The 55,044-nt window shown below is 66.7% G+C and carries 54 protein-coding genes; 25 read left to right on the top strand and 29 right to left on the bottom strand.

Annotated features, from left to right (window positions below):
• Positions 1-52: 52 nt before the first annotated feature.
• The 5 genes from pstB to QMX85_RS09195 all read right to left on the bottom strand — a co-directional run bounded on the left by pstB (position 53) and on the right by QMX85_RS09195 (position 7,665).
• Positions 53-886 (bottom strand): phosphate ABC transporter ATP-binding protein PstB, encoded by an 834-nt coding sequence (gene pstB, locus QMX85_RS09175; RefSeq protein ID WP_282340054.1) that lies wholly within the window; start codon positions 884-886, stop codon positions 53-55.
• Between the two features lie 64 nt (positions 887-950).
• Positions 951-2,672: a phosphate ABC transporter permease PstA gene (gene pstA, locus QMX85_RS09180; protein WP_282340056.1), complete on the bottom strand. Its 1,722-nt coding sequence runs from the start codon at positions 2,670-2,672 to the stop codon at positions 951-953.
• Between the two features lie 114 nt (positions 2,673-2,786).
• Complete coding sequence (locus tag QMX85_RS09185) at positions 2,787-5,069, bottom strand: ABC transporter permease subunit (RefSeq protein WP_282340058.1); 2,283 nt, start codon at positions 5,067-5,069, stop codon at positions 2,787-2,789.
• A gap of 170 nt (positions 5,070-5,239) precedes the next feature.
• Positions 5,240-6,208, bottom strand: coding sequence for a phosphate ABC transporter substrate-binding protein PstS family protein (locus QMX85_RS09190; protein WP_282340059.1), 969 nt, complete (start codon positions 6,206-6,208; stop codon positions 5,240-5,242).
• A gap of 149 nt (positions 6,209-6,357) precedes the next feature.
• On the bottom strand, positions 6,358-7,665 hold the full coding sequence (locus QMX85_RS09195; RefSeq protein ID WP_273234085.1) for an MFS transporter: 1,308 nt from the start codon (positions 7,663-7,665) through the stop codon (positions 6,358-6,360).
• A gap of 328 nt (positions 7,666-7,993) precedes the next feature.
• On the opposite strand from QMX85_RS09195, the gene QMX85_RS09200 reads away from it, so the two are divergent.
• Both QMX85_RS09200 and QMX85_RS09205 read left to right on the top strand, forming a co-directional pair.
• Positions 7,994-8,395 (top strand): acyl-CoA thioesterase, encoded by a 402-nt coding sequence (locus tag QMX85_RS09200; RefSeq protein ID WP_090224374.1) that lies wholly within the window; start codon positions 7,994-7,996, stop codon positions 8,393-8,395.
• 91 nt (positions 8,396-8,486) lie between these two features.
• Positions 8,487-9,401 (top strand): D-hexose-6-phosphate mutarotase, encoded by a 915-nt coding sequence (locus QMX85_RS09205; protein WP_282340062.1) that lies wholly within the window; start codon positions 8,487-8,489, stop codon positions 9,399-9,401.
• 10 nt (positions 9,402-9,411) lie between these two features.
• Here QMX85_RS09205 and QMX85_RS09210 read toward each other — a convergent pair whose 3' ends face one another.
• Positions 9,412-10,989, bottom strand: a complete 1,578-nt coding sequence (locus QMX85_RS09210; RefSeq protein WP_282340064.1) for an ABC transporter substrate-binding protein — start codon at positions 10,987-10,989, stop codon at positions 9,412-9,414.
• A 338-nt stretch (positions 10,990-11,327) separates the two neighbouring features.
• Here QMX85_RS09210 and rpmB point away from each other — a divergent pair, with 338 nt between their 5' ends.
• A complete protein-coding gene (gene rpmB, locus QMX85_RS09215; RefSeq protein ID WP_090224368.1) occupies positions 11,328-11,564 on the top strand; it encodes a 50S ribosomal protein L28 in 237 nt (78 codons plus the stop codon).
• 26 nt (positions 11,565-11,590) lie between these two features.
• On the top strand, positions 11,591-11,746 hold the full coding sequence (gene rpmG, locus QMX85_RS09220; RefSeq protein ID WP_003284185.1) for a 50S ribosomal protein L33: 156 nt from the start codon (positions 11,591-11,593) through the stop codon (positions 11,744-11,746).
• A 97-nt stretch (positions 11,747-11,843) separates the two neighbouring features.
• On the opposite strand, the gene QMX85_RS09225 is transcribed toward rpmG, so the two are convergent.
• Positions 11,844-12,209 (bottom strand): cupin domain-containing protein, encoded by a 366-nt coding sequence (locus tag QMX85_RS09225; protein ID WP_282340108.1) that lies wholly within the window; start codon positions 12,207-12,209, stop codon positions 11,844-11,846.
• A 184-nt stretch (positions 12,210-12,393) separates the two neighbouring features.
• On the opposite strand from QMX85_RS09225, the gene QMX85_RS09230 reads away from it, so the two are divergent.
• Positions 12,394-13,884, top strand: coding sequence for an aldehyde dehydrogenase (locus QMX85_RS09230; RefSeq protein WP_282340110.1), 1,491 nt, complete (start codon positions 12,394-12,396; stop codon positions 13,882-13,884).
• A gap of 217 nt (positions 13,885-14,101) precedes the next feature.
• The gene (locus QMX85_RS09235; RefSeq protein ID WP_282340112.1) at positions 14,102-15,250 is read left to right on the top strand and encodes an MFS transporter; all 1,149 of its coding nucleotides are present in this window, start codon (positions 14,102-14,104) and stop codon (positions 15,248-15,250) included.
• Positions 15,251-15,268: 18 nt separating this feature from the next.
• Here the strand turns inward: QMX85_RS09235 and QMX85_RS09240 are convergent, their stop codons facing one another.
• Positions 15,269-16,801, bottom strand: a complete 1,533-nt coding sequence (locus QMX85_RS09240) for a phospholipase D family protein (protein ID WP_282340114.1) — start codon at positions 16,799-16,801, stop codon at positions 15,269-15,271.
• 99 nt (positions 16,802-16,900) lie between these two features.
• A complete protein-coding gene (locus QMX85_RS09245; RefSeq protein WP_282340116.1) occupies positions 16,901-18,319 on the bottom strand; it encodes a PLP-dependent aminotransferase family protein in 1,419 nt (472 codons plus the stop codon).
• 165 nt (positions 18,320-18,484) lie between these two features.
• Here QMX85_RS09245 and QMX85_RS09250 point away from each other — a divergent pair, with 165 nt between their 5' ends.
• Positions 18,485-18,763: a DUF1127 domain-containing protein gene (locus tag QMX85_RS09250; RefSeq protein WP_282340118.1), complete on the top strand. Its 279-nt coding sequence runs from the start codon at positions 18,485-18,487 to the stop codon at positions 18,761-18,763.
• 14 nt (positions 18,764-18,777) lie between these two features.
• Here the strand turns inward: QMX85_RS09250 and QMX85_RS09255 are convergent, their stop codons facing one another.
• Together QMX85_RS09255 and dadR are read right to left on the bottom strand one after the other, a co-directional pair.
• Positions 18,778-20,100, bottom strand: a complete 1,323-nt coding sequence (locus QMX85_RS09255) for an FAD-binding oxidoreductase (RefSeq protein ID WP_282340120.1) — start codon at positions 20,098-20,100, stop codon at positions 18,778-18,780.
• Positions 20,101-20,302: 202 nt separating this feature from the next.
• Positions 20,303-20,791: a transcriptional regulator DadR gene (gene dadR, locus QMX85_RS09260; RefSeq protein WP_090224356.1), complete on the bottom strand. Its 489-nt coding sequence runs from the start codon at positions 20,789-20,791 to the stop codon at positions 20,303-20,305.
• A 156-nt stretch (positions 20,792-20,947) separates the two neighbouring features.
• Here dadR and dadA point away from each other — a divergent pair, with 156 nt between their 5' ends.
• The 7 genes from dadA to QMX85_RS09295 all read left to right on the top strand — a co-directional run bounded on the left by dadA (position 20,948) and on the right by QMX85_RS09295 (position 27,770).
• A complete protein-coding gene (dadA, locus tag QMX85_RS09265) occupies positions 20,948-22,246 on the top strand; it encodes a D-amino acid dehydrogenase (RefSeq protein WP_282340123.1) in 1,299 nt (432 codons plus the stop codon).
• Positions 22,221-22,571, top strand: a complete 351-nt coding sequence (locus tag QMX85_RS09270) for a RidA family protein (RefSeq protein ID WP_282340125.1) — start codon at positions 22,221-22,223, stop codon at positions 22,569-22,571. The genes dadA and QMX85_RS09270 overlap by 26 nt, the downstream gene beginning before the upstream one ends.
• Before the next feature lie 53 nt (positions 22,572-22,624).
• A complete protein-coding gene (gene alr / locus QMX85_RS09275; protein WP_273234124.1) occupies positions 22,625-23,713 on the top strand; it encodes an alanine racemase in 1,089 nt (362 codons plus the stop codon).
• A gap of 141 nt (positions 23,714-23,854) precedes the next feature.
• Positions 23,855-24,403 (top strand): cupin domain-containing protein, encoded by a 549-nt coding sequence (locus tag QMX85_RS09280; RefSeq protein WP_090224349.1) that lies wholly within the window; start codon positions 23,855-23,857, stop codon positions 24,401-24,403.
• 136 nt (positions 24,404-24,539) lie between these two features.
• Complete coding sequence (locus QMX85_RS09285) at positions 24,540-24,962, top strand: c-type cytochrome (RefSeq protein WP_273234127.1); 423 nt, start codon at positions 24,540-24,542, stop codon at positions 24,960-24,962.
• A gap of 143 nt (positions 24,963-25,105) precedes the next feature.
• Positions 25,106-27,238 (top strand): acetyl-CoA hydrolase/transferase C-terminal domain-containing protein, encoded by a 2,133-nt coding sequence (locus QMX85_RS09290; RefSeq protein WP_282340128.1) that lies wholly within the window; start codon positions 25,106-25,108, stop codon positions 27,236-27,238.
• Between the two features lie 10 nt (positions 27,239-27,248).
• The gene (locus tag QMX85_RS09295) at positions 27,249-27,770 is read left to right on the top strand and encodes a DNA-binding protein (protein WP_282340129.1); all 522 of its coding nucleotides are present in this window, start codon (positions 27,249-27,251) and stop codon (positions 27,768-27,770) included.
• An 18-nt stretch (positions 27,771-27,788) separates the two neighbouring features.
• Here the strand turns inward: QMX85_RS09295 and QMX85_RS09300 are convergent, their stop codons facing one another.
• Positions 27,789-28,361, bottom strand: coding sequence for a xanthine phosphoribosyltransferase (locus QMX85_RS09300; protein ID WP_282340131.1), 573 nt, complete (start codon positions 28,359-28,361; stop codon positions 27,789-27,791).
• Between the two features lie 182 nt (positions 28,362-28,543).
• Between QMX85_RS09300 and QMX85_RS09305 the strand changes: the two genes are divergently transcribed.
• The 3 genes from QMX85_RS09305 to QMX85_RS09315 all read left to right on the top strand — a co-directional run bounded on the left by QMX85_RS09305 (position 28,544) and on the right by QMX85_RS09315 (position 31,560).
• The gene (locus tag QMX85_RS09305; RefSeq protein ID WP_282340132.1) at positions 28,544-28,900 is read left to right on the top strand and encodes a hypothetical protein; all 357 of its coding nucleotides are present in this window, start codon (positions 28,544-28,546) and stop codon (positions 28,898-28,900) included.
• A 90-nt stretch (positions 28,901-28,990) separates the two neighbouring features.
• Positions 28,991-30,718, top strand: coding sequence for a copper resistance system multicopper oxidase (locus tag QMX85_RS09310; protein ID WP_282340135.1), 1,728 nt, complete (start codon positions 28,991-28,993; stop codon positions 30,716-30,718).
• Positions 30,715-31,560, top strand: a complete 846-nt coding sequence (locus tag QMX85_RS09315) for a copper resistance protein B (RefSeq protein WP_282340137.1) — start codon at positions 30,715-30,717, stop codon at positions 31,558-31,560. Before QMX85_RS09310 ends, QMX85_RS09315 begins: the two co-directional genes overlap by 4 nt.
• A 69-nt stretch (positions 31,561-31,629) precedes the next feature.
• On the opposite strand, the gene QMX85_RS09320 is transcribed toward QMX85_RS09315, so the two are convergent.
• The 3 genes from QMX85_RS09320 to rep all read right to left on the bottom strand — a co-directional run bounded on the left by QMX85_RS09320 (position 31,630) and on the right by rep (position 35,048).
• Positions 31,630-32,193, bottom strand: coding sequence for a fructose-2,6-bisphosphatase (locus QMX85_RS09320; protein WP_282340138.1), 564 nt, complete (start codon positions 32,191-32,193; stop codon positions 31,630-31,632).
• Positions 32,194-32,371: 178 nt separating this feature from the next.
• Complete coding sequence (locus tag QMX85_RS09325) at positions 32,372-32,905, bottom strand: DNA starvation/stationary phase protection protein (protein WP_282340139.1); 534 nt, start codon at positions 32,903-32,905, stop codon at positions 32,372-32,374.
• Positions 32,906-33,038: 133 nt separating this feature from the next.
• A complete protein-coding gene (gene rep / locus QMX85_RS09330) occupies positions 33,039-35,048 on the bottom strand; it encodes a DNA helicase Rep (protein WP_282340141.1) in 2,010 nt (669 codons plus the stop codon).
• A 317-nt stretch (positions 35,049-35,365) separates the two neighbouring features.
• Here rep and QMX85_RS09335 point away from each other — a divergent pair, with 317 nt between their 5' ends.
• Positions 35,366-37,012 (top strand): bifunctional diguanylate cyclase/phosphodiesterase, encoded by a 1,647-nt coding sequence (locus tag QMX85_RS09335; RefSeq protein WP_282340143.1) that lies wholly within the window; start codon positions 35,366-35,368, stop codon positions 37,010-37,012.
• Here QMX85_RS09335 and QMX85_RS09340 read toward each other — a convergent pair.
• Positions 37,009-38,505: a YifB family Mg chelatase-like AAA ATPase gene (locus QMX85_RS09340; protein ID WP_282340144.1), complete on the bottom strand. Its 1,497-nt coding sequence runs from the start codon at positions 38,503-38,505 to the stop codon at positions 37,009-37,011. The two genes, QMX85_RS09335 and QMX85_RS09340, sit on opposite strands and share 4 nt — an antisense overlap.
• 39 nt (positions 38,506-38,544) lie before the next feature.
• Positions 38,545-38,817 carry an accessory factor UbiK family protein gene (locus QMX85_RS09345; RefSeq protein WP_273233956.1) on the bottom strand — a complete coding sequence of 91 codons (273 nt, stop codon included), beginning with the start codon at positions 38,815-38,817 and terminating at the stop codon, positions 38,545-38,547.
• A 404-nt stretch (positions 38,818-39,221) separates the two neighbouring features.
• On the opposite strand from QMX85_RS09345, the gene glnK reads away from it, so the two are divergent.
• From glnK to sutA, 4 genes are all read left to right on the top strand, one after another.
• Positions 39,222-39,560, top strand: a complete 339-nt coding sequence (gene glnK, locus QMX85_RS09350; RefSeq protein WP_003457590.1) for a P-II family nitrogen regulator — start codon at positions 39,222-39,224, stop codon at positions 39,558-39,560.
• A 30-nt stretch (positions 39,561-39,590) separates the two neighbouring features.
• Positions 39,591-40,907, top strand: a complete 1,317-nt coding sequence (locus QMX85_RS09355) for an ammonium transporter (RefSeq protein WP_090224327.1) — start codon at positions 39,591-39,593, stop codon at positions 40,905-40,907.
• A gap of 187 nt (positions 40,908-41,094) precedes the next feature.
• Positions 41,095-41,520: a secondary thiamine-phosphate synthase enzyme YjbQ gene (locus QMX85_RS09360; protein WP_282340197.1), complete on the top strand. Its 426-nt coding sequence runs from the start codon at positions 41,095-41,097 to the stop codon at positions 41,518-41,520.
• Positions 41,521-41,588: 68 nt separating this feature from the next.
• Entirely contained in the window at positions 41,589-41,906 is a 318-nt protein-coding gene (sutA, locus tag QMX85_RS09365) for a transcriptional regulator SutA (protein WP_090224324.1), read from the top strand.
• A 60-nt stretch (positions 41,907-41,966) separates the two neighbouring features.
• On the opposite strand, the gene QMX85_RS09370 is transcribed toward sutA, so the two are convergent.
• From QMX85_RS09370 to QMX85_RS09395, 6 genes are all read right to left on the bottom strand, one after another.
• Positions 41,967-42,668 (bottom strand): HAD family hydrolase, encoded by a 702-nt coding sequence (locus tag QMX85_RS09370; protein ID WP_282340198.1) that lies wholly within the window; start codon positions 42,666-42,668, stop codon positions 41,967-41,969.
• Positions 42,665-43,561, bottom strand: coding sequence for a tyrosine recombinase XerC (gene xerC / locus QMX85_RS09375; protein ID WP_282340200.1), 897 nt, complete (start codon positions 43,559-43,561; stop codon positions 42,665-42,667). Before xerC ends, QMX85_RS09370 begins: the two co-directional genes overlap by 4 nt.
• A 51-nt stretch (positions 43,562-43,612) precedes the next feature.
• The gene (locus QMX85_RS09380) at positions 43,613-44,311 is read right to left on the bottom strand and encodes a DUF484 family protein (protein WP_090224318.1); all 699 of its coding nucleotides are present in this window, start codon (positions 44,309-44,311) and stop codon (positions 43,613-43,615) included.
• A 13-nt stretch (positions 44,312-44,324) separates the two neighbouring features.
• Positions 44,325-45,155, bottom strand: a complete 831-nt coding sequence (gene dapF, locus QMX85_RS09385; RefSeq protein WP_282340203.1) for a diaminopimelate epimerase — start codon at positions 45,153-45,155, stop codon at positions 44,325-44,327.
• Between the two features lie 10 nt (positions 45,156-45,165).
• Positions 45,166-46,413: a diaminopimelate decarboxylase gene (gene lysA, locus QMX85_RS09390; RefSeq protein WP_282340205.1), complete on the bottom strand. Its 1,248-nt coding sequence runs from the start codon at positions 46,411-46,413 to the stop codon at positions 45,166-45,168.
• A gap of 205 nt (positions 46,414-46,618) precedes the next feature.
• Positions 46,619-46,753, bottom strand: coding sequence for a lipoprotein (locus tag QMX85_RS09395; RefSeq protein WP_090224313.1), 135 nt, complete (start codon positions 46,751-46,753; stop codon positions 46,619-46,621).
• A gap of 247 nt (positions 46,754-47,000) precedes the next feature.
• Here QMX85_RS09395 and cyaY point away from each other — a divergent pair, with 247 nt between their 5' ends.
• Entirely contained in the window at positions 47,001-47,333 is a 333-nt protein-coding gene (cyaY, locus tag QMX85_RS09400; RefSeq protein WP_090224311.1) for an iron donor protein CyaY, read from the top strand.
• A 22-nt stretch (positions 47,334-47,355) separates the two neighbouring features.
• Complete coding sequence (locus QMX85_RS09405; RefSeq protein WP_282340208.1) at positions 47,356-47,520, top strand: DUF1289 domain-containing protein; 165 nt, start codon at positions 47,356-47,358, stop codon at positions 47,518-47,520.
• Between the two features lie 17 nt (positions 47,521-47,537).
• On the opposite strand, the gene QMX85_RS09410 is transcribed toward QMX85_RS09405, so the two are convergent.
• From QMX85_RS09410 to QMX85_RS09425, 4 genes are all read right to left on the bottom strand, one after another.
• Entirely contained in the window at positions 47,538-50,414 is a 2,877-nt protein-coding gene (locus tag QMX85_RS09410) for a class I adenylate cyclase (RefSeq protein WP_282340211.1), read from the bottom strand.
• 132 nt (positions 50,415-50,546) lie between these two features.
• Positions 50,547-50,795 (bottom strand): TIGR02647 family protein, encoded by a 249-nt coding sequence (locus QMX85_RS09415; RefSeq protein WP_090224306.1) that lies wholly within the window; start codon positions 50,793-50,795, stop codon positions 50,547-50,549.
• Between the two features lie 59 nt (positions 50,796-50,854).
• Complete coding sequence (locus QMX85_RS09420) at positions 50,855-51,601, bottom strand: transporter substrate-binding domain-containing protein (protein WP_282340216.1); 747 nt, start codon at positions 51,599-51,601, stop codon at positions 50,855-50,857.
• Between the two features lie 57 nt (positions 51,602-51,658).
• The gene (locus QMX85_RS09425) at positions 51,659-51,925 is read right to left on the bottom strand and encodes a hypothetical protein (RefSeq protein WP_282340218.1); all 267 of its coding nucleotides are present in this window, start codon (positions 51,923-51,925) and stop codon (positions 51,659-51,661) included.
• A gap of 132 nt (positions 51,926-52,057) precedes the next feature.
• On the opposite strand from QMX85_RS09425, the gene QMX85_RS09430 reads away from it, so the two are divergent.
• Positions 52,058-53,032: a magnesium transporter CorA family protein gene (locus QMX85_RS09430; protein WP_282340220.1), complete on the top strand. Its 975-nt coding sequence runs from the start codon at positions 52,058-52,060 to the stop codon at positions 53,030-53,032.
• A gap of 7 nt (positions 53,033-53,039) precedes the next feature.
• On the opposite strand, the gene QMX85_RS09435 is transcribed toward QMX85_RS09430, so the two are convergent.
• Complete coding sequence (locus QMX85_RS09435; protein ID WP_282340221.1) at positions 53,040-53,462, bottom strand: hypothetical protein; 423 nt, start codon at positions 53,460-53,462, stop codon at positions 53,040-53,042.
• Positions 53,463-53,556: 94 nt separating this feature from the next.
• Complete coding sequence (gene argH / locus QMX85_RS09440; RefSeq protein WP_282340222.1) at positions 53,557-54,951, bottom strand: argininosuccinate lyase; 1,395 nt, start codon at positions 54,949-54,951, stop codon at positions 53,557-53,559.
• Positions 54,952-55,044: the final 93 nt, after the last annotated feature.

Below are 55,044 nucleotides of genomic sequence, written 5' to 3' on the forward strand. Positions count from 1 at the left end.
GCGCGCACCAGTGGCGAGTCGGTGCGCGCGGCGCACCCTACGGCACGAGTCCCTAGCCGTAGCGGCCGGTGATGTAGTCTTCGGTCTGCTTCTTCGTCGGGTTGGTGAACAGCGTGTCGGTGTCGCCGAACTCGATAAGCTTGCCCATGTACATGAACGCCGTGTAGTCGGAAACCCGTGCCGCCTGCTGCATGTTGTGGGTGACGATGACGATGGTGTACTTGCTCTTCAGCTCGTAGATCAGCTCCTCGACCTTCAGCGTCGAGATTGGGTCGAGCGCCGAGCAGGGTTCGTCGAGCAGCAGCACTTCGGGCTGCACCGCCACCGTGCGGGCGATCACCAGACGCTGTTGCTGGCCGCCGGAGAGGCCGAGGGCGGAGTCGTGCAGGCGGTCCTTCACCTCGTCCCACAGCGCGGCGCTCTTCAGCGACCATTCCACCGCTTCGTCGAGCACGCGCTTCTGGTTGATGCCCTGGATGCGCAGGCCGTAGACGACGTTCTCGTAGATGCTCTTGGGGAACGGGTTGGGCTTCTGGAAAACCATGCCGACGCGGCGGCGCAGCTCGGCGACTTCCACGCCCTTGCGGTAGATGTTCTGGCCGTCGAGGAGGATCTCGCCGTCGACGCGGCAGCCATCGACCAGATCGTTCATCCGGTTGAAGGTGCGCAGCAGGGTCGACTTGCCGCAGCCGGACGGGCCGATGAAGGCCGTCACGCGCTGCTTGGGAATGTTCATGCTGACGTCGAACAGCGCCTGCTTGTCGCCGTAGAACAGGTTCAGCCCAGGCACTTCAAGGGCGACGGTCTCGTCCGCCAGGTGCAGGCTCTGCTTTTCGCGGCCGAGGGCCTTGATGTCGATGCCGTGGGTATGCGTTTCGTGCTGCATGGGGTGCTCCCTACGCTAACAATTCGGTTAGCCGGCCGCGCGGCGCGCGCCCGGCGCAATTCATTCAGTGGTCCAGCGCCTTGTACTTCTCGCGCAGGTGGTTGCGGATGAACACCGCGCTCAGGTTGAGCAGGGCGATCACCAGCACCAGCAGGAGCGCGGTGGCGTACACCAGCGGTCGAGCGGCCTCGACGTTGGGGCTCTGGAAGCCGACGTCGTAGATGTGGAAGCCCAGGTGCATGATCTTCTGGTCAAGGTGCAGGTACGGGTAGTTGCCGTCTAGTGGCAGCGCCGGCGCCAGCTTGACCACGCCGACCAGCATCAGTGGGGCGACTTCGCCGGCGGCGCGGGCCACGGCGAGGATCAGGCCGGTCATCATCGCCGGGCTGGCCATCGGCAACACGACCTTCCAGAGGGTTTCCGCCTTGGTCGCGCCGAGCGCCAGGGAGCCCTCGCGCAGGGCCCGCGGGATGCGCGCCAGGCCTTCCTCGGTGGCGACGATCACTACCGGCACGGCGAGGATCGCTAGGGTCAGCGACGCCCACATCAGCCCCGGCGTGCCGAAGGTCGGCGCCGGCAGGGCCTCGGCGAAGAACAGCCGGTCGATCGAGCCGCCCAGCACGTAGACGAAGAAGCCCAGGCCGAATACGCCGTAGACGATCGCCGGAACCCCGGCGAGGTTGTTCACGGCGATGCGGATGACCCGCGTCAGCGGCCCCTGCTTGGCGTACTCGCGCAGGTAGATGGCCGCCAGCACGCCGAACGGGGTGACGATCACGGCCATTATCAGGGTCATCATCACGGTGCCGAAGATGGCCGGGAAAATGCCGCCCTCGGTGTTCGCCTCGCGTGGCTCGTCGCTGAGGAATTCCCACAGCTTGGCGAAGTAGAAGCCGAGCTTGGCGCCGGTGCCCATGGTGTTCGGCCGGTAGGCGCGGACCACCTTGCCCAGGCTCATCTCCTGCTCCTGGCCGTCGACGGTGCGCACCGTCACGCTGTCGCGGTCGAACTGCTGGTGCAGGTCGTTGAGCTGACCTTCGAGGACCTTGTACTCGGCACCCCACTGCGCGCGCTCGGCGTCCAGATCGGCCTGCCCGGCGGCGTCCAGCTGGCCGTTCATCTCCAGCTTGCGGGTTTTCAGGCGCAGGCGCTCGAGGCCGGCGTTGATGCGCCCGATGTCGCGTTTTTCCAGCTTGGAGATCTGCCCGTAGAGCGCGTCGACGCGGCCGATGCGCTGCTGCATCGCGGCCCAGGCGTCGTCACCCTCGGCGATCACCTGGCCGTTTTCCTTCACGTTGACCAGGTAGCCGTAGAAGTTGCCCCACTCGCGGCGCTCCATGACCATCAGGTTCTGCGGCGTGCGCAGGTTGCTGGTCCATTCGGCGACCACCCAGGTGAAGTCGGCGCCATACACCTCGCGGTTGCCGACCTTGAACAGCTCGCGGGTCATGAACTCGCCGCCGTTCACGTCCACCGGCAGGCCGGCGCCGGCCAGGCGCGCGCGCGGCACCTCCTCGGCCTGGACCAGCTCGCCGGCCATCACCTTGGCTGGCGTGCCGGGCACCTGGTAATCGGCCTCCAGCACATCCGCCGGCCAGAAGTTGGCCAGGCCGCGGGTGGCGATCACCGCCAGCAGGCCGACGGTCATGATCACCGCGATGGACACGCCGCTGGCGGTCATCCAGACCCAGGGCGAGCCGCTCTTGAACCAGGATTTCAGGGTTTGCTGTTTCACCGCTCGTACCTTCGTTCGTTTCGCCCGGCGACGTCGCGCCGTGCAGTGCATTCATCGGGGAGAAGCCAGCACCCTGCGGGTCTGAGCACCTTCTCCCGCCCTGCGGGGGCACCCTCTCCCCGAGGGGCGAGGGCCATCAGCGGGCCGGCGTGGCCGGCCGTGTATCTATAGCGAGGCGTATTTCTTGCGCAGGCGGGTACGGATCACTTCCGCCAGGGTGTTCATCACGAAGGTGAAGCTCAGCAGCACCAGCGCGGCGAGGAACAGCACCCGGTAATGCGAGCTGCCCACTTCGGATTCGGGCATTTCCACCGCGGTGTTGGCCGCCAGGGTGCGCAGGCCCTCGAAGATGTTCATGTCCATGATCGGCGTGTTGCCGGTGGCCATCAGCACGATCATGGTCTCGCCCACCGCGCGGCCGAGGCCGATCATCAACGCCGAGAAGATCCCCGGGCTGGCGGTGAGGATCACCACGCGGGTCATGGTTTGCCAGGGCGTCGCGCCGAGAGCCAGAGAGCCGAAGGTGAGGCTTTTCGGCACGCTGAACACGGCGTCCTCGGCGATCGAGAAGATGTTCGGGATCACTGCGAAGCCCATCGCCAGGCCGACCACCAGGGCGTTGCGCTGGTCGAAGGCGATGCCGAGGTCGTTGGACAGCCAGTGCCGCATGTCGCCGCCGAACAGCCAGTTCTCCATATGCCCGCTCATGCCCAGCGACAACGCGCCGACGCCGAGGATCACCGGGATCAGCAGCGCCGCTTCCCAGCCATCGGGAATCGCCAGGCGGACTTTCTCCGGCAGGCGGCTCCACAGGTAGGCGGCGAGGAGGACGCCGACCGGCGTCAGCAACAGCAGGCTGAAGATGCCCGGCAGGTGCCCTTCGACATAGGGCGCGAGGAACAGCCCGGCGAAGAAGCCGAGGATCACCGTCGGCAGCGCTTCCATCAGCTCGATCACCGGCTTGACCTTGCGGCGCATCGCCGGGGCCATGAAGTAGGCGGTGTAGATGGCTGCGCAGATCGCCAGCGGGGCGGCGAGGATCATCGCGTAGAACGCCGCCTTCAGGGTGCCGAAGGTCAGCGGGGCGAGGCTCAGCTTGGGCTCGAAATCACTGTTGGCCGAGGTCGACTGCCAGACGTAGCGCGGCTCGTCGTAGTTCTCGTACCAGACCTTGCTCCACAGCGCGCTCCAGGACACTTCCGGGTGCGGGTTGTCGACCACGAAGCGTTGCAGTTGTCCGTTGGACTCCACCAGCAGGCGCGAAGCGCGCGGCGACAGCGCGGCGTGGGCCTGGCCGTCGGCGACCCGCTCGACCAGCAGGGTGCGGTGCGCGGTGCTGTGGAAAATCCCGAGCATGCCGTCGGCGTCCAGCGCCATGAAGCCCTTGCGACGTTCCTCGGGGACGATCTGGGTGATCGGTTTTTCACCGAGGCTGAAGTCGCGGATGTGCGTCAGCACCGACTTGCCGTCGCCGTCGCGGACCATGAACCACTGGGCGATGCCGCCCTTGCTGTCGCCGACCAGCAGCGAGGTACCGCCGAGCAGCGGGCTGAGGGTGCTGACTTCGGCGTCGCCCTTGAGCATCGCGTAGCGGCCGTTGAGGCTCTTGCTGCGCAGGTCGAAGACGTCGGCGGTGGCCTTGCCGTTTATCACGTAGAGCCATTGCTGGCGCGGGTCGATGACCAGCGCCTTGATCGGCTCGGCGATCTGCGGCAGGGCGATGCGCGTCTCGTCCTGGCTGACCTCGCCGGTCATCAGGTTCTCTTCGCGGCTGATCGACAGCAGGCTCAGTTCGGCGCCGGTGGAGCCGGCGAGCATCAACGTGTCGCCGTTCTCGCTGAGCGCCACATGCTCCAGCGCGCGGCCCTGCGGGTCGAGCACGATCGGCGCCTCGCCGAACGGGTACTGCAGCGTCGGCGTGATGGTCTTGACGTTGTCCGGGTAGGTCACCGGGTAGGTGTGGGTGAACACCAGCACCTGGCCGGTGGACAGGCCGAGCAGCACACGGTGGCTGCCGGGCTGGTCCTGGCTCACCGAGGTGATGCTGGCGCCCGCCGGCAGCGGCAGCTGCACGCGGTTCAGCGGCGTGCTGTCCTTGAGGGTGAAGAACTGCACCTGGCCGGCGCGATCGAGGCGCATCGCCACCTTGTTCTGCTCTTCCACGGCGAGCAGCAGCGCGTCGTTCTGCGCCGCCAGCCAGGCGGGCTGCTGCGCTTTGAGCGGCTTCAGCTCGGCGCCGGCGAAGATCGGCAGCACCACATGGGCGAGGTAGAAGAAGATCAGCGTGATGGCGCCGAGTACGGCCAGGCCACCGATCGACACGTACCAGCGGGTGAGCCGGTCCTTGAACGCGCGAACGCGCCGTTTGCGTTGCTGGGCGGGGGTGTTGAAATCCAGCCTCAGGCCGTTCGATTGGGCGCTCATGCTGTTGTTGGCCAGGTCATTCATGAGGAATTCTCGGGGCGCTGCGAGCAGGGCCGCTTGTTGCGGGGGTCTTCAATCTATCTGTCTTCTGTGACAGATAGATGACAGGGTGCTGACATGACGATGCCCGCCGCCCCAGGGGAGCAGCGGGCTTCGTCAGGCACGACGGGCGCCTTGCGGGCGCCGCGCGCCCGTTACAGGCCGGCGTCCTTCAGGGCTTTCTCGACCACCTTGGCCGGCAGCGGGATGTAGCCGTCCTTCACGACCACTTCCTGACCCTGCTTGGACAGGACCATCTTGACGAACTGCGCTTCCAGCGGCGCGAGGGGCTTGTTCGGCGCCTTGTTCACGTAGACGTAGAGGAAGCGCGCCAGCGGGTACTTGCCGGACAGGGCGTTGGTTTCGTTGGCTTCTTCCAGCTCACCCTTCTTGTTGACCAGGGGAACGGCGCGGACGCTGGAGGTCTTGTATCCGATGCCCGAGTAACCGATGGCGTTCAGGGTGCTGGAGATCGACTGCACCACCGAGGCCGAACCCGGCTGCTCGTTGACGTTGGACTTGAAGTCGCCTTTGCACAGCGCTTCTTCCTTGAAGTAACCGTAGGTGCCGGATACCGAGTTGCGACCGAACAGCTGGATCGGCTTGTTCGCCCATTCGCCGGTCAGCCCGGTTTCGCCCCAGGTCTTGATTTCTTTCGGCTCGCCGCACAGGCGGGTGCTGGAGAAGATCGCATCGACCTGCTGCATGGTCAGCTGCTTGATCGGGTTGTCCTTGTGCACGAACACGGCCAGGGCATCGATCGCGACCGGAACGGCGGTCGGCTTGTAGCCGTACTTCTCTTCGAAGGCCTGGATCTCGGCGTCCTTCATCTGGCGACTCATCGGGCCAAGGTTGGAGGTGCCTTCGGTGAGTGCCGGCGGCGCGGTGGAGGAACCGGCGGCCTGAATCTGGATGTTCACGTTGGGGTAGAACTTCTTGTAGTTCTCGGCCCACAGGGTCATCAGGTTGGCCAGGGTGTCGGAACCGACGCTGGACAGGTTGCCGGACACTCCGGAGGTTTTCTCATAGGTGGGCAGCGCCGGGTCGATCGCGGCGAACGCGCTTGCGGTGCCTACGCCAGCGGCGACGAAGGTCAGGGCCGCCATTAGACGATTCAGTTTCATGCCTTGCTCCTAGCATTCCAGTGTGGGTCGAACGGGGGCCAGTATCGGCAGGCCGTATGAACACTCTATGAAAGGTTTATGACAATTGAATGACGACCACAGAAATGCCGAGGCCCGCGCGGGGCGGGCCTCGGAATGGCGCGTGGCGGTCAGTGCGGGGTGGCTTGCCAGCGCTCGGCGTCGAGCAGGTAGAGACCCAGCGCCAGGCCCAGGCCGCACAGCGCCAGCACGTAGTAGGCCGGGCCGAGCGGGCTGTATTTGAGCAACAGCGCGACGCTCATCGGCGTCAGCCCGCCGAAGATCGCGTAGGCCAGATTGTAGGAGAACGACAGCCCGGTGAAGCGGACGGCGGCGGGGAAGGCGTTGACCATCACGAAAGGCACGGCGCCGATGGTGCCGACGCACAGGCCGGTCAGCGCGTAGAGCGGGAACAGCAGGTCCGGGTGGGCGTGCAGCTGGCTGTAGAAGGTCCAGGAACTGGCGGCCAGTAGCAGGCTGCCGACGACGAACACTTTCCCGGCGCCGACGCGGTCGGCCAGCGCGCCGGCAGCGATGCAACCGAGGCTGAGCATGACGATGGCCAGGCTGTTGGCCTTCAGCGCCTGCGCGGCGTCGAAGCCGTAGGCGCTCTGCAGCACGCTGGGGGTCATCAGGATCACCACCACGATGCCGGCGGAAAGCACCCAGGTCAGCAGCATGGAGATCGCCACCGCGCGGCGATGGCCGCGCAGCACGGTCTTCAGCGGCAGTTCGTCGGCCAGCGCCTTGCGTTGCTGCAATTCGGCGAACACCGGGGTTTCGTGCAGCCAGCGGCGCAGGTAGACCGAGAACAGGCCGAACACGCCGCCGATGACGAAGGGCACGCGCCAGGCCCAGGCGGCGATGTCCTCGGCGCTGTAGAGGCTGTTGATCAGCGTCGCCATCAGCGAGCCGAGCAGGATGCCCGCGGTCAGCCCCGAGGTCAGGGTGCCGCAGGCGTAGCCGACGTTGCGCCGCGGCACGTGTTCGGCGACGAACACCCAGGCGCCCGGCACTTCGCCGCCGATCGCCGCGCCCTGGATCACCCGCAGCAGGAGCAGCGCCAGCGGCGCGAGGATGCCGATCTGCGCGTAGGTCGGCAGCAGGCCCATCAGCAGCGTCGGCACCGCCATCAGGAAGATGCTCAGGGTGAACATGCGCTTGCGCCCGAGCAGGTCGCCGAAGTGCGCCATGACGATGCCGCCCAGCGGGCGCGCCAGGTAGCCGGCGGCGAAGATGCCGAAGGTCTGCAGCAGGCGCAGCCACTCGGGCATGTCGACGGGGAAGAACAATTTGCCGACCACGGTGGCGAAGAACACGAAAATGATGAAATCGTAGAATTCCAGCGCGCCGCCAAGGGCGGAGAGGGCGAGCGTCTTGTAGTCGTTGCGGGTCAACGGGCGCGTCACCGGCGCGGAACCGGTAGGCAGGGCATGCATGGCGGTGTTGTTTCTCGTGGAGGGCCGCGGCGTTGAGCCGCCGCAGCCGCGGACTCTAGCAAATTGCGACACATCGACACAGCTTTTGCGGGGAGCCTCGCGAAAAGCGGAACCCTGCGGTCGTCGCTCGACGCATCCGCCGATATACTGCCGGCACGGCAGCGCCGCCCGTCACGACGCGCGTCGCCGGGGGCATTGCGCAAAGATCGTCCGTCCGGCGAGCGGCACATAACCGCGTCGTCGTGATCCGACGGGGTCTTTGCGGAATTCCCCACTTAAACCGCGTCTCTCCAATTCCAATAAATTGAGAGGCTGAGGCTTCCAGGCAATGATCGAGATCGAAGAAGAAAACCTCACCCCCCAGGGTGACCTGGCCTTGCAGATAACCGCTCTACCGCGCGAAACCAACGGTTTCGGCGACATCTTCGGCGGCTGGCTGGTCGCGCAGATGGACCTCGCCGGCACCGCCATGGCGAGCAAAGTCGCCGGCGGCCGTGTCGCCACCGTAGCCATCGACCGCATGGCGTTCCTGGTTCCGGTGGCCGTCGGCGCGCAGCTTTCCTTTTATACCGAGGCCCTGGAAGTCGGGCGCAGCTCGATCCAGATGCTGGTCGAGGTGTGGAGCGACGACCCGCTGTCCAGCGAATGGCGCAAGGTCACCGAGGCGGTGTTCGTCTTCGTCGCCATCGACGGCAGCGGGCGCACCCGCCCGGTACCGCCGCGCCGCTGAGCGCTTTCTTCACCTGCCGCGCGCCGTCGCCCCTCGCGTCGGTGCCGCGGCGTGTCCGCCACCCCGGCGACGTTTTTTCGGAGATCCCCGCATGGCCCTGGCCTCCCGCAGCGCACACATCGAACGCATCGACCGTGGCGACCTCGCCTGCTGGCAGATTCGCGGCGCCGACGGCGCCGAGCTGCTGATCGCCGAACAGGGCGCCCAGGTGCTCGCCTACACCCCGGCCGGCGGACGCCCGCTGATCTGGCTCAGCGAGGATGCCGCGTTCGTCCGCGGACAGTCGGTGCGTGGCGGTGTGCCGGTGTGCTGGCCGTGGTTCGGCGACCTGGTGCGCAACCCCGCCGAAGTGCAGGCGATGCGCCAGGCCGACACGCCGGCACCGGCGCATGGCGAAGTGCGCGCGCGTGACTGGCAGTTGCTGAACATCGCCGACGAGGACGGTGGCGTGTCCATCGAATTCATCCTCGACGCCGCCGAGGACGGCCTGCCCGGCTGGCCGCATGCCCTGGAGCTGAAGCTCGCCGTTCGCCTCGACACGCGCCTGGGCATCAGCCTGAGCACCACCAATCTGGGTCGCGAGCCGGTGGCGTTCAGCCAGGCGCTGCACAGCTACTTCGCGGTCGGCGACATTCATCAGGTCAGCGTCGAGGGGCTCGAAGGGCGCCGCTACATCGAGACGCTGGAGAACTGGCAGGAGCGCCGCCAGGAGGGCGTGCTGCGCTTCACTGGTGAGACCGACCGCATCTACCTGGACCTGCCGCCGACACTGAGCATCGTCGATCCGGCCTGGCAGCGGCGCATCGTGCTGCAGGCCAGCGGGTCGGATTCGGCCGTGCTGTGGAACCCGTGGATCGACAAGGCCGCACGGCTCTCGCAGTTCGCCGACGACGCCTGGCAGCGGATGCTCTGCATCGAAACCGCCAACGTCATGGACGACTGCATCGTCCTGGCACCGGAGGCGACCCACGAGATGGGCGTCTCGATCCGCGCCGAAGCGCTCTGACCAGCGCCGCTCAGCGCCCGCCTTTGACGTTCGCGAAGTTCTGCCGCCCGAACGGGCTGACCCGGTAACCCTCGACATCGGCGCGCACCAGCGCGCTGGCAGTCGGGTGCGCCAGCGGCAGCCACAGCGCCTGCTCCTGGATCAGTTGCTGCGCCTGCTGGTACAGCGCGCTGCGCCTGGCCTGCTCGGAGGTGCGCTTGCCGTCGCCGATCAGCCCGTCCAGGCGCGGATCGCAATAGCGCGCGAAGTTGAGCCCGGATTGCACCGACGCGCAGGAAAACTGCGGAGTGAGGAAGTTGTCCGGATCGCCGTTGTCGCCAGCCCAGCCCATGAACAGCAGATCGTGCTCGCCGGCCTTGGCGCGGCGGATCAGCTCGCCCCATTCCAGCGTGCGGATCTCGGCCTGGATGCCGACCTTGGCCAGGTCGGCCTGGAGCATCTGCGCGCCGAGACCGGGGTTCGGGTTGAGCAGGCTGCCGGAGGGGCGGGTCCAGATCGTCGTCTTGAAACCGTTGTCCAGGCCGGCCTCGGCCAGCAGCTGGCGAGCCTGCAGGGGATCGTAGGCATAGCCCGGCAGGTCCTTGGCGTAGCTCCAGGTGTTCGGCGGATAGGGGCCGCTGGCGGCCGTCGCGCTGCCCTCGAAGACCACCTTCAGGTAGTTCTGCCGGTCGAACGCCAGGTTGATCGCCTGGCGCACCTTGGCCTGGTCCAGCGGCGGATGCTGGCTGTTCAACGCGACGAAGGCGGTCATGAAGGCGGGCGTCTCGATCACCTTCAGCTTGGCGTCGGCCTGCGCCTCGCGCACGTCCTGCGGTTTCGGCGACAGGGCGATCTGGCACTCGTTGCGGCGCAGGCGCTGCAGGCGCACGTTGGCGTCCGGGGTGATGGCGAAGATCAGCGCATCGACCACCGGCTTGCCGGCGAAGTAGTCCGGGTTGGCGATGTAGCGCACCGCCGAATCCTTCTGGTAGCGCTTGAGGATGAACGGGCCGCTGCCGATCGGCTGGCTGTTGAGCTTCTCCGGCGTACCGGCGGCCATCAGCTGGGCGGCGTATTCGGCGGAATAGATGGAGGCGAAACCCATGCTCAGGGTGGCGAGGAAGGTCGCGTCCGGGTGCTTGAGGACGATCGTCACGCTGTGCGGGTCGCTGGACTCGATGCGTTCCACCAGGCTCGGCCACTGCATCGACTGGGCGTGCGGGTAGCCGGCCGGCGCGGTCTTGTACCAGGGATTTTCGGGGTCGAGCATGCGGCGGAAACTGAACAGCACGTCGCTGGCGTTCAGCGTGCGGCTCGGGGTGAAGTAGTCGGTGCTGTGGAACTTCACGTCGTCGCGCAGCGTGAAACGGTAGCTCAGGCCGTCGGCGGAAACCTCCCAGCGCGTCGCCAGGCTCGGCACCAGGGTGCCTTTCTCGGCATCGAACTCCACCAGGCGGTTCATCAGCACGTCGGCCGAGGCGTTGGTGGTGGTCAGCGAGTTGTACTGGACCACGTCGAAGCCGTCCGGACTGGCTTCGGTGCACACGGCGAGGATGGCGGCGTTCGCCAGCAACGGGCAGAACAGCAGGGATAGAATGGCGCGGCGCACGGCGAACTCCTGTGGACTGGCGCGGGGGGCTTACCGTAGACCATGCACTGCGGCGGAACAACGGCTTTGCGGCGACGGACGGTAGTGCGCCGCACAGCCCCGCCGCCCACACTGCGCGCCGGTAGCGCCGCGGGCGCCCGCTTCGGCGATGGCATGTTTCGCCTTGCGAGGGTAGGGGTGTTCTGGTATAAAGCAGCGCTCTTTTCTAGGGGCCTGGTTCCTTCCCACGAAGGCGCAGCCAGTAAGACCCCGAAGAAACGTGGCGCCAAGCGCCGAATCAGAGAGATCAAGCGGCCAACCCATGCCGGGTTGGGCATGTGGTTACAGAGGGCTGAGTCATGTCGAGAGTCTGTCAAGTTACCGGTAAGGGTCCGGTAACCGGGAATAACATTTCCCACGCAAACAACAAAACCCGTCGTCGTTTCCTGCCGAACCTGCAGCATCACCGTTTCTGGGTCGAGACCGAGAAACGTTTCGTGCGTCTGCGCGTTTCTGCCAAGGGTATGCGTATCATCGACAAACGCGGTATCGACGCCATTCTGGTCGAACTCCGCGCCCGTGGCGAAAAGTTCTAAGGCTTCGGTCTTTCTAGGAGAGCAACATGCGTGATCTGATCCGTTTGGTGTCCAGCGCCGGTACCGGCCACTTCTACACCACCGACAAAAACAAGCGCACTACGCCCGACAAGATCGAAATCAAGAAATTCGATCCGGTCGTTCGTAAGCACGTGATCTACAAGGAAGCCAAGATCAAGTAATTGATCGGCCCTTGATGGAAGAAGCCCGCCGATTGGCGGGCTTTTTCTTGCCTGCAGGAAACCTGGGGCCTGTTCGGACGCGCCAGCCCGCGCGCGCTCAGCGGGTCGCCTGCTCGAAGATCACGTAGACCTTGCGGCACCGTTCGACGACTTCCCAACTCCCCTGAAAGCCGGCCGGGATGACGAAACGGTCGCCGGCGCGCACGGTGCGGCTGCCGCCGTCGGCAGCGTGAAGCACCGAGACGCCCTCGAGAATCTCGCAGTACTCGTGCTCGCTGTAGTTCACCGTCCAGTGGCCGGGCTCGCCCTCCCAGAAGCCGACGTTGAATTGCCCGCAGGGGCTGGCGAAGGCGTTGCACACGCGTTGCGCGGGATCGCCGGAAAGGATTTTTTCCGCAGCCGGGCGGTACTGCTCGAGGGCAGCCGTGGAATGCGCGAGGTCGACGATCTGTTCGATGGACATGCCTGGAAGCTCGAAAACGGGAAAGTTCCGAGTTTATGTTTAATAAAACGAACATGAGAAGAGCTTTTGCCCTGCGCTGTAAAAAATATTGAAAACCGCGGCGCCTGTGGTTTAGGGTGGCCGGCACCCTTGCGCGACGGTGCCGCACGCGCGCCAGCGTCCAACGAACGAAGAGGATTGCCCCATGACCCTGACCCGCAGCGACTGGGAACAGCGCGCCAAAGCCCTGCACATCGAAGGCCGCGCCTTCGTCCACGGCGCCTACCGCAACGCCGTCAGCGGCGAAACCTTCGAGTGCATCAGCCCGGTCGACGGCCGCCTGCTGGCACGGGTCTCCAGCTGCGACAAGGCCGATGCCGAGGCTGCCGTGGCCGACGCCCGCGCGGTGTTCGAGTCCGGTGTCTGGTCGCGCTTGGCGCCCGCCCGGCGCAAGGCGATCATGATCCGTTTCGCCGACCTGATCGAAGCCAATGGCGAGGAGCTGGCCCTGCTGGAAACCCTCGACATGGGCAAGCCGATCAGCGATTCCATGGCCGTCGACATTCCCGCCGCCGCCCGTGCATTGCGTTGGAGCGGCGAGGCGATCGACAAGATCTACGACGAGGTCGCCGCCACCGCGCATGACGAGCTGGGCCTGGTCACTCGCGAACCGGTCGGCGTGGTCGCCGCCATCGTGCCGTGGAACTTCCCGCTGCTGATGAGCAGCTGGAAGCTCGGCCCGGCGCTCGCCACCGGCAACTCGGTGATCCTCAAGCCGTCGGAAAAATCGCCGCTGACCGCCATCCGCATCGCCGCGCTGGCCATCGAGGCGGGCATCCCGGCCGGTGTGCTCAACGTGCTGCCGGGCCATGGCCACACGGTCGGCCGCGCGCTGGCGCTGCACATGGACGTCGACACGCTGGTGTTCACCGGTTCGACGCGGATCGCCAAGCAACTGATGGTCTACGCCGGCGAATCGAACATGAAGCGCGTCTGGCTGGAAGCCGGCGGCAAGAGCCCGAACATCGTCTTCGCCGATGCGCCCGATCTCAAGGCCGCCGCCGAGGCCGCTGCCAGCGCCATCGCCTTCAACCAGGGCGAAGTCTGCACCGCCGGTTCGCGCCTGCTGGTCGAGCGCTCGATCAAGGACCAGTTCCTGCCGCTGGTGATCGAGGCGCTGAAGGCCTGGAAGCCGGGCAACCCGCTGGATCCGGCCACCAGCGTCGGCGCCCTGGTCGACACCACGCAGATGAACAACGTGCTGTCCTACATCCAGGCCGGCCACGACGACGGCGCCAGGCTGGTCGCCGGCGGCAAGCGGGTGCTGGAGGAAACTGGTGGCACCTACATCGAGCCGACCGTCTTCGATGGCGTGGACAACGCCATGCGCATCGCCAAGGAAGAGATCTTCGGCCCGGTGCTGTCAGTGATCGCCTTCGACGATGTCGAGGACGCCATCGCCATCGCCAACGACACCGTCTACGGCCTGGCCGCCGCGGTCTGGACCAGCAACCTGTCCAAGGCGCACCTCACCGCCAAGGCGCTGCGCGCCGGCAGCGTGTGGGTCAACCAGTACGACGGCGGCGACATGACGGCGCCCTTCGGTGGCTTCAAGCAGTCGGGTAACGGCCGCGACAAGTCGCTGCACGCCTTCGACAAGTACACCGAGCTGAAGTCCACCTGGATCAAGCTGTAGGAACCCGTTCGGAGTCTGCTGCGCGGCGTTGAGCGCAGGCTCGTCTGTCGCTCGCGAGGCTCCGGCAGATTCCATAACACGCTCAGCGGGCCCGACCCGCGAACAAGAAGGTCCGCCCCGGTACACGGGGCCGGCTCATTGCGAGCCCTACCTGCGGCCGGGTTTCCTTGGGAACCCGGCCGTTTGCTTTGCTGCCGTGAAAGAAGAGAGATCGACCATGCGTTGGGGGACTTATTTCGCCGTCTGTGCGGCGGTGATCAGCATCGGGCTGGCGCTGGGCGTGACCATGCCGCTGGTGTCGCTGCGCCTGGAGGGCTGGGGTTACGGCAATTTCGCGATCGGCGTCATGGCGGCGACTCCGGCGGTCGGCGTGCTGCTCGGCGCGTCGCTGGCAGGCCATCTCGCCGCCCGGCTGGGAACCACGCGTCTGATGCAGACCTGCCTGCTGCTCGGCGCGGTATCCGTGGCGTTGCTGGCGCTGGTGCAGCACTACGCGGTATGGCTGGCGTTGCGCCTGGGGATCGGCGTGGCGCTGACGATGGTGTTCATCCTCGGCGAAAGCTGGATCAACCAGTTGGCCCCGGAAAAATGGCGCGGTCGCCTGGTGGCCCTGTATGGCACCGGCTATGCGCTGAGCCAGCTGTCCGGGCCGCTGCTGCTGAGCGTGCTCGGCACCGACAACGACTCGGCGTTCTGGACCGGCACCGGCCTGCTGGTCGGCGGTTCGCTGGTGCTGCTCGGCCGCTCCGGCGCGCCGCGCGTGGATGCCCACGGCGCTTCCGGGCGAGGCCTGTTCGCTTTCTGCCGCAAGCTTCCGGCGATCGCCTGGGCGGTGGCGCTGTTCGCCGCCTTCGAGGCGATGATGCTGACGCTGCTGCCGGTCTACGGGCTGCGACAGGGCTTCACCCAGGAGGTGGCGCTGCTGATGGCCAGCGTGGTGGTGGTCGGCGATGCCGCGCTGCAACTGCCGATCGGCCTGCTCGCCGACCGCATGTCCCGCGGCGCGCTGTTCCGCGCATGCGGTGTGCTCCTGCTGGTGTCGAGCCTGAGCATCCCGCTCCTGCTGCACACCCAGGCGATCTGGCCGCTGCTGGTGCTGTTCGGCGCCGCCGCCGGCGGGTTGTTCACCCTGTCGCTGATCCTCATCGGCGAGCGCTATCGCGACGACGAACTGGTTCGCGCCAATGCGCACGTGGCGCAGCTCTGGGGGTTGGGCTGCCTGGTCGGGCCGCTGCTCACCGGCGCGGCCAGCCAGTGGCTCAGCGGGCATGCGTTGCCGCTGGTGATGGCGGCGGGCGCGGCGGTGTTCGTCTGGCTGATCCGGCGCCCCGGAGGTTTCACCGACGTCTCGCCGGAGCCGTCGTGAGAGACGCGCACACGGCGCCTAGAGCAGCCGTTCCAGCCCGATGACCTTGGCCAGCCAGGCGTTGATCTGGCGCCAGGCACCGCCCGGCTCCCTGTCGATGCGGTGCAGGCGGCGATTGTCCTCGGCGATCCACACTAGCCGCCCGTTCTCCAGGCGCACCTCGTAGCTGAGCGCCGGCGCCATGCCTTCCAGGGTCAGGCGGCGCACCTCGCCGGCCAGCTCCGGGCTGTCCACCAGCACGCCGACCTCGGTGTTCCAGAGGATCGAGCGCGGGTCGAAGTTCAGCGAGCCGATGAACACCTTGCGTCGATCGAACACCAGCGCCTTGCTGTGCAGGCTGGATTCCGAGGAGCCGCTCAGGTTGTAGGACGCCTCCTGCTCCGGCTGCCGGCGCAGCTCGAAGAGCTTCACCCCGTGACGCAACAGCGCCTTGCGGTAGGGCGCGTAGCCGCCGTGCACGGCCGGCACGTCGGTGGCCTCCAGCGAGTTGGTCAGCAGGCTCACCGAAACGCCCGCGTCGGCGCGCCCGGTGAGGTAGGTCAGCCCATCCTCGGCGGGCACGAAGTAGGCGGAGATCAGCATCAGCTCCTCGCTGACATTGGTCAGCTCAGGGCCCAGTTGCGAGGTCAGCAGCAACTGCGGATCGGGCTCGCTCTTGAGGATCTTGGTCGGTGCGTCCCACATCGCGCTGCCATGCGCCCAGATCAGCTCGTCCAGCCAGCCTGCCAGGCGCGGGTGGTCCTGGTAGTCCATCAGTCGCTGGTAGTTCTCGCGCTGCTCGACCTGCGCCGCGTTCAGGTAGTCGGTCAGTCCGCGACGGGTCTTCGCCAGGTCGCGGGCGCTGGGCGGAAAGCTGACGAATTGCTCGATCGGCCTGCTCAGCGCGCTGTTCCAGTACTGATCGAAGCTCTGCCCGAGCTGCTCGGCCACCGGGCCGGCGCCCAGCAGGTCGATGTCGGTGAAGTTCAGGTTCGGTTCGACGTCGAAATACTCGTCGCCCAGGTTGCGCCCGCCGACCACCGCCACGGCGTTGTCCGCCAGCCAGAGTTTGTTGTGCATGCGGCGGTGCTGCAGGGTGACGTCGAACAACCGCCCCAGGGCGCGGGTGATGCCGGTGGCGCGGCCCAGGTGCAGCGGGTTGAACACCCGCACCTGGACGTTCGGGTGGGCGCCGAGCAGGGCGATCTCGTCGTCCTGGCCGTCGCTGGTGGTGTCGTCGAGGAGAATGCGCACGCGCACGCCGCGGTCGGCGGCCTTGAGCAACTCGTCGATCAGCGCGCGGGTGCTGAGGCCATCGTGGACGATGTAGTACTGCAGGTCGAGGCTCTGCCGGGCGGCGCGGATCAGCTCGGCGCGGGCGATGAACGCCTCGGTGCTGGAGGACAGCAGGCGAAAGCCGGATTGCCCCGCGGGGTGCTGCTGCGCCTGGGCGATGAGGGCGGCGCCGAGCGGCGAATCCTTGGCCGGCAACGCCTGGCTGGGCTCGATCGGCACGTGATTGGCGCAGGCGGTCAGCAGTAGCGCAACCAGCAACAGCAGATGTCGACGCAAAGTAGCCTCCCGCTACATTCAACCTAGCGGTTAGACGGCTCTCTTGCGGTTTGATTCAGCGAAGCGGCGCGAGGGCTCTAGGGCGGGCAGTCGCGTCGCTCAACCTTCGGCCATCTGCGCCGCCACCGCTTCGCCGACGGCGCGCACCGCCTGCTCGATCAGCGTGCTGGGCTTGCTGGCGTAGTTCATCCGCAGGCAGTTCCGGTATTTTCCCGCCGCGGAAAAGATGCTGCCGGTGGCGATCTGTATGCCCTGGCTGGCGAGGGTACGATTCAGCCGGTGGCTGTCGAAGCCTTCGGGCATTTCCACCCAGATCATGAAACTGCCCTGCGGCTGGCTGACCTTCACCCCGGCCGGGAAGTAGCGGGCGATCCATTCGATCATCACGTCGCGGCTGCGCTGGTACTGCGCGCGCATGCGCCGCAGGTGCGGCTCGTAGTGGCCGCCGCTGATGAATTCGGCAAGCGCCAGTTGCGGCAGTTGCGCGGTGGCGCCGGTGCCCATGTACTTCATGTGCAGCACGCGGTCCAGGTAACGGCCAGGGGCGATCCAGCCGACCCGCATGCCGGGCGCCAGGGTTTTCGAGAAGGAGCTGCAGAGCAGCACGCGGCCATCCTCGTCGAACGACTTGATGGTGCGGGGGCGCGGGTAGCGGTAGGCCAGTTCGCCGTAGACGTCGTCCTCGATGATCGCCACGTCGTAGCGCTGGGCCAGCGTCAGCAGGGCGCGCTTGTTGGCCTCCGGCATGACGTAGCCGAGCGGGCTGTTGCAGGTCGGCGTGAGCTGGATGGCCTTGATCGGCCACTGCTCCAGGGCCAGCTCCAGCGCCTCCAGGCTGATCCCGGTGAGCGGGTCGCTGGGCAGTTCCAGGGCCTTCATGCCAAAACCCTTGAGCGCCTGCATCACGCCATGGAAGCTCGGCGAGTCCACCGCGACGATGTCGCCGGGCTCGCACAGGGCGCGAATGGCGGCCGACAGCGCTTCGTGGCAGCCGGTGGTCACGACGATCTCGGTGGCCGGAATCTGGCAGCCGGAGTCGAGCATTAGCCGCGATATCTGTTCGCGCAGGCCGATGTCGCCATAGATGTTGCCGTAGGTGAGGGTGTTCAGCTCCTGCCGCCGGCCCAGCCGAGACAGCGAGCGCAGCAGCGGTTTCAGCGTCGGGCTGCTGATGTCCGGGCGCCCCCGACCGAGCTGGATCAGCTTCTCGCTGGGCTCGCCGCCGATCTGCTCCAGCACCTGATCCCACTGCGAGACCTCCACCGGCCGCTGCGCGTTGCGAATCACGTTGGGCAGCGCAGGCACCTGGCGCGCGGCGGGCACGAAGTAGCCCGACTTCGGCCGCGGTGTCGCCAGGCCCTGGTCCTCGAGGTGCCGGTAGGCCTGCTGCACGGTGCTCAGGCTGACGCCGTGCTCGACGCTCAGCGCGCGCACTGACGGCAGGCGATCGCCGGGAAGGTAGAGGCCCTGCTCGATGCGTGCGCCGATCACATGGGCAAGGTTCTGGTAAAGCGTCATCGACTGAGGATTCCTCTGCGATCAGTACAGATACGTCAAAAACCATCGATTCAGAGGTGATTTCCGCCCGGCTGTATGGGGTTAATTTCCACACGCTGAATCTGTATCGGTTTTTAGATGGGCGCAATGATGTTCTCCCATACAGATGAAGGCAAGGAGAGCGCGATGCGCGACTCGATCGAAAGCTGCGAGGAACTCGTCGAACCCGGACCGGTGCTGGGGGATCGGCGCCCCACCCTGCGCCTGGTGGCGTCCGTGCCTGTGGGCGAGGGGCGCTGGGTGGTGTTCTGGCGCGCCCTGCGCACCCGCAAGGCGCTGCTGAGCCTCAGCCGCCACGCCTTGCACGACATCGGCCTGAGCCGCGCCGATGCCTTGGCCGAGGCGGAAAAATCGATCTGGACGCTCTGGCGCGAGACCGGACGCGGGACGCGCCCGGACCGGTGAGGACGACGCCCGTGTCACGCCAGCCCGGTGGCTTCCTTGAAGCGGTACCAGAGCATGCCCAGGGCGAGCATCGGCGAGCGCAGGCGTTTGCCGCCCGGAAAGGTGATGTGCGGAACCTTGTCGAACAGGTCGAAGCCGCCGCCCTGCTGCCCGCTGATGGCTTCGGCGAGCAGCTTGCCAGCCAGGTGGGTAGCGTTCAGTCCATGGCCGGAATACGCCTGCGCGTAATACACGTTGGGGCGATCGGCGAAGCGGCCGATCTGCGGCAGGCGATTGGCGCCGATGCCGATCATCCCGCCCCACTGGTAGTCGATACGGGTGTTTTCCAGTTGCGGGAAGACCTTGAGCATCTTCGGTCGCATGTAGTCGGCGATGTCCGCCGGGTCGCGCCCTGAATAGTGGCAGGCTCCGCCGAACAGCAGGCGGCGGTCGGCGGACAGGCGATAGTAGTCCAGCGCCACGCGCTGGTCACAGAGCGCCATGTTCTGCGGGATCAGCGCCTGCGCCTGCTCCTCGGAAAGCGGCTCGGTGGCGATCACGTAGCTGCCGGCGGGCAGTACCCTGCCGCCGAGCCGCGGCTCTAGGTCCTTGATGTAGGCATTGCAGGCGAGCACCAGGGTCTTGGCGCAGACGCGGCCCTGTTCGGTATGCACTTTCACCCCGTCGCCGTACTCGATGCGTATCACTTCGGAATGCTCGAACAGGCGCACGCCCAGCGCGGCGGCGGCGGCGGCCTCGCCGAGCGCGAGGTTGAGCGGATGCAGGTGGCCGGAACCCATGTCGATCAGCCCGCCGACGTAGCGGTCCGAGCCCACCACGCTGTGCATCTCGCCCGGTTGCAGTAGGCGCAGCGGATGCCGATAGCCCAGCCCCTGCAGCTCGGCCATGTCCTCGGCGAAACCGGCCAGGTCGGCCGGCTTGTTCGCCAGGTCGCAGTAGCCCCAGGTCAGGTCGCAGTCGATGGCGTGCTTCTCGATGCGCCGGCGGACGATTTCCACGGCTTCCAGGCCCATCAGCTTGAGTGAGCGCACGCCGTCCTCGCCGAGCACCGGGCGGAACTGCTCGACGCCGTGGCCGACGCCGCGAATCAGCTGGCCGCCGTTGCGTCCGCTGGCGCCCCAGCCGATCTGCCGCGCCTCCAGCAGCGCCACGGAGAACCCCCGTTCGGCCAGTTCGATGGCGGTGTTGAGCCCGCTGAAGCCGCCGCCGACGATGCACACGTCGACGCGCAGGGCGTCGCGCAGCGGCGGGTAGCTGAGCGCCTGGTTGGCGGTGGCGGTGTAATAGGAAGGAGCATGCCGATCCGTGTGCACCGGAAGCCGAACGCGAGCGCTCATGTGTGAAATCCTGATTGGGGTGTGTGGAAAATTTTACGCAGCATAGGGGTGACACCGTCGAGCATCAAGGCCCGGAGGCCGCGGCGGAAGTGTCAGGATGCCGCTGATCGGCTTGGCGCGGCGGCGTCGCGACGATGCGCGCTTCACCGCCCGGGCGAACCGATCGGCCGGCGCACCGTCCGAGGACTAGGCGCCTTCGAAATCAGTCCGGCACCGGCAGGTTGAGGCTTTCCTTCACCTCTTCCATGACGATGTAGCTTTTCGATTCGCGCACGTGCGGCAACTTGAGAAGGATGTCGCCGAGCAGCTTGCGGTAGGACGCCATCTCGTTGATCCGCGCCTTCACCAGGTAGTCGAAGTCGCCGGACACCAGGTGGCACTCGAGCACGTGGGGCAACTTGAGCACGGCGCGGCGGAACTCCTCGAAGGTGTCGCCGGACTTGTAATCGAGGCTGATCTGCACGAACACCAGCAGGCTGGACTTCAGGTGCTGCGGATTGAGCCGCGCCGAGTAGCCCATGATGATGCCCTCGCGTTCCAGCCGGCGGACCCGCTCGGTGCAGGGGGTGGTGGAGAGACCGATGCGCTCGCCCAGCTCGGTGAAGGAGATGCGGCCTTCTTCTTGCAGGATGCGCAGGATGTTGCGGTCGATCTTGTCCAGCTCGCGGCGCGATTGGTGCTGAGTTCTCACAGGAGATAGCCCTCCACAAAAAGCCTTTCGGCCCAGATTTGTCGCCAAATATAGCTTTTTAAATAGTCAAAATCACTGCTTATTGCTCCATATACTGCCGCACATTCGGGTTCGAAAAACTTAGCCGTTCGGATGGCGTCCGGGCGAGGAGGCAGCATGCGTGTTCTGGTTCTCGGTAGCGGTGTCATTGGTACCGCCAGCGCCTACTATCTGGCCCGTGCCGGCTTCGAGGTGACGGTCGTCGACCGCCAGCCCGCGCCTGCCATGGAAACCAGTTTCGCCAACGCCGGCCAGGTCTCGCCCGGCTACGCCTCGCCCTGGGCGGCGCCCGGCGTGCCGTTCAAGGCGATGAAGTGGCTGCTGCAGAAGCACGCTCCGCTGGCGATCAAGGCCACCGGCGACGTTCAGCAGTACCTCTGGATGGCGCAGATGCTGCGCAACTGCACGGCGGCGCGCTACGCGGTGAACAAGGAGCGCATGGTGCGCCTCTCGGAATACAGCCGTGACTGCCTCGACGAACTGCGTGCGGAAACCGGCATCGCCTACGAAGGCCGCCAGCTCGGCACCACTCAGCTGTTCCGCACCCAGGCGCAACTGGATGCCGCGGCCAAGGACATCGCCGTGCTGGAACAGTCCGGCGTGCCCTACGAACTGCTCGACCGTGCCGGCATCGCCCGGGTCGAGCCGGCGCTGGCCAAGGTCACCGACAAGCTCGCCGGCGCCCTGCGCCTGCCCAACGACCAGACCGGCGACTGCCAGATGTTCACCACGCGGCTGGCGGAAATGGCCCGCGCGCTGGGCGTCGAATTCCGCTTCGGGCAGAACATCCAGCGCCTGGATTTCGCCGGCGACCGGATCAACGGCGTGTGGATCGACGGCAAGCTGGAAACCGCCGACCGCTACGTGCTGGCCCTGGGCAGCTACAGCCCGCAGCTGCTCAAGCCGCTGGGCATCCGCGCGCCGGTCTATCCGCTCAAGGGTTACTCGCTGACCGTGCCGATCACCAATGCGGCGATGGCGCCCAGCTCGACGATCCTCGACGAGACCTACAAGGTCGCCATGACCCGCTTCGACAATCGCATCCGCGTGGGCGGCATGGCCGAGATCGCCGGCTTCGACCTGAGCCTCAGCCCGCGCCGCCGCGCCACCCTGGAGATGCTGGTCAACGACCTCTATCCCGAGGGCGGCGACCTCGCCCAGGCCGAGTTCTGGACCGGCCTGCGCCCGGCGACCCCGGACGGCACGCCGATCGTTGGCGCCACGCCGTTCCGCAACCTGTTCCTCAATACCGGACACGGTACCCTGGGCTGGACCATGGCCTGCGGATCCGGCCGTTTCCTCGCCGACCTGATGGCGCAGAAGCGCCCGCAGATCAGCGCCGAAGGCCTGGACATCACCCGCTACGGCAATTCACAGGAGACCCACAAGCATGTCCATCCAGCGCCTGCGCACTGAAAAGCGCTTCAGCGAAATCGTCATCCATAACGGCACCGTCTACCTGGCGGGGCAACTGGCCGACGACTACGCCGGCGACATCCGCGCGCAGACCCGCGAGACCCTGGCCAGCATCGACCGCTTCCTGGCCGAGGCGGGCAGCGACAAGTCTAAGATCCTTTCGGTGACCATCTACCTCAAGGACATGGCCGACTACGCCGGGTTGAACCTGGAGTGGGACGCCTGGGTCGCCGAGGGCGCCACGCCAGCCCGCGCCTGCGTCGAGGCCGCGCTCTACGACCCGCGTGTGCGGGTGGAAATGAGCGTGATCGCCGCTCAGGCCTGACCGCTGCCCGGCCTCGCGCCGGGCCTCTTTCAATCTTTCAGAAGTCCCGAACCATGCGCCCCGCCCGTGCCCTGATCGACCTGCAAGCCTTCCGCCACAACTACCGCCTGGCCCGCGAAGTGGGCGGCGCGCGCGCCCTCGCCGTGGTCAAGGCGGATGCCTATGGGCATGGCGCACTGGAATGCGCGGCGGTGCTGGCCGACGAGGCGGACGGTTTCGCCGTGGCGATGATAGAGGAAGCGCTGGAGCTGCGCGCCGCCGGTATCCGCGCGCCGATCCTGCTGCTGGAAGGCTTCTTCGAGGCCGATGAGCTGGCGCTGATCGCCGAGCACGACCTGTGGTGCGTGGTGCATTCGACCTGGCAGATCGAGGCCATCGAGCGCGCCGCGCTGAGCCGGCCGCTGTGCGTCTGGCTCAAGCTCGACAGCGGCATGCACCGCGTCGGCCTGCATCCGGCGGAGTTCCAGCAGGGCCACCGGCGGCTGCTGGCCAGCGGCAAGGTGGCCAAGGTCGTGCTGATGACCCACTTCGCCCGCGCCGATGAGCTGGACCACGGCCGCACGGCGGAGCAGCTCGCGGTGTTCGAGACGGCCCGCGAAGGGCTCGCCGCGGAAGTCAGCCTGCGCAACTCGCCGGCGCTGCTGGGCTGGCCGCAGCTCTTTCCCCAGCAGCGCCCGAGCGACTGGCTGCGGCCGGGGATCATGCTCTACGGCGCCACGCCCTTCGAAGAGGCGCACCCGTTGGCCGACCGGCTACAGCCGGTGATGACCCTCGAATCGAAGATCATCTGCGTGCGCGAGCTGCCCGCCGGCGAGCCGGTGGGCTACGGCGCACGCTTCGTCAGCGAGCGCCCGACGCGCGTCGGGGTGGTCGCCATGGGCTATGCCGACGGTTACCCGCGGCACGCTCCGAGCGGCACGCCGGTGAGCATCGACGGCCAGCCGAGCCGGCTCATCGGGCGCGTCTCGATGGACATGCTCACTGTCGACCTGACGGACCTGCCGCAGGCCGGGCTCGGCAGCCGGGTGGAGTTCTGGGGCAAATCCGTTTCGGTGAGCGAGGTCGCCGCCCGGGCCGAAACCATTCCCTACCAGCTGATGTGCAACCTGAAGCGCGTACCGCGCGTCCATTCGGGCCACTGAAGGCCCCTCTGCAGGCCGCGCGAATCCTGGGATGCGGCGCTTTTGTGCGGGAAACCTGATCGCAGCGTTGTAAATTCCGAACGCTGTGCGATGATACGGCCCACTTCGACCGCAGCTATCCCCTCGAGGAGGGTTCAACCATTGGACGTCGGTGTTCGACTGCAATCCATCCGCAAGCACAAAGGCCTCTCTCAGCGTGAACTCGCCAAGCGTGCGGGCGTCACCAACAGCACCATCTCGATGATCGAGAAGAACAGCGTCAGCCCCTCGATCAGCTCCCTGAAGAAAGTGCTCGGCGGCATTCCGATGTCGCTGGTGGAGTTCTTTTCCCTGGATTTCGAACAGGACAACCAGACCCAGGTGGTCTACCGCGCCAGCGAGCTGCTCGACATCTCCGACGGCGCCGTGACCATGAAGCTGATCGGCAAGGCCCATCCCAGCCGCGCCATCGCCTTTCTCGACGAAACCTACCCGCCGGGGGCCGATACCGGCGCGGAGATGCTCAACCACGACGGCGAAGAGGCCGGCATGCTGATCGACGGGCGCCTCGAACTGACCGTCTCCGGCGAGCTGTTCGTGCTCGAGAGTGGCGACAGCTACTACTTCGAGAGCAACAAGCCACATCGCTTCCGCAACCCCTTCGACAAGCCCGCGCGACTGATCAGCGCCACCACCCCTGCCAACTTCTGAGGCCACGGCTGCGACGCGATGCCGCAAGCCCATGCATGGCGCAGGGTTGTTTCGGCTGGGCGGGCTTATCGGTATACTGGCGCCCGCTCGCGAAACCGTGGCCGCGAGCGTTTCTAGCCACGATGAGGGTGTAAGGGTGAACTGGATAAACAAGATGCTGGTGGCGAATGCCGCCGCGCTGGCCCTGTGGGCGATGAGCGCTCAGGCTGCGACCAATGATGAGATTGCCGCACGCCTCAAGCCGGTTGGCGAAGTATGCGTGAGCGGCCAGGAATGCAAGGGCGTCGCCGCCGTTGCCGCGTCGGCTTCCGGCGGTGGCATGAGCCCCGATGACGTGATTGCCAAGCACTGCAATGCCTGCCATGGCGCTGGCGTGCTCGGTGCACCGAAGATCGGTGATGCCGCGGCCTGGAAAACCCGTGCCGACGAACAGGGTGGCCTCGACGGTCTGCTGGCCAAGGCCATCAGCGGGATCAACGCCATGCCGCCGAAAGGCACCTGCGCGACCTGCTCCGATGACGACCTGCGTGGCGCCATCAAGAAGATGTCCGGCCTCTGATCGCACGTCTTCGCTGAAAGAGCCGCCTCCGGGCGGCTTTTTCATGCCTGCGATTCGCCTCCCCCGGCGCCCGCGCGCCCGCGGGGATCAAAGCGGCATCCGGGCGGGTCCAAACTCCGACGCATTCGCCAAGGAGTCCGCCGGTGCCTTCCTGCACGCTGGAACAGGCCGTCGATGCCGTGCTGGCACGCATCGAGGGTCACATTCGCCTGGGCCTGCCGCTGGGGCTGGGCAAGCCGAATCGATTCGCCAATGCGCTCTACCAGCGCATCAAGCAAACGCCGCAGCGTGAGCTGACGATCTACACCGCATTGTCGCTGGGCCGCCCGCAGGCCCACAGCGAACTCGAGCAGCGGCTGCTCGGGCCGTTCGTCGAACGGGTGTTCGGCGATTATCCCGAGCTCGACTATCGCCTGGACCTGCAACGCGGCGAGCTGCCGGCGAACATCCACATCGAGGAGTTCTACCTGCAGCCCGGCAGCCTGCTGGACAGCCCGCAGGCACAGCGCGGCTACATCAGCCTGAACTACAGCCAGGTGGCGCGCGACCTCGACCGCAAGGGCATCAACCTGGTGGCGCAACTGGTGGCCCGCCGCCGCGACGATCCGGATTGCCTGAGCCTGTCCTGCAACCCGGACATCACCCTCGACCTGATGCCGCTGCTCAAGCGTCGCCGCGAGGCCGGCGAAACCCTGCTCAGCGTCGCCCAGGTGCATGCCGACCTGCCGTACATGCCCGGCGACGCCGAGTTGCCCGAGGACGAGTTCGACCTGCTGATCGAGCCGCCCGAGCTCGACACGCTGTTCTCCACGCCGAACATGCCGGTCAGCCTGCAGGACCACGCCATCGGCCTGCACGCCAGCACGCTGGTGCGCGACGGCGGCACACTGCAGATCGGCATCGGCGCCATGGGCGATGCGCTGAGTGCGGCGCTGCTGGCGCGCCAGGCCGACAACGCCGGCTACCGGGCGGTGCTCGAGGAGCTTCGCGTGCCGCAGGGCTGGGGCGAGCTGATCGAGCGCGAGGGTGGCCTGGCGCCGTTCGCCGAGGGCCTCTACGGCTGCAGCGAGATGTTCGTGCTCGGCATGCTGGCGCTGATGGAGGCCGGCGTGGTGCGCCGCCCCGTGTACGCCGACGCGCGCCTGCAACGGATGGCCAACCTCGGCGCGCTGGATGCCCACGGCAGGCCGCGCAGCCTGGGTACGCTGGTCGCCGCCGGGCTGCCGGCGCGGATCACGCCGCGCAGCCTGCTCTGGTTGCAGCGCCACGGCCTGCTCGACGGCGAGCTCCGTCTGGAGCGGGACGGCGTACGCCTGCCGGGCGGGCGGCTGGTCAGCGCCGATCTCAACGACCGTGCCAGCGAGCAGGCACTGAGCGAATACCTCGGGCAGGCTGCCGGCGTGCTGGTGCACGGTGGCTTCTTCCTCGGCCCGCAGGCTTTCTACGAGCGCCTGCGGCAGATGAGCCACGCGCAGCGCCAGCGGATCGGCATGACCGGCATCGGCTTCATCAACCGCCTGTATGGCGACGAGGAGCTCAAGCGCCTGCAGCGGCGCGATGCGCGCTTCATCAACAGCGCCTTCACCGTGACTCTGCTCGGCGCCGGCGTCGCCGACCAGTTGGAGGACGGCCGCGTGCTCAGCGGCGTTGGCGGGCAGTACGACTTCTTCGCCCAGGCCCACGAGCTGGAGGGCGCGCGCTCGATCCTGATGCTGCGCGCCTGGCGCGAGTCGGGCGGCGAGGCCAGCTCGAACATCGTCTGGCAGTACGGCCACACGACCATTCCGCGCCACCTGCGCGACATCGTCGTCACCGAGTACGGCATCGCCGACCTGCGCGGCAAGAACGACGAGGAGGTGATCAAGGCGCTGCTGCGCATCGCCGACTCACGGTTCCAGGACGCGCTGATCGAGCAGGCGCAGAAGGCCGGCAAGCTGTCGGCGGACTTCCAGCTGGACTGGGTCCACCGGCAGAACACGCCCTGGCGACTGCTCGACGTGCAGTCGCAGCATCCGCGGCTGTTCGCCGAATACCCGCTGGGTTGCGATTTCACGGCCGAGGAGCAGGCGCTGCTGCGCGCGCTGCGCTGGCTGAAGAGCAAGCTCAAGCTCAGCGAGATTCTCGAACTGGGCATGGCCACGCTGTTCGACCTGCCGGAGCCGGCCGCCTATGCCGCGCACCTTGAGCGCATGGGGCTGGAAAAACCCGAGGGCCTGCGCGAGCAGCTTTACCAGAAACTGGTGCTGGCCGGCCTGAAGGCCACCGCCCAACACTGAGGAGCGAGCGATGCCAAGCACCGCGCCGAGACCGGAGACCCTGCATTTCGCCAGCGATGGGCGCACGCCGAACAGCCCGTTGCCGGTGCTCATCTACCGTCGATTGCCGCTCGGTCAGGACGCGCTCGCCGAGCGTTTCGAGGGGCTGTTCGCCAGCCACCTGTGGCCGCCGCGCTGGCGCGCGAGCGTGTTCGACTATCAGCACTACCACGCCGACACCCACGAGGCGCTGGGTGTGGCGAGCGGCTGGGCGCGCCTGCTGCTGGGCGGCGAGTCGGGAACCGAGGTGGAGGTGCGCGCCGGCGATGCGCTGGTGCTGCCGGCCGGCACCGGGCATTGTCGGCTGCAGGCCAGCGAGGATTTCCTGGTGGTCGGCGCCTATCCACCGGAGTGCGACTTCGACCTGCAGCGCCCTGACGCGGCGACCCATGACGCCCACCGTGCGCGCATCGCCCGCGTCGCGCCGCCACTGACCGATCCGGTGGCCGGCAGTCAGGGGCTGCTGGTGGGGTTGTGGCGACCGCCGCACTGAGTCGGCCGTCGCCGCCGGTCAGTCGACGAAGGTGACCTTGCCGTCTTTCAGCGATTTCACCCGGGCCAGGGATTCGACGCGGTAGCCCTCGTTTTCCAGCAGGCTGCGGCCTTCCTGGAAGGACTTCTCGATGACGATGCCGAGCCCGGCGACGCTGGCGCCGGCCTGGCCGATCAGGTCGAGCAGGGCCTTGGCGGCGTGGCCGTTGGCGAGGAAGTCGTCGATTACCAGCACGTGGTCATTGGCGTGCAGGTGCTTGGCGGAGATGGCGATGGTGCTTTCGGTCTGCTTGGTGAAGGAGAACACCTTGGAGATGTACAGGTTATCCCGCAGGGTCAGCGACTGGTACTTGCGGGCGAAGATCACCGGCACGCCGAGCTCCAGGCCGGCCATCACCGCCGGCGCGATGCCCGAGGCCTCGATGGTGACGATCTTGGTGATGCCCTGATCGCGGAAGCGCTCGGCGAAGGCGTGGCCGATCTGCTGCATCAGCCGCGGATCGATCTGGTGGTTGAGGAAGGCGTCGACCTTCAGCACCTGCTCCGACAGCACGATGCCTTCGGTGCGAATTTTCTCTTTCAACAGTTCCACGAACGCGGCCCCCTGCGACCCCAAGGAAAGCCGCGCATTCTCCCGCAAAACGGCTCGGTATGCCCGTCAATTCCACCGGCCGCCGGGCGGAAACCTTGCAATAGGTCAAGCAGGCGTGTCGCGCCGCTGTTCTTCGTCTCTGGCTCGGTTAGAATCCGTTCACGCCCACGCGGATCGCCCCGATGAATCGTCCGTTGCACATCCTGCTCATGTTGCTGCTGCTCGCCACCACGGCGGGGCGCGGGATGGCGGCGGCGTCGATGATCGACTGCACGCAGATGCCGATGACCAGCCATGACGGCGGCCCGATGACGGCGTCGGCCCCTGCCGCGATGGATGCCTCCTGCGACGGTTCGTCGGCCGCGATGGACCACGACCTCGGGCTCTGCTGCCTGGCCTGCTTCGCCCTGCCGTTGCCGTCCAGCCTGATCCAGCCAGGCGCCGCGCCCGCGCACGCCGCGCCCCTGCTCGGCGATCCCGAGCGTTACCGCAGCATCATCCCCGATCCCTTGCGGCGCCCGCCGCGCTCCCTCGCCTGATCGCGCGTTTTCCTTCTCTTTCGACTTTCGCGGACAGCCGCCGTCGTCCTTGCACGACCGCGCCTGTTCCGCCCGATCAGGATTTCACAGATGAACGCATCCTTTCCGGCGCTTTCGCGGCGCCGTTTCGTCCAGGGCCTGGGCGCCGGTGGCGCATTGGCGCTCGCCGGCGGCTGGCCGCAGGGCGCGCTGGCGCAGGCCGTCGCGCCTTCGCCGCGGCAACTCTCGGGTAATCGCTTCGAGCTGGAGATCGCCGAGCAGGCGGTCAACTACACCGGCCGCGCGGCGCTCGCCACCACGGTGAACGGCTCGCTGCCGGCGCCGACCCTGCGCTGGCGGCAGGGCGAGGAGGTCAGCCTGCGGGTGACCAACCGCCTCGCCGTGCCCAGCTCGATCCACTGGCACGGCATCCTCCTGCCCGCCGACATGGACGGCGTGCCCGGCATCAGCTTCGCCGGCATCGCGCCGGGGGAAAGCTTCACCTACCGCTTCCGCGTGCTGCAGGCCGGCACCTACTGGTATCACGGCCACAGCGGCTTTCAGGAGCAGACCGGGCTCTACGGTGCGCTGCTGGTCGAGCCCGAACACGGCGAGCCGCAGGCGGTGGAGCGCGACTACACCCTGATGCTCAGCGACTGGACCGACGAGGACCCGATGCGCATCTTCGGCCGGCTGAAGGCGGACAGCGAATACTTCGCCCGCGCCAAGCCCAGCGTGGCGCAGTTCGCCCGCGACGTCGAAACCCTCGGCCTGGCCGCCGCCTGGGACAAGCGCGCTATGTGGAACCGCATGCGCATGGGCCCCACCGACCTGCAGGACGTGTCCGGCGCCACCTACACCTACCTGGTCAATGGCGCCACGCCGGCGGCCAACTGGACGGCCATCGCCGAGCCCGGCGAGCGGGTGCGCCTGCGCTTCATCAATGCCGGCACCTCGACCTACTTCGACGTGCGGATTCCCGGCCTGCCGCTGACGGTGGTCGCCACCGACGGCCAGGCGGTGGCCGAGGTGACGGTGGACGAGTTCCGCATCGCCCCCGGTGAGACCTACGACGTGCTGGTGCGCATGCCGGACGCGCAGGCCTACAGCATCTTCTGCCAGTCCATGGACCGCAGCGGCTACGCCCGCGCGACCCTGGCGCCGGTGGCCGGCATGCAGGCGGCGGTGCCGCGCCTCGATCCGCCGGTCTGGCTGGACATGCGCGACATGGGCCACGGCGAGGAAACCATGGCCGGCATGGAACACATGGCAATGTCGGGGATGGATCATGGATCGATGGCCGGGATGGATCACGCCGCCATGCCCGCCAGCGCGCCCTTGCCGACCTCGGCGCAGGTCGACATGCGCGTCGCCAATCCGTCCGACGTGCTGGATGATCCCGGCCCGCGGCTGCGCGGCAACGGCCGTCGCGTGCTGACCTACGCCGACCTGCGCACCCTGGGCGGCGGCCTCGACCCTCGACCGCCGGCGCGCGACCTCGTGCTGCGCCTGACCGGCAACATGCAGCGTTTCGTCTGGGGCTTCGACGGGCTGAAGTACAACGAGGCCGAGCCGATCCCCCTGCGTTACGGCGAACGCCTGCGCCTGCGGCTGATCAACGACACCATGATGAATCACCCGATCCACCTGCACGGGATGTTCTTCGAGGTGGAGAACGAGGCGAGCGGCGTGCTGCTGCGCAAGCACACCGTCAACGTCCAGCCGGGCAAGCAGGTGGCGCTGCTGGTCAGCGCCGATGCGCCCGGTGAATGGGCGTTCCATTGCCACCTGCTGTATCACATGGAAGCGGGCATGTTCCGCAAGGTGGTGGTCGCATGAGGCGTTTACTGATGATCGCCGCGCTGGCGCTCGCTCCGGCGCTGCAGGCCGAGGAAATGCCCGGCATGACGCACGACATGCATGGCATGGGGATGATGGACCACGGCATGCCGGCGCCGGCGGCCGATGCGGGAGACGCCAACCGCATCCTGCCGCGCGAAGAGCAGGCGCCGCCGATGCCGATGCCGGCCAGTCACGACCAGCACCGCCACGGCGAGTCGCTGGCCCATCAGGTGCTGTTCGAGCGGCTCGAATACCGCGACGGGCGCGATGACAACGGCCTGGCCTGGGACGCGGACGCCTGGTGGGGCGGCGATACCGACAAGCTCTGGCTGCAGAGCGAAGGTGAGCGTGCTGGCGGCGAGAGCGAAGGGCGCGCGGAGCTGCTCTGGTCGCATGCCGTCGCGGCCTTCTGGGACAGCCGCCTGGGTGTACGCCAGGACTTCGGCAGCGATCCCGACCGGCAATGGCTGGCCTTCGGCATCGCCGGCACCACGCCCTGGTGGTTCGAGGTGCAGGCCAGCGCCTACCTGGGGCCGAACGGCCGCAGTGCGGCGCGGCTGGAGGTCGAGCGCGAGCTGCAACTGAGCCAGAAGCTGGTGCTGGCGCCGCAGCTGGAGCTGGAAGCCTACGGCAAGGACGACCGCGCCAGGACGATCGGCAGCGGGCTCGCCGAGGGCCGTTTCGGGTTGCGGCTGCGCTACGAGGTCACGCCGCAGTTCGCGCCCTATGTCGGCCTCGAGTGGACCCGCCGCTTCGGCGAAACCGCGTCGCTCGGGGAGGATCGGGACGAGGCCCGCAGCGACTCGCGCCTGGTCGCCGGCCTGCGCTTCTGGTTCTGACGGAAAAGGGCTAAGCCCCGGTTGTGCGCCTCGGGAAACCGGGCGTCGCCGGGGTCTCCGCAGCGGTGCTCAGCGTGCCTTGCGGTACACGCAGGGCTGCCAGTAATCCTTGAGGATCAGGTTGAGCGGGCCGGACCAGCCGCGCTTGCGCAGCTCGGCGGAGATCAGCACGTTCATGATGCCGTGGCCGACGAGCATCACGCTGCCGTGGATCCTGGCCAGTTCGATGAGGCGGTCGGCGGCCATGCGGGCGCGCTTGCGCGACACCCGGATCGATTCGGTGTGCCGGGCGAAACCGAGGAACCAGGCGCCGCGGAACAGTATCCGCCAGACCTTCACCGGCAGCTTCGGCGCGTTCCAGTCGGGGTAGGGCAGGTGCGCTTCGGCGAACACCTCGTCAACCTCGTCGGTGCATCCGCCGGCGATGCGGGTGCGCGATTCCACGCAGCGCGAGATCGAACTGCAGGCGAACACCTCGGTGCGCTTCGCTTGGTCGATCAGCGATTGCGGCACTTCGGAGCACACCACCGGCGCGCGGTTGTAGCCTTCGATCCAGGTCTTCATTTCGCGGGGCGTACAGCGTTCGGCGCCGGAGTAGTTCGGGCGGCCGTGGCGCACCAGGGTGATCTGCATGATGGGCGAGGTCCCTCTGCGTGGTCGGGCGCTCGGGATGGCGCGCCTGTCCGGGTTCGATGCCCGGCGCAGGGCGAAAGTTGCGCGACCGGCGGTGATCGCCAGGCGAAACGGCGTTCCGGCGCAAAAAAAAGCCCCGCCGAAAAGGCGGGGCGTTCGTTCGTCGCGGGAGTCGGAATCAGCGGTTGCGCAGGGTTTCGCCGAGGAACCAGGCGCGCTCTTCGGCCTGGTCGATCCACTCTTCCAGCAGGCTGGTGGTGGCCACGTCGTTGGCGTCGCTGGTCAGCGTGTGGGTGCTGCGCATGTAGGCGGCCAGGGCCTGGTTGTCGGCGTGCAGCTCGCTGAGCATCTGCTCGGCGCTGAGGTTCTCCACTTCGCTGCTCTGCAGGCGCTTGCTGGCAACCACCTGCTCCACCGAGCGCAGGGTCGGCTGGCCGATCTTGCGTGCGCGTTCGGCGATCGGGTCGATGATGGCGAAGATCTGCGCGGCCTGGTCGTCCAGCAGTAGGTGGTACTCGCGGAAGTGCGGCCCGCTGACGTGCCAGTGGAAGTTCTTGGTCTTGAGGTACAGCGCGAATATGTCCGATACCAGCACGGTGAGGGCCTTGCCGATCTCGACGGCGTTGCCGATGCCGGCATCCGGGCCTTTCGCGGCCTCGTCGCGGACGCTGTTGACGGTTTTCAGTTCCTGCTTGGCGCTTGCAGTGGCCATGGTGCTCTCCTCGAAAAAGTAACGATGTCCGCGCGGTGGCGGCGTTGAAACCCTGGGTTCAACTAGACCACACCCGTGCTGTGGTTACTCATCACTTTTGTCGATGGCGCCAAGCAGCGTTATCTATGGAGCGTTAGCGCTTGAGCATCGAGCGCATCGCCGCCAGGGCGTCGTTGCCCCGCGCGGCCTTCACTTCCACCGGTGCGTCTTCCTGGCCTTCCCAGACCAGGTCCTCGGGCGGCAATTCGTCGAGGAACCGGCTCGGCGAGCACTCGATGATCTCGCCGTACTGCTTGCGCTTGGCGGCGAAGGTCATGGTCAGGTTGCGCTTGGCGCGGGTGATGCCGACGTACGCCAGGCGGCGCTCTTCCTCGATGGTGTCGGCCTCGATGCTGGAGCGGTGCGGAAGGATTTCCTCCTCCACGCCGAGGATGTACACCGAAGGAAACTCCAGCCCCTTGGACGCGTGGATCGTCATCATCTGCACGCCCTCGGCGCCTTCTTCCTCTTCCTGCTGGCGCTCGAGCATGTCGCGCAGGACCAGCTTGCCGATGGCCTCCTCGATGGTCATCTCGCCGTCTTCATCCTTCTCCAGCGTGTTCTTCAGCGCGTCGACGAGGAACCAGACGTTGCCCATGCGCGCCTCGGCGACCTTGTCGCTGGAGGCGTTCTGGCGCAGCCACTGCTCGTAGTCGATGTCCATCACCATGCTGCGCAGCGCGGCGATGGGGTCGTCCTGCGAGCACTGCTGGCGGAGCTTGTCCATGTAGCGCTTGAAGCGCGAGAGACGCTCGGTGTAGCGGCTGTCGAGGTGTTCGCCGAGGCCGATCTCGTCGCTGGCGGCGTACATGCTGATCTTGCGTTCGGTGGCGTAGTTGCCGAGCTTTTCCAGGGTGGTCGAGCCGATCTCGCGGCGCGGCACGTTGATTACCCGGAGGAAGGCGTTGTCATCGTCCGGATTGACCAGCAGGCGGAAGTAGCTCATCAGGTCCTTCACCTCCTGGCGGGCGAAGAAGCTGGTGCCGCCGGACAGGCGATAGGGAATCTGGTGGTGCTGCAGCTTCAGCTCCATCAGTTTCGCCTGGTAGTTGCCGCGGTAGAGGATGGCGAAATCGCTGTACGGGCGCTCGGTGCGCAGGTGCTCTGTGAGGATTTCCAGGGCCACGCGCTCGCACTCGGCGTCTTCGTTGCGGGTGCGGATCACGCGGATCTCGTCGCCCATGCCCATCTCGCTCCACAGCTGTTTCTCGAAGGCGTGGGGGTTATTGGCGATCAGGGTGTTGGCGCATTTGAGGATGCGGCTGGTGGAGCGGTAGTTCTGCTCCAGCATCACCACCTTCAGCGACGGGTAATCCTCTTTCAACAGCATCAGGTTTTCCGGGCGCGCGCCGCGCCAGGCATAGATCGACTGATCGTCGTCGCCGACCACGGTGATCTGGTTGCGCATGCCCACCAGCAGCTTCACCAGCAGGTACTGGCTAGAGTTGGTGTCCTGGTATTCGTCCACCAGCAGGTAGCGGATGCGGTTCTGCCACTTTTCCAGGACGTCCTTGTGCTCCTGGAACAGCTTCACCGGCAGCAGGATCAGGTCGTTGAAGTCCACCGCGTTGTACGCCTTGAGCGTGCGCTGGTAGTGCAGGTAGACGATGGCGGCGGTCTGTTCCTTGGGGTTGCGCGCGTTGGCCAGGGCTTCGTCGGGCAGGATCAGCTCGTTCTTCCAGCTGTCGATGAGGTTCTTGATCTCGTCGGCGCCGTCATCGCCGGCGTATTCCTTCTGCATGATGTCGGTGAGCAGCGCCTTGATGTCGCCGTCGTCGAAGATCGAGAAACCCGGCTTGTAGCCCAGTCGCGCGTACTCCTTGCGGATGATGTTCATGCCCAGATTGTGGAAGGTCGAGACCGTCAGGCCCTTGCCCTCGCTGCCGCGCAGCAGCGTGCCGACGCGCTCCTTCATCTCGCGCGCGGCCTTGTTGGTGAAGGTCATGGCGACGATGTGGCGGGCCTGGATGCCGCACTGCTGGATCAGGTAGGCGATCTTGCGGGTGATCACGCTGGTCTTGCCGGAACCGGCGCCGGCGAGCACCAGAAGTGGGCCGCCGACGTAGTTCACGGCTTCCTGCTGCCGGGGATTGAGTCGGGACATGGTCGTCGCGTTTCGCTCAGGAGAAGGGGCGGCATTCTAGCAGGCACTCGCCCCCAGGCTCGCGCCGTTGCGCTGATGGCAGCGTGCCACGGCTTGGTTATTTCGCCTGCTCCAGTAGGCTACGGGTGAATTGTCAAATGGCCGTCGACGATTTCGCGCCCGGCCGGGTCAGGGAAGACCGCCAGAACAACGACTCCCGAACAGTGCCAGGGTCGAGCCCCTCGCGCGGTGATGCGAGGCCGCGATCCGCAGCCTGGCCACCATCGTAGTGGTGAGGGAATACTCCGGCGAACACTGTCATGGCCTGGGGAGGTCGCGTGCCCGCGCTAGTGCAACCCTCGCGTTTGATTCTTCTTGGCGACGATCCGTCCTGGGTCGGGCTGCTGCGCGACCGGCTGACGACCCTCGACAATGCGCCGCAACTGGTCAGCGCGCCGTCCTGGGAAGGCGTGGCGGAACTGCTCGACGACGACTGCCTGCTGCTCTGCACGCCGGACCAGTTGCCGGCGGCCGGCGCCAGCACGGTGCCCATCGTGATGCTGCTGGAGGCGGAGCCGGAAAGCGTGCCGGCCAGCGTCAGCGACTGGCTGGTGTACGACGACACCAGCCCGGCGACCTTGCGGCGCTGCCTGCGTTATGTCGCCGAACGCAGCCTGCGCCGCCGTTACGGCGAGCTGGACCCGCTCACCGGCATCGCCAATCGCCAGGGCTTCCAGGCGCTGCTGAGTGCGCGGATGGCCGAGCATGAGGGGCGCGGTTTCGCCCTCGGGCACCTGGACCTGGACAACTTTCGCGCGGTCAACGACAGCCTCGGTTACGAGGCCGGCGACAGGCTGATCCTGCAAGTGGTCGCGCGGATGAAGGATCAGCTCGGCGAGGGCGACCGCCTGGCGCGCCTGGGCAGCGACGAATTCGCCCTGCTGATCGACACCTCCAACGACTTCCGCCGCGCCGAGCGGATCGCCACGCGGATCGTCGACGCACTCGAGGAACCCTACTGGCTGGAGGGCGAGAGCCTGCTGATCGGCTGCAGCCTGGGTTTGGCGCACGCTAATGGTGGCGCGATCGACCCGCTGATGTGGCACGCCCACATCGCCATGCAGCAGGCCAAGAATGCTCAGGGCTGCACCTTCCATCTCTACGACGAGCGGATCAACCACAGTGCCCGTACCCGCGCCCGGCTGGAAGGCGAATTGCGCCGGGCGCTGCGCCGCGACGAGCTGGTGCTGCACTACCAGCCGCGGCTTTGCCTGCAGTCCGGGCGCTTTCTCGGCGTCGAAGCGCTGGTGCGCTGGCAGCATCCGCGCCGGGGGCTGCTGGCGCCGAGCGAGTTCGTACCGCTGGCCGAGGAGAGCGGCTTGATTGTGCCGCTCGGTTACTGGGTCATCTCCCGCGCGCTGCGTGACATGCAGGACCTGCGTGCGCAGGGGATGCCGGCGCTGCACATGGCGGTCAACCTGTCGTTCCGCCAGTTCCAGGACAGCCAGTTGCTGCCGACCCTGAGCCGGCTCATCGAGGAAAATCAGGTGGACGCGCGCTGGCTGGAATTCGAGCTCACCGAGACGGCGGTGATGCGCCGCAGCGATCAGGTGCGCCAGACCATGCAGGCGCTGCGCAGGCTCGGCGTGCGCTTTTCCCTGGATGACTTCGGTACCGGCTTTTCCTCCTTCGTTCACCTCGACCGGCTGCCCATCGCGTTGCTGAAGATCGACAAGAGTTTCGTCGGCGGCATGAATGACAAGGCGGAAAGCTATCGGCTGGTACGGGCGATGATCGATCTGGCGCACAACCTCGGTCTGGACGTGGTCGCCGAGGGGGTGGAAAGCGCTGAGCAACTGGCGCTGCTGGCGCGCTTCGGCTGCGACCAGGTGCAGGGCTACCTGATCAGCCGGCCGCTGGCGCTGCAGCATCTTGTCCAGCTGCTCTCGAGCGGTCCGCGCCAGGCCAACCCGCAGCCGTCCTAGGCCAGGCCACTGGCGCGGTACTGCAAGGCTTCGGCGAGGTGCGCGCGGCCGAGGGTCGAGGCGTCTTCGAGGTCCGCCAGGGTTCTCGCCACCTTCAATACCCGGTGCGCCGCCCGCAGCGACAGGCCGAGACGCTCGCAGGCGGTTTCCAACCAGAGGCGGTCCTCCGCGCTCAGCAGGCAGTGTTCCCGCAGCCCCTGCAGGTCGAGGAACGCGTTGGCCATGCCCTGGCGCCGCAGTTGCCTCTGGCGCGCCGCGGCGACGATGGCTGCCGCCTCGTGGCTGCCCATGCCGTGTCGCGGGGCGGTATCCAGGGCCATCGGCTCGCGCAGCACGGCGACGTGCAGGTCGATGCGGTCGAGCAGCGGCCCGGACAGCTTGCCGCGATAGCGCTGGATCTGCTCGGAGGAGCAACGGCAACGTGCGCTGGGGTCGCCGAGGTAGCCGCACGGGCAGGGATTCATCGCCGCGACCAGCTGGAAGCGTGCAGGAAAACGCACCTTGTCGTTGGCCCGGGCAATGACGATTTCGCCACTTTCCAGGGGCTCCCGGAGGACTTCCAGGACCTTGCGGTCGAACTCCGGCAATTCGTCGAGAAACAGGACGCCCTGGTGAGCCAGGGTGATTTCGCCGGGGCGCGGGCGACTGCCGCCGCCGACCAGCGCCGGTGCCGAAGCGCTATGGTGCGGATGCCGAAACGGACGCTGCGGCCAGGCTTCCAGCGGCGTGTGGCTGGCCACGGAGTGGATGGCGGCGACTTCCAGCGCCTCGCGCTCGTCCAGCGCGGGCAGCAGTCCCGGTAAACGGCTGGCCAGCAGGGTCTTGCCGGTTCCCGGCGGGCCACTCAGCAGCAGGTTGTGCGATCCGGCCGCGGCGACCAGCAGCGCGCGCTTGGCGGCGATCTGCCCCTGTACGTCCGCAAGGTCGGGGTAGGGCTGCAGGCGGCGCAGCAGACCCTGCGCCTGGAACGGCGCCAGCGGAGTCTTCGCGCTGAAATGGGCGGCCAGTTCCAGCAGATGGTCGGCGGCGAAGACCACCAGCCCGGACGCCAGGCTGGCCTCCTCGGCGTTGGCCTTCGCCACGACCAGGGCGCGCCCGGCCGCGCGGGCGGCCAGTGCGGCGGGCAACACGCCCTGCACCGGCCGTACTGCGCCGGAAAGTGCCAGTTCGCCAAGACATTCGCAGTTGGCCAGGCTTTCTACCGGAAGTTGTCCGCTGGCGGCGAGAATACCTAGCGCGATGGCCAGGTCGAAGCGGCCGCCGTCCTTGGGCAGGTCGGCCGGAGCCAGGTTCAGGGTGATTCTGCGGGGTGGAAAGTCGAAGCCCGAGTTCAGGATGGCGCTGCGCACGCGGTCCTTGCTTTCCTTGACCGCGGTTTCCGGCAGGCCCACCAGCGCCAAGGACGGCAGGCCGTTCGCCAGATGAGCCTCGACGGTGACGGGCGGGGCTTCCACGCCGACCTGGGCGCGGCTGTGGACAATGGCCAGGGACATGCATCACTCCTTGATGACATGCCGCTCGCCGAGCGCGATTCACTCGGCGGCGGGAGGGGACTCTTTCGCCAAGCGTTCTTCGAGTTCGAGAACCTTACTTTCCAGGGCTTCGAGGCGAGCGCGGGTGCGTGCGAGCACAATCATCTGGCCGTCGAATTCGTCGCGGCTGACCAGATCGAGCTTGCTGAAGGTGCTTTGCAGCAACGCCTTGAGCTGCGATTCGAACTCTTCGCGCTGAACGGGGCGCTCGCCATTGAACAGTCGCGAAGCATGGGTGCTGAGGGCATCGAGCAGGGCTTTGGGCGGCAACATGGGCTTATTCCGGTGACAGTGGCGGCGGAGTCTATCATGGCGCCGGAAATTCCCGGCCTTGAGGCATAAGCGCACGTTTATCGCGCATGCTCTCTGCGGTGTGCGCTCTGTTTTGGTGCGCATTGACGATTTGGGCGACTCTATTGTCGACAGATCCGCCCGCGAGGCCCCAAAAACCGTCTATCGCCGTAGATGGCAAGCTTTCTGCTTAGCTGCCTGTGACGCGTGCACCGATGCAGTTCCGGTGCGTTAGGCGAAGCGGGGGAGAATGCTTCGTCGGGAACGGTAGGTTGATGTCGGCGCGGCCGAGCCAGGGCCGCGACGCGTTACAAAGCCAGACACTGCGCATAGACTTGGTTCAGGTCATCTGTTCCTGGGGCAAGTCATTTACACGGGAGATAGTTATGAAGCTAGTCACTGCCATCATCAAACCGTTCAAGCTGGACGACGTGCGCGAGTCGCTGTCGGAGATCGGCGTGCAGGGCATCACGGTCACTGAAGTCAAAGGCTTCGGTCGCCAGAAAGGTCACACCGAGCTGTATCGCGGCGCCGAATACGTCGTCGACTTTCTGCCCAAGGTGAAGATCGACGTAGCCATCGCTGACGATCAGCTGGACCGCGTCATCGAAGCCATCACCAAGGCCGCCAACACCGGCAAGATCGGCGATGGCAAGATTTTCGTGGTGAACCTCGAACAGGCTATCCGTATCCGTACCGGCGAGACCGGCACAGACGCGATTTAAGCCCCCGACCCCGACCCAGGAGATATACAGATGACTCTGCGTCAGTTCGCAGGGCTTGGAGCCCTTTTGTCCCTTTTCACCCCCGGTCTGGCCATGGCTCAGGAAGTTACCCTGAACTCTGGCGATACCGCCTGGATGCTGACTGCCACGGCTCTCGTGCTGTTCATGACCATCCCCGGCCTGGCGCTGTTCTACGGCGGCATGGTGCGTTCGAAAAACATTCTCTCGGTAATGATGCAGTGTTTCGCCATCACTGGCCTGATCAGCATCGTCTGGGTTGTTTACGGCTATAGCCTGGCGTTCGATACCACCGGTATGGAGCAGGGCGTCGTCAACTTCAACTCCTTCGTGGGTGGCCTGTCGCGCGTCTTCCTCAGCGGCCTGACCGTCGACAGCCTGACCTCGGCCTTCCCGGAAAGCGTGTTCATCACCTTCCAGATGACCTTCGCGATCATCACCCCGGCCCTCATCGTCGGCGCCTTCGCCGAGCGCATGAAATTCTCCGCCATGCTGATCTTCATGGTCGTGTGGTTCACCCTGGTGTACGCACCGATCGCCCACATGGTGTGGAGCGGCAACGGTGGTCTGCTGTGGGACTGGGGCGTGCTGGACTTCGCGGGCGGCACCGTAGTGCACATCAACGCCGGTATTGCGGGTCTGGTTGCCTGCATCGTGCTCGGCAAGCGTAAAGGCTACCCGTCCACTCCGATGGCACCGCACAACCTGGGCTACACCCTGGTCGGCGCCGCCATGCTCTGGATCGGCTGGTTCGGCTTCAACGCCGGCTCCGCTGTAGCTGCCAACGGCACCGCGGGCATGGCCATGCTGGTCACCCAGATCGCTACCGCCGCCGCTGCTCTGGGCTGGATGTTCGCCGAGTGGCTGACCCACGGTAAGCCGAGCGCCCTGGGCATCGCTTCCGGTGTGGTTGCCGGTCTGGTCGCCATCACCCCGGCCGCCGGCACCGTCGGCCCGATGGGAGCCCTGGTGATCGGTCTGGTCGCCGGCGTGATCTGCTTCTTCTGCGCCACCAGCCTGAAACGCAAACTGGGCTACGACGACTCCCTGGACGCCTTCGGCGTGCACGGCATCGGCGGCATCATCGGCGCTCTGCTGACCGGCGTCTTCGCCGCTCCGGCTCTGGGTGGCTTCGGCACCGTCGAAGACATCGCCGCTCAGCTGTTCATCCAGTTCAAAGGCGTTGCCTTCACCGTTGTCTACACCGGCATCGTGACCTTCGTGATCCTCAAGGTTCTCGATCTGGTTATCGGCCTGCGTGTCAGCGACGAGACCGAGACCGTTGGTCTCGACCTCGCCGAGCACAACGAGCGCGGCTACAACCTGTAATACGCTTGACGAAGCAAAGCCCGGTTCGCCGGGCTTTTTTTTGCCTGCGAAACGGCCACCGCCTTGCTATACAGAGATCGCAGCATGCGGTGAAGGTCGCCACCACCGGCTAAATTGAGGCCCTGGCTGGCCTTTGTTTTTTCCGGCGTCGCGCTAGAATGCGCCCGCCAAAAGGGGAGAACGCCAGATGTGGCTGCAGCGATCGATCACCTTGCGGGCGCGTCCGCGTGGTTTCCACCTGATAACCGACGAAGTGCTGAGCGTCCTGCCGGAACTGTCCCGTTATCGGGTTGGTCTGTTACACCTGTGGCTGCAGCACACGTCGGCATCGTTGAGCGTCAACGAGAATGCCGACGCTGCGGTGCGTCGCGACTTCGAGCGGTTCTTCAACCGTCTAGTGCCGCAGGGGGCCGACGGCTACGAACACGATTACGAAGGCCCCGACGATCTGCCGGCGCACTTCAAGGCGAGCCTGCTGGGCTGCCAGCTGAGTCTGCCGATAGCGTCGGGTGAGTTGGCGCTGGGGACCTGGCAAGGTGTCTACCTCGGTGAGCACCGCGACCAGGGCGGTGCACGGCGGTTGATCGCTACCCTGCATGGCGAAGTTTGCTGATTTTTTCCTGTCGCGCAGTGCAGCGGCGGGACCATAACAACCTGCTTATCGCGAGCGTGAGGTCGAACATGAGCGACGAAGAACTGGAACAGGACGAACTGGAAGGAACCGACGAGGACGAAGGCGAGGAGCTCGCCGCTGCCGAAGACGTCGATAGCGAAGACAGTGAGAGTGAGACCCCTGCCCCGGCCGGCAAGAAGGCCAAGGCAGCCGTCGAGCCCGAAGAGCTGCCCAGCGTCGAAGCCAAGCAGAAGGAGCGTGACGCCCTGGCCAGAGCGATGGAAGAGTTCCTCGCGCGCGGTGGCAAGGTGCAGGAAGTGGAGCCCAACGTGGTCGCCGATCCGCCCAAGAAGCCGGACAGCAAGTACGGCAGCCGCCCCATCTGAGCCTGTCCAGCCATGAAAAAGCCCGCCATGTCGCGGGCTTTTTCATGGCTGGCGTTCGGCTCAGTCGCGGTTCCAGGTGTCCAGCAGCTCCGGCAGCTCGGTCAGGCTGCGAATCTGCGCATCCGGGGCGCCCGGTTGTTCCCAGGCGTTGCCGAGCGGGTTGTACCAGACCGCGCGCATCCCGGCCGCCTGGGCACCGAGAATGTCGTCGCCGGGGTGGTCGCCAACATGCACGGCACGCTCAGCCTGGGCATCGGCGCGGCGAAGCGCTTCCTGGAACGGGTGCGGATCGGGCTTGCCGACGCCGAGCTCCTCGGCGCAGAGGGCGAAGCGAAAATAGTCGGCCAGGCCCAGGCGGCGGACATCGGCGTTGCCGTTGGTGATCACCGCCAGCGCATAGCGTCCTGCAAGTTGCTCCAGGGTGGCGATGGTGTCCGGAAAGAAGGTGATCTGGTGACGGGCATCGAGCATGGTCTGGAAGGCGCCCTCGGCGAGTTCGCGCGCCTCGCATTCGCCGTGACCCAGTTCCGCCAGCGCATGGAACAGCGTGCGCCGGCGCAGTTCGCTGAGGCGGTACCTGAGGCCGGGCTCGGCTTCCACCAGGCGCGAGCGGATGCCCCACAGATGATCGACCGGCAACGCGCCCAGGCGCGGCGCGTGGAGGTTGAGCCAGTCGCGCATGCTGCGCTCGGCGGCGACGATCACCGGGCGGTTATCCCACAGGGTGTCGTCGAGATCGAAGGTGACCAGTTGGATGCTCATTCGGGTTCGCTGCGCCTCTTCGCCCGCGGGTGGGCACTGTCATAGACCTTCGACAGGTGCTGGAAGTCCAGGTGCGTGTAGATCTGCGTGGTCGCGATGTCGGCGTGGCCGAGCAGCTCCTGCACCGCACGCAGGTCCTGCGAAGACTCCAGCATGTGGCTGGCGAACGAGTGGCGCAGCATGTGCGGATGCACGTGCTGACCCAGCTCGCGCACGCCGGCCAGATGCACGCGTTGGCGGATCGCGCGCGCGCCCAGGCGCTGTCCCTGGCGGCTGATGAATACCGCGCGGTCCGCCGGATTGGCCAGGGCGCGCAGGCCGAGCCAGGTGTCCAGCGCGTGACGCGCGTAGCGACCGACGGGCAGCTCGCGGACCTTGTTGCCCTTGCCGTGTACGCGGACCAGACCGGCCGACAGGTCGAGGCCGTCGAGGTCGAGGCCGGCCAGCTCCGACAGTCGCAGTCCGGATGAGTAGAACAGCTCGAGCATGGCGTGATCGCGGCGGGCGAGGAAGTCGTCCTCCACCGCGCCATCCAGCAACTGTTGGGCGCGATCGGCGTCCAGGGTGCGCGGCAGGCGCTTCTGCGCTTTCGGCGGGCTGAGGCCCGCGGCAGGGTCGTGGTTGGAGCGACCTTCGCGGATCAGATAGCGGTACAGCCCGCGGGTCGCCGAGAGCAGTCGTGCCAGGCTCGGGCTCGACTGTCCGTGCTGGTGCAGCTGGGCGATCAGGCGGCGCAGGCGGCGTGTATCCAGCGACTGCCAGTCGGGCAGTTGCTCTTCTTCAGCGAAGGCGAGCAGCTTGCCGAGGTCGCGGCGATAGCCTTCCAGCGTGTGTGGCGAGACCTGGCGTTCGCTGCGCAGGTGCTCCAGATAGGCGTCGAGGTCGTTCTGCATGGGGCTCCGGTCAGGCGTGTTCGCATCCAGCGGAGCGCCGCGCCGGGCGGTTCAGCGCACCGAGCGCAGCGGCGCCGAAAAACCCGGCAGCACGCGGGACAGCACTTCGCCCAGGTAGCTGAGGAACAGCGTGCCCAGCGAGCTCTTGTAGTGTTGGGGATCGGGGCTGCCGACCGCGAGCAGGCCGTGCAGGCCCTGATGGTTGAGTGCGACCACCGCGGCGGAGCCGACCTTCTCGCGGTCTTCGTCGCCGAAGAGGAAGGCCAGCTCGTGGCTGCGCAGCACGCCGCAGAGGGTCTTGCTGCCGCTGAGCAGGCCGCCGACCGCCTGGTGCGCTTCGGCGACGCTCACCGAGCGGCCAACGCCCAGCGGCGTTTCGCTGAACAGGATCAGGCTGACGAAGGGCACCTGGAACTCGTGACGCAGGCTGTCTTCGACGGCGCTGACCACTTCTTCCAGGCTGCCGGCATCGAGCAGGTCAAGCACCAGGCGGCGGGTCTTGTCGAACAGCCGGTCGTTGTCGCGGGCGACATCCATCAGCTGCGACAAACGATGGCGCATCTCGATGTTGCGCTCGCGCAGCAGCTTGACCTGGCGCTCCACCAGCGACACCGCCTCGCCCCGCGAATGCGGGATGCGCAGCTCCGGAATCAGCTCCTCGAAGTCGACGAAGAATTCCGGATGCTCGCGCAGGTAGGCGGCGACCGCGGCGGCGTCGAGTACAGGCGGCTCTTGGTTTTTCTCGCTCATCGCTGGCTCTTGTTCATAGACGGACCTGGCCTTCGTACACGCGTACGGCAGGGCCGGTCATGATAACCGGGTGACCGGGGCCTGCCCACTCGATGGCCAGGCGGCCGCCGGTGAGGTCCAGGTGCAGCGGCGAATCCATCCAGCCCTGCTGGATCGCGGCGACCGCGGCGGCGCAGGCGCCCGTTCCGCAGGCCTGGGTTTCGCCGACGCCACGTTCCCACACGCGCAGGCGGGCCAGTTTGCGGTCGAGCACCTGGAGGAAGCCGACGTTGACCCTCTGCGGGAAGCGCGGATGCTGTTCCAGCTTCGGCCCCAGCGTGTGCACCGGGGCGGCCTGCACATCATCGACGCGCAGGACGGCGTGCGGATTGCCCATGGACACCGCGGCCAGCTCGACACTTTCGCCGTCGACCTCGACCCGATAGCTCGGCGCCTGGCTTTCGGCCTGGAACGGAATCTCGCTCGGCAGCAGGCGCGGTGCGCCCATGTCGACGCTGATCTGGCCGTCGGCGCGCAGGGTCAGCTCGATGATGCCGCCCTTGGTCTCGACGCGAATCTCGCGCTTGCTGGTCAGGCGTTTGTCGATGACGAAGCGTGCGAAGCAGCGCGCGCCGTTGCCGCATTGCTCCACTTCGGTGCCGTCGGCGTTGAAGATGCGGTAGCGGAAGTCGACGTCCGGATTGCTGGGCGGTTCGACGATCAACAGCTGGTCGAAGCCGACGCCGGTGTGCCGATCACCCCACTGGCGGGCGTGTTTGGACTGGATGTGCGCGTGCTGGCTGACCAGGTCGAGGACCATGAAGTCGTTGCCCAGGCCGTGCATCTTGGTGAAGCGCAATAGCATGGTCGGGCCCTCAGACCGGTAGCAGGCTTTCGCCCGCGTAGAGTTCTTCGAGGGTTTCGCGGCGACGCACCTCGTAGGCCTGCTCGCCATCCACCAGCACCTCGGCGGCGCGGCCGCGGGTGTTGTAGTTGGAACTCATCACGAAACCGTAGGCCCCGGCCGAGCGGACGGCCAGCAGGTCGCCCTCTGCGAGTGCCAGTTCGCGGTCCTTGGCGAGGAAATCTCCGGTCTCGCAGATCGGGCCGACCAGGTCGTAGCGGCGCTTCTCGCCGTCGCGCTGCTGCACCGGCACCACGTCCATCCAGGCCTGGTACAGCGCCGGGCGGATCAGGTCGTTCATCGCCGCATCGACGATGGCGAAATCCTTGTGCTCGGTGTGCTTGAGGTATTCGACCTGGGTCAGCAGCACGCCGGCATTGGCGACGATCGAGCGGCCCGGCTCGAACACCAGGGTCAGCGCGCGGCCGGCGATGCGCTGGCGCACCGCGGCGATGTAGTCGCTGGCCAGCGGCGGGGTTTCGTCCTTGTAGCGCACGCCGAGGCCGCCGCCGAGGTCGAGGTGGCGGATCGCGATGCCGCGCTCGGCGAGGCGGTCGATCAGCGCCAGCAGGCGGTCGAGGGCATCGAGGAACGGCGGCAGGCTGGTCAGCTGCGAGCCGATGTGGCAGTCCACGCCGAGCACCTTGAGGTTCGGCAGGCTGGCGGCGCGTGCGTACACCGCCTCGGCGTCGGCGATGGCGATGCCGAACTTGTTTTCCTTGAGCCCGGTGGAAATGTACGGGTGGGTACCGGCGTCGACGTCGGGGTTCACCCGCAGCGAGATGGCGGCGCTCACGCCCTGTTCGGCGGCGACTTCCTGCAGGCGCTCCAACTCGTCGGTGGACTCGACGTTGAAGCAGTGCACGCCGACTTCCAGCGCGCGGCGCATGTCGTCGCGCGATTTGCCCACGCCGGAAAAGATCACCTTGCCGGCATCGCCGCCAGCGGCGAGTACACGCTCGAGTTCGCCGCTGGACACGATGTCGAAGCCGGCGCCCAGGCGCGCCAGCAGGTTGAGTACGCCCAGGTTAGAGTTCGCCTTGACCGCGAAGCAGACCAGGTGCGGAACACCGGCCAGCGCATCGGCGTAGGCGCGGTACTGCGCCTCGATATGGGCGCGCGAGTAGACGTAGGTCGGCGTGCCGAAGCGTTCGGCGATGGCGGACAGCGCCACGCCTTCCGCGAACAGCGAACCGTCGCGGTAGTTGAAGGATTCCATGATGCCTCCTCGGTGGAAGCGCCCGTTCCGCTGGCACTCGGTGCGGCGGCCGCGGGCGGCCTCGTCGAACCCGTTCCCGATCTGTTGCGGCGCGATAGCGGCCTTCGGAAGGCTCGGCTACGAAGCGCGGATTCCGCTGCCTTGGGCCTTGCGGGCCACTTCAGGGGGCGTCCGGCGCCGGCTCGCCAGATCGGGAGTCAGGTTCCTAGAATTCGAAACGATCTTTGCTGTTGGCGGCCTTTTCGTCGTCCGGATGGTACAACGGGCCTTTCTGGCCGCAGCCGGCGAGGGTGGCGCTGAGCACGACCAGCGCGAGGAAGGGAAGCAGCAGGCGCTTCATGGCGAAAATCCTTGTGAAAAGCGTGATTGCGCCGGAGTATACCGGCCGCCCGGCGCCTTGCCTATGCGCAGGACTCCCGTCCGGCGCGGCTTACGGCGGTTCTCGCGGGGCATTGGCGGAGGTCCGACGAATGGCCCCGCGATGGCTGCCGAAGGGCGGCAACGGCATCGCCCGGCCATCGTCGCGACTGGCGTGCCGGGAGATGATTGGCTACGACAAGACTGTTCCATTGACGAGGATTCACCCGATGAGCCTGAGCGAAGCCCGCTACCATGACCTGATCGACGCTGCCCAGCAGGAGATCGAGGACGTGTTCGACGACAGCGACCTGGACGTCGATCTGGAAAATTCCGCCGGGGTCCTCACGATCGGTTTCGAGAACGGTACGCAGGTGATCCTCAGTCGCCAGGAGCCGCTGCGCCAGCTGTGGGTCGCCGCACGTTCGGGCGGTTTCCATTTCGACTACGACGAGAAGAGCGCGCGCTGGATCTGCGACACCAGCGAAGAGCCGCTGGGCGAACTGATGGCGCGCGTGACCCGCGAACAGACCGGCAGCGACGTTGAGTTCGAGGAACTCTGAGCCGACGCCGGGCGCGGCGCCGGTGGCGTCGCCCTGCTGCCGGCGCTGCTGCCTCGACGCGCTGGACGTCTGCCTGGGCTGCGGCCGCAGCCTCGAGGAAATCCTTCAGTGGAGCGAGTCGGACGAGGCGCGTCGTCGTCAGATCGTCGATGCCGCCGCCGACCGTCTGCGCAACCGGCAGTCCTAACCTTTTCCCCTTCGCGCTCAGGGCGTGCCCAGCAGTGCCGTGTTCAGCGCCTCTTCCAGCTTGGCCTTGTAGCGCAGATAGTCGATGGTCTGCAGCTGGCCGTCGCGGGCCACCTGCGAGAGGTCCAGATCGGTCAGGTAGCAGCGATATCGCTCGTTTTCGCGACGCTGCTCGACAATGTGCCGGGCCACGGCGGCGAACAGGTCGGCGCCGTATTCCAGTTCGGAAAACTCCCGGTCATTGCAGTACAGGGTGACGTTCTCGCGCACGCTGTCCAGCGGCTCGACGATCGCCTGGACGTTGTAGAAAAACGGGTTGTCCGAACTCTGCGGCGCGGCGCGGCGCTCCAGGCGCTGGGCACGCAGGGGCGGCGCCGGCAGCACTTCGTAATAGCGGATATCCAGCGGCAGCGCCGGCAGCGCCGGCAGCTCGTCCAGCGGCTGCGACGCGTTGCGCCGGTAGAGCACCGACTGCAGGAAGCGCTGCAGCGGGTTGAGCAGGCTGTGTTCGTCGCGGAAGGGCAACTGCTGGCGCCACAGCGCATTGCGTTCGTCGAGCACGCTCAGCTCGGCGAAATCACCGGCCAGGCGGTAGAACACCTGGATGCAGTCGGCCTGCCCCAGCGGCAGGATCAGCGCCAGCTCGCTGCCCTCCAGCGCGTAGCGGTCCAGGTGCAGCGGGCTGAAATGGCCCAGCCCCGCGCCCAGGTGCTCGACCAGCGCCGGCAGGTCGGCGAGGGCTGCGTGACTGACGGCCTGGCCGGGATTCAGTTCGAGGAGGTGGTACTGCTGCTGGACCTGCACCAGGTAGCGGCTGTTGCGTTCGCCGTCGAGGTGGCCGAGCACGTCGTGGAACAGTTCCTCCACGCGCTGGGCGATCGCCGGCGCCCGGTTGCGGCAGAAGCAGCGCACCCGCAGGTCCGGCCGCGCGCGGCCCGCGGGCAGGCTGTCGAGGAAGCTGCGCAGGCAGTCGAGCAGCGCGAACGGGCCGTCGAAGCGGGTGACCAGCATCTCGTTCCAGCTGTTGAGGGTGACCTGGTCGAGGGTCAGCACCAGGTTCTCGCGCGCACCGGCATAGCCCAGCGCGTCGGTGCGCTCGGTGGTCAGGTGCACGTTGAGCTGGCTGTGCTGCCTGAGCGGGTCGACGCCGACGTTCACCAGCAGCAACACCTCGCTCGGCGCGCTGGCGCGCAGCAGGGCGCTTTCTCCGGCGGTCGGCAGCGGCAGCGGGAAGACCTGGCGCAGGCTGGTCAGCAGGTTGTTCAGTTCGAATTCGCTGAGGTCGGAGCTGCCGGCGTGCAGGGTAAGTCGCGTGCTGGCGTCGATGACGCCGTTGCGATGGCACCAGGCGAGCAGCCCGATCAGCTCGCGGGCGCGTTTGATCGGTGCGAAATCCTGCCATTCCTGGGCGTTCAGGTTGCCGCCGAACAGTGCCCACTGGCTTTCGCCGTTGTATTCGCCGAGCGAGGCATGCACCAGGGTCAGCGCGTCCTCGGCGAGGTCCGGGGCGATCCCCGGGTTGACGTTCTCGACCTTGCCGGCCTTGCGCTCGAAGGCGGCGTAGAGGCGCCGGCCGAGCACTCCGAGGTCGCGGCTGTTGAGCGAGCTGCCGACCTGCAGGTTGCGCGCGAACTGCGAGAGGAAGCGGTAGCTGTAGGTCAGCTCGTTGACCAGTGCGCGGCGTTCGGCGCTGACCTGGCGGACTTTCCACTGGCTGCGGCTGTCGAGCATCGCCAGTTGTCGCGACGGCCATTGCCACTCGTCGGCCAGACGCTCGAGGAGCAGGCGCTGCCAGCTTTTCGCCCGACCGCGCGCGGGTCGGCTGAGCTTCTTGTTGATCTTCAGGTAGAGGCTTCGGCGCACCAGCTCCAGGCGCTCCTGCTCGCCGCGTTCGCCGAGGTACTCCTCCAGTCGGCGCAGCACGACGATGTAGGGGTCGAGTTCGTCGAGGTCCAGCTGGTTGGCGAACACCGCGCGCTTGAAGCGCAGCGCCAGGCATTCGACCTGCGGGTGCTCGCTGGCGTAGACCTCGGTGAGCAACAGCTTGAGCACCGACTTATAGGGCGACTCGATGCCCTTGAACAACTGCCACATGCCGGCGCCGATGAATTCGCTGGGCGGAATCCGCGCCAGGTGGCCGAGGTCGAGCACCTCCTCGGCGCGGATGAAACGCTTCGACAGCAGCGTGTGTACGTACGCGGCATAGCGCTGCTCCTCGTACGCCGGCACCAGCCACCACACCGGCGTGCGTCCGCCGAGCCAGATGGCGGTGCGATAGAACTCGTCCAGCAGCAGGTAGTGCTGGGTGGTGCCGCAGTCGTCCGAGGTCAGCTTGCCTTCGCGCTCGCCGCTGGTGAAGCGCGAGGGGTCGATGAGGAAGAAGTGCGCCTCGGTGCCCTGGGTGGTGGCCCAGGCTTCGAGTTGATCGCACTTGCGCTGCAGCTCCGCGACTTCGGCGGCGCTCAGCTCGGGGGCGTGGCAGACCCAGATGTCCATGTCGCTCTGATCGGCCTGCGCGACGGTGCCCAGGCTGCCCATCAGGAACAGGCCGTGGATCGGTTGCCGGGGCTTGCCGGCGAGTGGGTTGCCGGTGCGCTCGCGGTAGGCGAAGGAACGGGTCAGGCGCTGCGCTTCGGCGAGGATCTGGTCGTCCGGCTGAAAGCCCGAAAGGCCCGCCGGGGTGGTGCCGGAGACGTAGCCCGGAAGCAGCGGGTGGTTGACGTGGAACAGCAGCGGCATCAGCCGCAGGACCAGTTGCTGGCGCGTGGAAAGCATCTGCATGGCGCGCTGCAGGCGACCGTCATTGACCTCCAGGTAGCGCGCGCGAAGCTGCTTGAGCACCTTGCGGTCGATACCCTCGTCGATGTCGGGGCGAATTTCGTGGCTGCGCGACATGGCGGGTCCGCGTCGAATGAGGGCGTCCAGCCTATCAGGAGCTGCGCCGGATGCTCAGTGTATCGGGCGTTTCGGGGCGTTCTTGAGGGGGAAACGCCGGCGCAGAGGCCGGCGAAGCGGGGCGGTCCGGCGTCAGGCCGTTTCGGGTTCGAAGGCCAGGATGGTCAGCAGCGATTGGGCATGCTCGGCGGCGTCGAGGCCGAGGCTGGTCAGGTAGCCGCCATCGGCGGCATCGACCAGGCCCTTGTCGTACAGCCGGCGAACGGCGGCGATGGCGGAAGGCGCGGCAGTGTGGTGGATCTTCAGTCCTTCCTGGGTGTTGGCCAGGTTGAACAGGGCGAGGATTTCGAGTTCTGCGATCAGCTCGGGCGTATAGGACATGGCAACTCCAGAGGTGTGAGCCCACCTACTTTGGGCGGGCATCAGCAGTGTAGCCGCGATCAGTCGGATGTTTCATGACGCCAGGCAGTCAGGATGCGCTCATAGCGTCCGTTTTCGTGAATGCGCTGCAGGCCCTCGTCGAAACGCCGCCGCAATTCGTCGGCCCCCGGGTAACGGCGGGAAAACGAGAGGCTCAGCTGCGGACGCAGAACGCTGGCGACCGCCACGAACTGGTCCTGCAGGGCCGGCGTCTCGCGAAACAGCGCTTCGCTGGTGCCTCTATAGGCCACGCAGTAGTCGACGCGCCCGCGCTGCAGCATCAGAAAACTGTTGAGATCGCGGCGCACCGGCACCCGCTTCAGGGTCGGGTGCTGATCGATGAGCGGCCCGTATTCGTAGCCGATCACCATCGCCACCTTCTTTCCCGCCAATTGCCCAAGGTCGTCCAGGGCCTCCGCCTGGTCGCGGCGCGCCCAGAGCATCAGCTCGGCACTGAAGAGGGGCTGGGACAGCTGGAACTCGGCGGCGATGCGCCGGTCCGGTGCGGTGTTGAAACAGCCGGCAAGGGTGCCCTGGCGGGCCAGCTGCATGCAGCGCGAGTAGGGATAGGCGACCAGTTCGACATCCGCGCCGACCGCCTCGAAGGCGGCCCGGACAATGTCCGCCGACATGCCGGTAATCTTCTCATCGCGCAGGGCGGTGTAGGGGTACCAATCGTCTTCGGCGCCGACCACGTAGTGTTCGGCCAGCGCTTGCGCACCAAGGAGTGCAGCGGCAAACAACAACAGCAAACGCGGTACGAGCATGAACGAACGGCCGGCAATGAGTCGACGGAAGGCAAGCAAGAGTCCAGCCAGCCGTGTTCAGTCGTCCTCGGGCAGCTCCGGGAGCGCGCGCAGGGCCTGCTCGTACCAGTCCATGTCGAAACCACGGTCGTCGCGCAGCATCGTGCGGATTTCCTGGGCCAGGACCTGGGCCATCAACGCGAGAACGTCTTCACGCTCGTAGCCGACCAGGGTCAGCTTGTTGAAGGTGGCCTGTGCCGCTGCCGGCTCGCCGGCTTCAAGCTGGTTCTCGATGGCTTCGATCAGCCGCGCTTCGGCGAATGCCTCGTCGTCGTTCTCGTTCATGCTGTTTTCCCGTGAATGAGGCGCCAGTCTGCCATGCGCGGGGCCTGCGCGGCAGAGGCGCGAGAACGAATCGCCCATGATGCCGCTCTATTGCTGGCGTCGAGCCGATGAAGAACCTGGAGTGTTCCCCGCATGATCACCTACTACCTGCCCAGCAGCGAGGGCCTGCGCGCCTGTCATCCCGACGACCTGGCCGAGCTTCCCGCGCAGGTGCTGTGGATCGACCTGCTGAACCCGACGCCAGCCGAGGAAAAGCTGGTGGAAAAGGCCCTCGGTGTGGGCGTGCCGACGCGCGAGGAAATGGCCGAGATCGAGGATTCCTCACGCTTCTACGAAGAGAACGGCGCGCTCTACATGACCACCAGCGTGGTCACCGGCATCACCGAGAAACATCCGCGTTCGGAGGAGTCGTCCTTCGTGCTGTCCGAGCGTTGGCTGGTGACCGTGCGCTACAGCGAGATGACCGCGTTCCGCACCTTCGTCAACAAGGCCGCGCGCCAGGTCGACTGCCACCAGAACAGCGACATGCTGTTCGCCTCGCTGCTGGACAGCATGGTCGACCGCATCGCCGACGTGCTCGAGGAACTCCAGGCGCAGCTCAACAGCCTGTCGCAGCACATCTTCAGCGAGACCCGCGAGCGCGCCCAGGAAAAGGCCGACCTGCAGCGGGTGATCAAGGACCTGGGGCGCTACAACTCGCTGCTGGCCAAGCTCAACGAAAGTCTCCTGAGCATCGGCCGGCAGATCACCTACGTGCGCCAGGCCGGCAATGGCTGGCTCAGCGAGGCGGCGCGGACCTGGCTGAAATCCAGCGAACGCGACGTGCGCTCGCTCAACGACTACCAGACCAAGATGTCCGGCGAGATCGTCTTCCTGCTCGACGTCACCCTCGGGCTGATCAACATCGAACAGAACAGCATCATCAAGGTTTTTTCCATCGCCGCCGTGCTGTTCCTCCCGCCGACGCTGGTCGGCACCGTGTACGGGATGAACTTCAAGGCGATACCGGAGCTGGACTGGACGCTGGGCTACCCGATGGCGCTAGGCATGATGGTCGGCTCGGCGCTGCTTTCCTATGCCCTGTTCAAGTACAAGGGCTGGCTGTGAGCATCGCTCAGGCGCTGGCGCTCACCGCGTTGCCCGTGGCGCTGCCGCCGGCTTCCTTGATCGCCTTCATCAGCATCGCGTAGGCCTGGGTCAGCGAGCTGTTCAGCGAGGCGACCTCGGTTTGGGCGGCCTGCAACGCCGCCTGACTGGCTTCGGAATCGGGGTTCGCGCTGGCGTCGCGGCTCGCCTGGTCCAGGCGCTTCTGGGCTTCCTTGAGCTGCTCCTGAAGCTTGGCGATCATTTCCTTGAGCTTGTCCACCGTGCTGTCGGAGCTGCCGCCGCTCGAGCCGCTGGCCTTGGCGGCGGTCGCCTGGTTGGGCTTGCCGATCGACAGCTTGCCGCTGGTCGCGGCGTCGCTGTTGGCGACGGCGCCGTTGGCACTGCTGGCGATACGCGTATGCGCGGCGAGGTTCTGGCTGATGCTGGTCATTACCGCCTTCCCTGAAGAGGTTTGCCAGGCTATCGGCCAGCGAACGCCCGGCTTGAGGGCGATGCGGGCCGCGAATGCGGCCCGGGGCGGCAGCTCAGCGTGTGGCGAGCAGTTGCTTGCCACGCAGCACGGCGGCGCGTACCTGCGCCGGCGCGGTTCCGCCGATGTGGTCGCGGGCGTTGACCGAGCCTTCCAGGGTCAGCACGGCGAACACGTCCTGCTCGATCTGGTCGCTGAAGCGACGCAGCTCGTCCAGGCTCATCTCGGCCAGGTCCTTGCCGGTCTCCACGCCGTACTTCACCGCATGGCCGACGATCTCGTGGCAGTCACGGAACGGCAGGCCCTTGCGCACCAGGTAGTCGGCGAGATCGGTGGCGGTGGAGAAACCGCGCAGCGCCGCTTCACGCATGATGGCGGTCTTTGGCTTGATCGCCGGGATCATGTCGGCGAAGGCGCGCAGCGAATCGCGCAGGGTGTCGGCGGCGTCGAACAGCGGTTCCTTGTCTTCCTGGTTGTCCTTGTTGTAGGCCAGCGGCTGGCCCTTCATCAGGGTCAGCAGGCCGGTCAGGGCGCCGAACACGCGGCCGGTCTTGCCGCGCACCAGCTCGGGCACGTCCGGGTTCTTCTTCTGCGGCATGATCGAGGAGCCGGTGCAGAAACGGTCGGGCAGGTCGATGAACTGGAACTGCGCGCTGGTCCAGAGCACCAGCTCTTCGGAGAAACGCGACAGGTGCATCATCGCCAGGGAGGCGGCGGCGCAGAATTCGATGGCGAAGTCACGGTCGGACACGCCGTCCAGGGAGTTGCCGCCGACCGCCTCGAAGCCGAGCAGGCGGCAGGTGGTTTCGCGCCGGATCGGATAGGTGGTGCCGGCCAGCGCGGCCGAGCCGAGCGGCATGCGGTTGGTGCGCTTGCGACAGTCGACCAGGCGCTCGTAGTCGCGCGACAGCATCTCGAACCAAGCCAGCAAATGGTGGCCGAAGGTCACCGGCTGGGCGGTCTGGAGGTGGGTGAAGCCGGGCATGATGGTTTCGGCTTCGCGCTCGGCCTGTTCCAGCAGTCCCTGTTGCAGGCGGGTGATCTCGGCCAGTATCAGGTCGATCTCGTCGCGCAGCCAGAGGCGGATGTCGGTGGCGACCTGGTCGTTGCGCGAGCGTCCGGTGTGCAGCTTCTTGCCGGTGATGCCGATGCGGTCGGTCAGGCGCGCTTCGATGTTCATGTGCACGTCTTCCAGGTCGACGCGCCACTCGAAGGTGCCGGCCTCGATCTCCGCCTGGATTTCCTTCAGACCGTTCTCGATCGCATCGCGCTCCTCGACGGTCAGTACGCCCGCCTCGGCGAGCATGGTGGCGTGGGCGATGGAACCCATGATGTCGTGCCGGTAGAGGCGCTTGTCGAACTCGACGGAGGCGGTGAAGCGGGCGACGAAGGCGTCGACGGGTTCGCTGAAGCGGCCGCCCCAGGACTGGTTGGTTTTTTCGGCACTCATGGACATTCTCTCGGCTAGGCGCGGGGCCGCGGCAGCGGCCTGAATCGTGCGGCGATGATAGCAAAAGCCGCCACCGGCTTCAGGCGCTGCTGT

This window comes from Pseudomonas sp. PS02288, assembly GCF_029959715.1.
GTDB classification, from domain to species: domain Bacteria; phylum Pseudomonadota; class Gammaproteobacteria; order Pseudomonadales; family Pseudomonadaceae; genus Pseudomonas_O; species Pseudomonas_O kuykendallii.

Bases quoted from the DNA above. Each gene is read 5' to 3' on its own strand.
- pstB (WP_282340054.1), bottom strand. From the start codon at position 886: ATGCAGCACGAAACGCATACCCACGGCATCGACATCAAGGCCCTCGGC.
- pstA (WP_282340056.1), bottom strand. From the start codon at position 2,672: ATGCACTGCACGGCGCGACGTCGCCGGGCGAAACGAACGAAGGTACGA.
- QMX85_RS09185 (WP_282340058.1), bottom strand. From the start codon at position 5,069: ATGAATGACCTGGCCAACAACAGCATGAGCGCCCAATCGAACGGCCTG.
- QMX85_RS09190 (WP_282340059.1), bottom strand. From the start codon at position 6,208: ATGAAACTGAATCGTCTAATGGCGGCCCTGACCTTCGTCGCCGCTGGC.
- QMX85_RS09195 (WP_273234085.1), bottom strand. From the start codon at position 7,665: ATGCATGCCCTGCCTACCGGTTCCGCGCCGGTGACGCGCCCGTTGACC.
- QMX85_RS09200 (WP_090224374.1), top strand. From the start codon at position 7,994: ATGATCGAGATCGAAGAAGAAAACCTCACCCCCCAGGGTGACCTGGCC.
- QMX85_RS09205 (WP_282340062.1), top strand. From the start codon at position 8,487: ATGGCCCTGGCCTCCCGCAGCGCACACATCGAACGCATCGACCGTGGC.
- rpmB (WP_090224368.1), top strand. From the start codon at position 11,328: ATGTCGAGAGTCTGTCAAGTTACCGGTAAGGGTCCGGTAACCGGGAAT.
- rpmG (WP_003284185.1), top strand. From the start codon at position 11,591: ATGCGTGATCTGATCCGTTTGGTGTCCAGCGCCGGTACCGGCCACTTC.
- QMX85_RS09225 (WP_282340108.1), bottom strand. From the start codon at position 12,209: ATGTCCATCGAACAGATCGTCGACCTCGCGCATTCCACGGCTGCCCTC.
- QMX85_RS09230 (WP_282340110.1), top strand. From the start codon at position 12,394: ATGACCCTGACCCGCAGCGACTGGGAACAGCGCGCCAAAGCCCTGCAC.
- QMX85_RS09235 (WP_282340112.1), top strand. From the start codon at position 14,102: ATGCGTTGGGGGACTTATTTCGCCGTCTGTGCGGCGGTGATCAGCATC.
- QMX85_RS09245 (WP_282340116.1), bottom strand. From the start codon at position 18,319: ATGACGCTTTACCAGAACCTTGCCCATGTGATCGGCGCACGCATCGAG.
- QMX85_RS09250 (WP_282340118.1), top strand. From the start codon at position 18,485: ATGCGCGACTCGATCGAAAGCTGCGAGGAACTCGTCGAACCCGGACCG.
- QMX85_RS09255 (WP_282340120.1), bottom strand. From the start codon at position 20,100: ATGAGCGCTCGCGTTCGGCTTCCGGTGCACACGGATCGGCATGCTCCT.
- dadA (WP_282340123.1), top strand. From the start codon at position 20,948: ATGCGTGTTCTGGTTCTCGGTAGCGGTGTCATTGGTACCGCCAGCGCC.
- QMX85_RS09270 (WP_282340125.1), top strand. From the start codon at position 22,221: ATGTCCATCCAGCGCCTGCGCACTGAAAAGCGCTTCAGCGAAATCGTC.
- alr (WP_273234124.1), top strand. From the start codon at position 22,625: ATGCGCCCCGCCCGTGCCCTGATCGACCTGCAAGCCTTCCGCCACAAC.
- QMX85_RS09295 (WP_282340129.1), top strand. From the start codon at position 27,249: ATGCCAAGCACCGCGCCGAGACCGGAGACCCTGCATTTCGCCAGCGAT.
- QMX85_RS09305 (WP_282340132.1), top strand. From the start codon at position 28,544: ATGAATCGTCCGTTGCACATCCTGCTCATGTTGCTGCTGCTCGCCACC.
- QMX85_RS09310 (WP_282340135.1), top strand. From the start codon at position 28,991: ATGAACGCATCCTTTCCGGCGCTTTCGCGGCGCCGTTTCGTCCAGGGC.
- QMX85_RS09315 (WP_282340137.1), top strand. From the start codon at position 30,715: ATGAGGCGTTTACTGATGATCGCCGCGCTGGCGCTCGCTCCGGCGCTG.
- QMX85_RS09320 (WP_282340138.1), bottom strand. From the start codon at position 32,193: ATGCAGATCACCCTGGTGCGCCACGGCCGCCCGAACTACTCCGGCGCC.
- QMX85_RS09325 (WP_282340139.1), bottom strand. From the start codon at position 32,905: ATGGCCACTGCAAGCGCCAAGCAGGAACTGAAAACCGTCAACAGCGTC.
- rep (WP_282340141.1), bottom strand. From the start codon at position 35,048: ATGTCCCGACTCAATCCCCGGCAGCAGGAAGCCGTGAACTACGTCGGC.
- QMX85_RS09340 (WP_282340144.1), bottom strand. From the start codon at position 38,505: ATGTCCCTGGCCATTGTCCACAGCCGCGCCCAGGTCGGCGTGGAAGCC.
- QMX85_RS09345 (WP_273233956.1), bottom strand. From the start codon at position 38,817: ATGTTGCCGCCCAAAGCCCTGCTCGATGCCCTCAGCACCCATGCTTCG.
- glnK (WP_003457590.1), top strand. From the start codon at position 39,222: ATGAAGCTAGTCACTGCCATCATCAAACCGTTCAAGCTGGACGACGTG.
- QMX85_RS09355 (WP_090224327.1), top strand. From the start codon at position 39,591: ATGACTCTGCGTCAGTTCGCAGGGCTTGGAGCCCTTTTGTCCCTTTTC.
- QMX85_RS09360 (WP_282340197.1), top strand. From the start codon at position 41,095: ATGTGGCTGCAGCGATCGATCACCTTGCGGGCGCGTCCGCGTGGTTTC.
- sutA (WP_090224324.1), top strand. From the start codon at position 41,589: ATGAGCGACGAAGAACTGGAACAGGACGAACTGGAAGGAACCGACGAG.
- QMX85_RS09370 (WP_282340198.1), bottom strand. From the start codon at position 42,668: ATGAGCATCCAACTGGTCACCTTCGATCTCGACGACACCCTGTGGGAT.
- xerC (WP_282340200.1), bottom strand. From the start codon at position 43,561: ATGCAGAACGACCTCGACGCCTATCTGGAGCACCTGCGCAGCGAACGC.
- QMX85_RS09380 (WP_090224318.1), bottom strand. From the start codon at position 44,311: ATGAGCGAGAAAAACCAAGAGCCGCCTGTACTCGACGCCGCCGCGGTC.
- dapF (WP_282340203.1), bottom strand. From the start codon at position 45,155: ATGCTATTGCGCTTCACCAAGATGCACGGCCTGGGCAACGACTTCATG.
- lysA (WP_282340205.1), bottom strand. From the start codon at position 46,413: ATGGAATCCTTCAACTACCGCGACGGTTCGCTGTTCGCGGAAGGCGTG.
- QMX85_RS09395 (WP_090224313.1), bottom strand. From the start codon at position 46,753: ATGAAGCGCCTGCTGCTTCCCTTCCTCGCGCTGGTCGTGCTCAGCGCC.
- cyaY (WP_090224311.1), top strand. From the start codon at position 47,001: ATGAGCCTGAGCGAAGCCCGCTACCATGACCTGATCGACGCTGCCCAG.
- QMX85_RS09410 (WP_282340211.1), bottom strand. From the start codon at position 50,414: ATGTCGCGCAGCCACGAAATTCGCCCCGACATCGACGAGGGTATCGAC.
- QMX85_RS09415 (WP_090224306.1), bottom strand. From the start codon at position 50,795: ATGTCCTATACGCCCGAGCTGATCGCAGAACTCGAAATCCTCGCCCTG.
- QMX85_RS09420 (WP_282340216.1), bottom strand. From the start codon at position 51,601: ATGCTCGTACCGCGTTTGCTGTTGTTGTTTGCCGCTGCACTCCTTGGT.
- QMX85_RS09425 (WP_282340218.1), bottom strand. From the start codon at position 51,925: ATGAACGAGAACGACGACGAGGCATTCGCCGAAGCGCGGCTGATCGAA.
- QMX85_RS09430 (WP_282340220.1), top strand. From the start codon at position 52,058: ATGATCACCTACTACCTGCCCAGCAGCGAGGGCCTGCGCGCCTGTCAT.
- QMX85_RS09435 (WP_282340221.1), bottom strand. From the start codon at position 53,462: ATGACCAGCATCAGCCAGAACCTCGCCGCGCATACGCGTATCGCCAGC.
- argH (WP_282340222.1), bottom strand. From the start codon at position 54,951: ATGAGTGCCGAAAAAACCAACCAGTCCTGGGGCGGCCGCTTCAGCGAA.